The sequence below is a fragment of the Paenibacillus sp. MB22_1 genome, assembly GCF_047200555.1.
GTDB classification, from domain to species: domain Bacteria; phylum Bacillota; class Bacilli; order Paenibacillales; family Paenibacillaceae; genus Fontibacillus; species Fontibacillus phoenicis.
In genome coordinates this window covers 2,110,001-2,167,349 of the sequence record NZ_JBLADV010000002.1, presented here as the reverse complement: position 1 = coordinate 2,167,349, position 57,349 = coordinate 2,110,001, and the positions used below count along the sequence as shown (strand labels likewise).

Genomic DNA, 57,349 nt, shown 5'->3' with positions numbered 1-57,349 from the left:
CAAGGTCAGCACCAAATAGAACAACGCCACAAAAATATAAGTATCAAACGTCCGGTACGTATGGGCATTCACGATGTCGGCAAAATACATCAGGTCGAGCCCCGCCACGATTGTCAACACCGAGGAGTTTTTGATTAAATTGATAAACTGGTTCCCGAGCGGCGGAATAACCAGCTTGATCGCTTGCGGCAGGATAATATGCAGCATCGTCTGCACGTAGCTCAACCCGGACGAGCGGGCCGCCTCCGTTTGCCCTTGGGGGATGGCCAGAATCCCGGCGCGGATCGCTTCTGCAATGAACGAAGATGTGTATACCGCAAGCCCGATCGTTCCCGCCGTGAAACCGTCAAGCGGTAAACCTAAAGCTGCTGGCCCATAATAGAAAATGTATACGACAAGCAGCAGCGGAATATTGCGGATAAATTCCACGTAACCTGTTCCGAACCAGCGCAGGGGCCGGACGGGGGCGATGCGGAACACAGCGATTAAGGCGCCCAGCACGAAGCTTCCCACCAGCGCCAGCAAGCTGGATAGCACCGTTCCCCGGAACCCTTCCAGGTACACGTCAAAATAGTCAGTTAGAATCGTAAAATCCATAACGAATTATTCGCCCGGCTTCTTGCCGATCCATTTTTCGTAAATCTTGTCGTACTCTCCGCTGTCGTGAAGCTCCTTCAATGTATCGTTTATTGCCTGCACAATGTCCGAGTTGCCTTTCTGCACCGCAATGCCGTAAGGTTCATCGGTAAACGGCTTGCCGACCACCTCATAATTCGGATCTTGGGCAGCCATACCGTAAAGAATCGCATCATCCGTTGTCAGCGCATCGCCTTGCCCCGCCTTCAGGGCGTTAAACGCATCCTGATAGTTATCGAACTCCAGCACCTTGATACCTTCCACTTTCTCGCGGATATTTTTCACCGAGGTTGAGCCTTTGCTGCCCAGCACCGTCGAATCGGCCGTCAGGCTTTCGATGCCTGTGATCGGGCTGCCCTTTTTCACCAGCAGCGACTGCCCTGCCTGGAAGTAGACGTCGGAGAAATCGACTTCCTTCTTCCGCTCCTCGGTAATCGTCATCGTAGCTACGATCATATCGATCTCACCGTTATTCAGCATCGGAATCCGCGTCTTCGAAGTGACTTCCTTCAGCTCCAGCGCGTTTTCATCGCCGAGAATGTGCTTGGCGATCGCCTTGGAGATATCGATGTCGAAGCCCTCGACGTTGCCGGTGGACGGGTCTTTGAGACCAAACAGCTTCGTGTCGTACTTCACGCCAACCACCAGTTTGCCGCGATCCTTGATTTTCGCCAAAGCTCCGGTTCCGCTCTCCCCGGTTGCCGGAGCGGCATTCCCGCCGTTCCCGGCTGTGTTGCCGCCTGCCCCATTACTTGCACATCCGGCCAGCACCGTCAACGCACATACCACCGCAATACTGATTAGCCTCCAACGCTTCTTCATTTCTCTTCCTCCCCTTGATTATCGATTAATTTAGTGGCTCAACAGACGGCTCAGGAACGCACGCGTCCGCTCTTCCCGCGGGTTCGCGAAGAACTCCTCCGGCCCTGCTTCCTCCACGATTTGCCCTTGATCCATAAAAACAATCCGGTCCGCCACCTCCCGGGCAAACCCCATCTCATGCGTGACCACCACCATCGTCATGCCTTCGCGGGCGAGCGTCCGCATGACATCCAGCACCTCGCCTACCATTTCCGGATCCAGCGCCGAGGTGGGTTCGTCGAATAGCATAATCTTCGGCTTCATCGCCAGCCCCCGGGCGATCGCCACCCGTTGCCGCTGCCCGCCCGACAGTTGGGACGGATACGCGGACGCCTTATCGGCGATGCCCACCTTCTCCAGATAAAACATCGCCGTCTGCTCCGCCTCCGCTTTGGAGATGCCCAGCACCTTAATCGGCGCCAGCGTGATATTGTCGATCACCTTTTTGTGCGGGTACAAATTAAAGTGCTGAAAGACCATTCCGATATCCCGGCGCAGCTTATTGATATCTGTCTTGCGGTCATGGACCGGGAGGCCGCCTACCGTCAGCTCGCCGTTCGTAATCGTCTCCAGCCGGTTAATGCAGCGCAGCATCGTGCTTTTCCCTGAACCCGACGGGCCAACAACGACCACGACTTCCCCTTCCTCAACTTGTAAATTAATCCCCTTCAGTACATGAAAATGACCAAAATGCTTATCTACCTGTCGAAAGCGAATCAACGGCAGCCCTCCTTTCGACCGCACATCCCTGAAGTCGATGTGAGTAATCGTAACATTTGAACATAACCTTACTTTGGAGACTATAAAAAACTACAATTCCCTACACGCCGACTAGAAAATCGCCCAAAAAAATTTGGGCATCTTCCTCAATCCTGTCGGACAAGCGTTAGTTTTCCTTACAGGAATCTTCCTTGATGGAGTTGAAGGAGTTAAGTTCTACACACGCCAAAAGTTCTAACGCTTGGGTTAGACGCTATTTGCGCTAAAATCGGAGCGTGCAACTTGTAACGCTTATGGGAGAGCTTATTTCGGAGTTTTCTCCCGAAAAAGGCGGCTCCCAACTCAAATAAGCACGCTGGTCAGCGTTAGAAAAAAAATCTAGTGTTTTTCGCCTCAATAAGCTTTCTGGCAAGCGTTAAAACCGATACCCAGCACAACATGCTTCCAACAAGCAAAAAAGCCCAACCGAAATGATTCGGTCAGGCTTCTTGTAACAAGCTGGCTCTTATTATTTCACGACGAGCACCGGGATCCGGGCATGCTGGACGACGTTATGGCTGACGCTGCCAAGCACGAATTCGCGGATGCCGCCCAGTCCGCGGCTGCCAATGACGATCAGATCCGCCCCGCTCTTCTGAGCGTACTCCAGAATCGTCTCTGCCGGAGCCCCTTGAACCATTTCGACTTTAGGCTCCAGACCTGCGGCCACAACGCGTTTCTTCGCTTCCTCTACCGTTCTCTCTGCGAGCTCATAGAAATCCTTGTTCATGGAAGCAGGTACCGGCACAAAGCCCTCGGCCACGTAAAAACGCGGGAAGTCGTACACATGCAGGACCTCCAGCTTGGCTTCGGGCGTCGTTTTGCACAACTCAATGGCTTTGTCCAGCGCTTTGTTTGCTGCTTTCGAACCGTCGTACGCGGCTAAAATCTTATGGAATAGCATGGAAAGCACCTCACTTGTCCCAAGAGTTTATATCATAAAATACCCATAAAGTACGGCGTTGAAAAGAAGCAGCAGCGGAATGCCCACCCGGAAGCTGAAGTGCTTCGTTTTATGGCGTTTGGTATTCATGGCAACCAGTACACCCAGCGCTCCGCCCAGTGCAGCAAGCAGAAACAGCGTTCGCTCCGGGATCCGTTCACGTCTCTGCCTCGCCCGCCTCTTGTCATCGGACATCACCAGATAGGCGACCGCATTGATAAATAGAAACCATACGAGTAAGCCCGTCCTCATCTTCGCCGCCCCCTTCGAGCTCCTGGCTCGATTATTGCTTAGTATTTCCACCAAATAGATAAATCTATTATACCTCAATCCAACCGCCCTCCGCATCTTGCCGCCCATACGCCTCATACAAAAGAAAGCTCCCCTAACGGGGAGCTGCAGACGCATCCATATTAAGATTCGTTCTTTGAAATTCCATTCAGATTGGGCGCAACTTCCGCCTGTTTCTTGGGCTTAGCCGCGATGGATGGTTCCATAATGCTCGACTTATTCTGCTGGTTCTCGGTCTTCCGCGCTTTATGATGCGGCACCTTCATCACCTCCGCTATTTAGCGTCTCGAATAAGCTGCCGATTTATTCGGCGTTATCGGGTGATGGCATGCCGCCAAAGCCTGCGCCGCACCTCCATGCCGTGACCGTGCCCTAATCAGCCGGTTCTGCCATCATCGCCAGGCTGCTGTCATCTGGGGATCGAGCTTAATCGTCGCTCTGCTTCTCCAACGCTGCCTTCAGCAGTTCTCCAAGATTGATGCCGCCGGACTCCTGCTTCTGGGCATACTGCTTCACGAGCCGTTGCTGCTCGCGCTTGCTCATATGCTTATCCTTGTCTTTCCCGAGCACCTCGGTGATCCCGCAGGACAGGCACTGCACATACTTGCCGGCTTTGCCTTCCTTGAGCTCCATCTTCTTGTGGCATTGCGGACAACGACGGTTGGACAGACGTTTCTCGCCGGATCGGCGATAACCGCAATCCTCGCTAGGGCAGACCAGCATCAAGCCGCGCCCGGTCTTCTTCTCAAGCAGCCTTGTCCCGCATTCCGGGCAATGGCTGTTGGAGACGTTATGCGGCTTATACGTCGCATCACTGCGCTTCACGCCTTGCACCAGGTTGATCGCCATCTCACGGATTCCGCTGAGGAACGGCCCCGGCTGACCTTGCCCGCGGGCGATCCGTTCCAGCTCAGCTTCCCAGCGGGCCGTCAACTCCGGCGTACGCAAATCAGCCGGCGCCAGCTCGATGAGCTGCTTCCCTTTGCCGGTCGGATGCAGGTAATTCCCTTGCCGCTCGATCGTGTCGGAGCTGATCAGCTTCTCGATGATGTCCGCCCGCGTTGCCGGCGTGCCCAGCCCATGCTTCTCCATTTGGGTCAGCAGGGCAGCTTCTGTGTAGCGCTTCGGCGGCTGGGTCCGTCCCGGCGTCACGCGGCAGCGCTGCACCTTCACCGCCTCACCTTGAGTGAGCTCCGGCAGCACGGAGCCGCTCTCGGCATCGTCCTCGCCGCCTTCTTCCTCTTCCATGACCTGCCCGTCATAAACCGCCCGCCATCCGGCATCCTTAATCGTCGTCCCCTTGGCATGCAGCGTCTCCCCCGCAATTTGCACCGTCACGCTAACTTGATCAAACCTTGCCGGCGGATAAAATAAACTGATAAATCGCCGAACAATTAAATCGTAGAGCTTGCGTTCATCCGTGTTCAGCGCGTTCAACAGCACCGTTTGTTCCGTTGGAATAATCGCATGGTGGTCGGTGACCTTGCTGTCGTCAACCACCCGCTTGCTCAGATGCAAAGAACCCCGCAGCAACGGCCGCGCCAAACTCGCGTAAAGGCCGACAGCCACACTCGTCAGGCGCTCTTTCAGCGTACCCGTCATATCCGAAGTCAAATACCGCGAATCGGTCCGCGGATACGTCACTAACTTATGCTGCTCGTAGAGCCGTTGCAGCACGTTAGAGGTCTGCTTGGCCGAAAAGCCCAGAAGTCGGTTGGCATCCCGCTGCAGCTCGGTCAAATCGTATGCCAGCGGATGGGGCACGGTTTTTTCATGCTTAACCAGCTTAACGATTTGGCCGGAAGCGCCCTCCAGTTTCTGTTTCAACGCATTTAACTTCTCCGGGTCAAAAATACGCGCATCGCCGTTCCCGCCGCGCCATACCGCCTCAAACTTGCCGAAGTCCGCGCGCAGCACATGATACTCCTCCGAGCGGAAGCGGAGAATTTCATTCTCCCGCTGCATGATCATGCCAAGTGTCGGCGTCTGCACCCGTCCAGCCGAGAGTGGCGCGCCAAACTTGGTGGTCAGCGCCCGGGTCACGTTCAGCCCCACCATCCAGTCGGCTTCGGCCCGGCAGCGCGCCGATTGGTACAAGCGCTCATATTGATTGCCCGGCTTCAGCGACGCGAACCCTTCCTTGATCGCTTTGTCCGTTTGCGACGAAATCCACAACCGCTTAAATGGCTTATTCCATTTAGCCATTTCCATGATCCAGCGGGCGAGCAGCTCGCCTTCGCGGGCGGCGTCCGTCGCCACGATCAGCTCGCCGATATCCTGACGGCGCATCAGCTGCTGCACCGCCTTAAACTGGTGGCTGGTCTCGCGCAGCACCTTGAGCTTCATTTTTTCCGGTAAAATCGGCAAATCCTCCAGCGCCCACGTGGCATATTTCTTATCATAATCCTCCGGCTCGGCCAATCCCACCAGATGGCCTAATGCCCAGGTCACTACATATTTGGACCCTTCAAAATGGCTTTTATGCTTATCCCGGCTGCCGATGACTCGCGCGATCTCTCTGGCAACCGAGGGCTTCTCGGCTAATACCAACGTTTTCATAAGTTCGATCGGACACTCCTTTCCACTGAACCATTATAGCATTCAAGCAACAGTTGCTTGAAATTTAAAACATGATATACTCATGTTTAGTACCAGGTACTAATATCTGATCACAAAAAAATCCTTCTCGACCTAAAGGAGTGATACCGATGGCCATACAAACACCCCCATCCAAGGCCCGCATTACCGCACTTGGAACCTATGTTCCTGAAAAAATCCTGACCAACGCGGATTTGGAGCAGCTCGTGGATACGAGCAACGAGTGGATTGTGCAGCGCACGGGGATTAAGGAAAGACATATTACCGCCGAGAATGAGTTCACCTCCCACCTAAGTATTAAGGCGGTGGAGCGGCTTCGCGAGACGTACAAGACTTCGCTGGACGACGTCGACTTCATCATCACCTCGACGACAACGCCGGATTATTCGTTTCCGACCGTGTCTTGCCGGATTCAGGAGCATTTTGGCATGGAACAGGCGGGAGCGATTGATTTAAACGCAACCTGCGCCGGGTTCGCTTATGCTCTTCATTTGGCGAACGGCATGATCAGCGCCGGTCTGCATCGCAAAATCCTTGTCGTGGCCGGGGAAACGATGTCCAAAATCACCGACTATACCGACCGCAGCACCTGCATCCTGTTCGGGGACGGAGCCGGAGCTGTGCTGGTCGAGGCAACTTCTGAGGCTGAAGCCGAATGGCCGGGTTTCGAATCGTTTGTTCTCGGAACCAACGGCGCCGGCGGCATCCATGTGTACCGCACCGGTCTGTCGGATCAAATGAACGGGCAGCCCCTCGAAGGCAAAGGCAAAATCGTACAAAACGGCCGCGAGGTGTTCAAATGGGCCGTCCGAACCGTGACCACCGGAATTGAGCAACTGCTGGAGCAGGCGGGCCTGGCTCGCGAGGACATCGACTGGTTTGTGCCGCATAGCGCTAACCTGCGCATGATCGAGTCAATCTGCGAGAAAGCGGATCTCCCTCTCGCCAAAACCCTGCAAAGCGTGCAGGACATGGGAAATACGTCCTCTGCCTCCATCCCGCTGGCGTTGCAGGCCGGCGTTGACGCGGGCCGCTTGAAATATGGCGACCGCGTGCTGGTGTACGGCTTTGGCAGCGGCTTAACCCATGCCGGCTTGATCCTGCGCTGGGGTGCGTGATCTGTCTGTCCGCACGGCCCTTTGCGTCATTATCCCTTTTGGTAAGGGAGTATGCTGGGGCTTCAATTCACTTGACTCTAACTTCTATCTGACCAAACGGGATCATCCTGCAAAGCGCCGGGCGGAAGAGGTGAAGCCTCAGCTCTTCTGCTCCTCTGCTCTTGATCTCCGTTTCGGAGCGTTCCCTTTTCAACCTGCAGGCTTCCAGGTACAATAACAGGAGTCATTCATTACGATCCGCCCCATCTTGTGTCCGAAGGAGATGCCGTACGATGCCTACTCTCAGAGAACTGTTTACCGATCTGGACTTTCAGGAAGCGTTGGACCGGAAGCTGCGCGTCCGCGTATTCCGCGACGATCACATGATCGATAACGGCAGCATTATTGTCCGTTTCACAGATGACACCATTATCACGCAGGCTGGAGTAGACGAGTTGTCCTACCATCCACGCCGGGAATGCCAATTTTTTGAGTTAAAAAAATAACTCCAAGGGACGGCAACCGAGCGAGCTCTCTCCGGGTTCGTCCCTTTGTTCTTATGTCCCTTCGCCCGACCTTAACTTGCCTTCCCTTCCTGCCCTGTCGGTAAGACTGGATTTTCCATAGTTACGGCAGGCGTTTCTTTGCCATAGCGAATAAAGATCCATACCCCGCACAAGATGAGCACGCCGGCTGACAGCTGCAGCGGAGTTAAGCTTTCCTTCAGCAGCAACCACGCCAGCAGAGAGGCAAATACCGGCTCGCCGAGAACGGCCATCGACACCGCCGAAGCGCTGAGGTATTTCATCAGCCAGTTGAACAGGTAATGGCCAAATAACGTAGGGACGATCGCCAGCAGGAGGAAAATGCCCCATTCCCGCGGCTCATAGCCGGTAAACCGGATGCCGGCAGCTGCATTGTATACCGCCATCGACGTTCCTGCCACGGCAAACACGAGGAAGTTATAAACAAACGCGCTGATCGTCTGTAGCAGCTGCTTGCCGACCAGGATATGAATCGCGACCGCAATCGTCCCGAGCAGAGAGAGCAAATCTCCGGTCACGGCCTTGCCGGACAAGGCGAAATCTCCGGAGCCGATCGCGATCGAGCCGATGCATGCCAGCGTAATACCGAGGATCATCGCTTTATTGATTTTTGCCCCAAACAAGAAGAACGACCCGAACATCACGATGATGGGCTCCAGTGTTAGAAGGACCGTGGAGCTTGCGACCGTCGTCAAGCGCAGCGAACCCATCCATAGCAGGAAATGCAGCCCCAGCATCAGCCCCGAAAACAAAAGGCGCCCCCATTGCTTGCCAGTCAGTCGCGCAATTTCTCCCCGGTAGCGCCACAGCAGCGGCAGCATCAATACGTTCGTGATATACATCCGGTACATGGCAATCACCGACACTTCGGCATTGGACCAGCGGATGAAGATGGAAGAAAACGAGATGGCGATAATGCCGATCACGTAGAGGATTTCATATTTACCCATGGACTTCGTGGTGGTGTGCATATGCGTTAAGGTCCCATCTTTCTCATGAAATTTTGTCACCCGATCGGGCTGCAAACCACTTCATTATAGCGGAGTCACAGCCGTTCCTCAATCGAAAAAATAGACCCTAAGGATCTAGTAGAAGCAGCCCCTAATCTATCGTCAAAAAAAGATGAAGGAGGAGCTTTCTATGAAAAATTTAGATGTTCTGATCGGCGGCAACGACGTGGAATCGCTCATCCGACCAACCAACGGTTAACGGCAGAACAAGTTCGGGAAATTCGCCGCAGCGGGACATGGCCCAGCGGATATCGCCTGATCTAAGCTTTAGGCTTATAATGGTTCCATATTATGTGTGCAGAGGATGTGTACGCCTTATGGAACCGATCGTATCCAAACGTTGGCTGTTAGCTAGAATGTATGAACCGGATCTCGTCATCGTCGATTGCCGCTTTGAGCTTGGACAGCCGGAGGCCGGGCGTGCGGCCTACGACGCCGCACATATTCCCGGTGCCGTCTATCTTGATCTGGAACAGGATCTGTCGGCACCGGTCACCACGCATGGCGGGCGTCACCCGCTGCCCGCCCCGGACGAGTTGGCCGCGCGCTTCGCCCGCGCCGGCATCGGCAACGCCACCAGGGTGGTCGCCTACGACGACCAGGGAGGCATGAACGCCTCCCGCCTATGGTGGCTGCTGCGCTGGTTGGGCCATGACGAGGTCTACGTCATGGACGAGGGGTTCGCCGCCTGGCAAGCCGGCGGCTATCCCGTGACCGCAGAGCGGCGGACGATCGTCCCCGCCGCTTTCACCCCCTCGCCCCGGCCGCACCTGCTGGCCGGCGTCGAGGACGTCCGCCGGGCGCTGCGCGATCCCGGCATCCTGCTCGTGGACTCGCGCGCCGCGGATCGCTACGCCGGCTTGCAGGAGCCGCTCGACGTCAAGGCCGGCCACATTCCCGGGGCCATCAACCGGTTTTGGAAGCAGGTGCTGGATGACAGCGGCTCCTGGAAAAGCGAGGGCGAGCTGCGCGAGCAGCTGGCGCCGGTCATCGCCGCCCTCGACGAAGGCCGCGAGGCCATCGTCGAGGGCGGCTCCGGCGTGAGCGCTTGCCCGAACGTGCTCGCCCTCTATCGGCTTGGCTACCCGCAGGTCAAACTGTACGCCGGCAGCTGGAGCGATTGGATTTCTTATCCCGAGAACCCCATCGCGACGGGGGAGGAATAAACGCCAGAATATGGGCCTAGGGACTTTACAAGGCTCGATTTTGGAATATAATATAGTTAGAATTCTAACTAAAGAGGTATCTAATCATGCATCCAAGCGAGCCTATTGAGTGGCAATGGGATAAGGGGCCCATTGGCCGACTGGTCAAGACGGGGTATATCACGCTGCGCAGGGAAGTCGAGGAATTGTTACATCCGCTGGGGTTAACACATACGCAATGGAGTGCGCTCGGCGTCATTCGTCAATATCCAGGAATCTCTCCCTCTCAACTGGAGCCGATTCTAATGATTGAACGTCCGAGCGTCACCAGCTTATTAAAAGGGTTGACGAACAAAGGACTCATCCGTTATAAGGACCATCCGCAAGACGGACGCTCTAAGCTGATTTTTTTGACGGAAGCGGGCAGCCAATTGGCGGAAGAGACGCAGCACTTCACGTCAGTTGTAGAAGAGCGAGTTAAAGCGGAGATGACGGCTGAAGAGTTCGACACCTTAAAGTCGCTCCTCACCAAAATGATCCGTACATTTGAAAAGCAGTAGATTTTTATTTGCACCCCTTTTACGTCTATATAGTTAGAATTCTAATTAAATTGCACTTAGGAGGCAAAGATGATGAAGAGATGGATGCGTATTGTTGGATGGATCGTCGTGGGTTTGACTTCATTGTTTTATATTCAGAGCGGTATTCAGAAGCTGGCGGGGACTGAAGAGATGATCCGGCACTTTCAAGAGATAGGTTATCCGGATTGGAGTCGAATCCTCATTGGCTTGGTGGAAATAGCAGGCGCGGTACTGCTGGTTTGGCCGCGCTTAACCTTGTACGCCGCGACAGCCCTTGGCCTCCTTATGATTGGCGCCGTAGTTTCCGAACTGTCGGCCGGTCAAGGTTTTGGCACCTTGATGGCTGCCCAGTGGTTGGTCGTATTGGTGCTGATCGCAGGGGTGCGCCTCAGAATTGTTTTCCAATCCAAATCTAAATCTAAGCGTGTTGAAAGCCATGCTTGAACCATTGGGCATAAGAAAAACGTCTATCGACGTACATTCAAAGTAGACAGACCGCGTTTAGCGGAAGTTTTTCTTGCGATATCAGGATGCCAATGCCCCGAAGTTTATACTTTCTGGCGTGTAATATAATCAAAATATAAAGAGGAAATCCCCAGCGACTATCGAAGAAAGAAGCACCTGACAGGGAAGCTTCAATCTTACCTACCAACCACAGGAGGTTAAAGTCGCATGGGGAAATCCTCGCACATTCAAGGCCGTAAGGGAACTAAGTTCAGTCAACAGCTAAGGGGCGTTAACCTGGAGCAAGTCCTCATCGTTGCAATCGATGCGGCCAAGCTCCACCAAAAAGCCTTAATATGCAATTATTTCGGCGACATCATTGAAAAACCCTTCTTTTTCTCAGCGAATAATTCTGGTATGGAGCTGCTTTGCAAGAAGATTAATCAAGCGGTTACAGCCACAGAGGCTGTTCGCTTGTTCCTGGGTATTGAGGCAACAGGCCATTACTATGAAGACATCGTCCGCGAGATGGCGAAACGAGGGTACCACGTTCAGATCTTGAATCCGTATACCACCTTCGAGGAACGCGCCGGCGCACTGAATTGGTGCAAAACAGATGATCTTGATCTTGTGGCCATCGCCCATGCCATCAAAAGCAACAAAGCCACTGAAAACCAGCTTTTGAATGGCGTGCAGCGTCAGCTCCATGTCTTGACTCGAGCACGGCGCTCAGAGACACGGAAGCGTGCTTCCTTGCGTACAGAGATTCGAGCACTTATGGACCTCATCTGGCGCGAGTACCAAGGATATGCAGATTATTCAGCCGGTAGAGCTCGAAAAATCAAAGTATTCAGTGACTTCTGGGGGAAAGCCTCGCTCTTCTTCATGGAGCATTATCCACACCCCGCTGCTGTCCTGAAACTAGGGGAGACCGGGCTACGGAAGCTCTCGATTCAGCATAATCTCAAATTGCGAAACACCACCATCCAGAAGCTCTTGCACGTCGCTGAACAAGCGTTATCGAGAAACTTACAGGAACTTCGGCCTGAGCTTATGTTACTGAAAATGAAGCTACGTGACTTACGAACATTTGATGCCAAAATTAATGTTTTGGAACAAGAGATCGAGAACCTTCTCCTTCAGACAGACGGACGACTGCTTCTTACCGTCCCGGGCTTAGGAGTGACTACCGCGGCTGAGCTTTATGCTGAAATCGGCGATGTATCTCAGTACTCGAACGCAAACCAGTTAATTAAGAAAGCTGGCACAAACCCCATTGTTAAGCAAACAGGTGGCGGCAAAGGCTCCTACCGCAAGATTTCCAAACAGGGAAACGATCACCTTCGTTATGCGGTATATCTAGCAGGTAAGAGTCTCTGCATGCATAATAAGGACCTTAAGCCTTTCTATGATCGTCTGAAGGAAAAAGGAAAACATGAACGAGCCATCTTTGTTGCAATGGGTAATAAGATGCTCAAAGTCGCTTTCGCCATGCTGCGAGACCGTTTACCGTTTCAATCGCAGTGCTCTGATTATCACATCCTTGATGAGGTCAATAAGAAGTTGAACTTCAATTGCGTTATGCCGACACTAGCGACGGCCTAACTAAGCAAGATCTTGGAACCGGTCTTTCTGGGACTGAGGGAAGATCGGATCACTTTCTTGGAGACCTTGGATCTCGTATGTCAGCTTTATCCACCTCGCCCTGTGAATGCGAATTGTACGTTAGCGTATACTCTGCACTCAGCCAGATTGCATCGCAGGATTGAAAAAACGAGGCTATTTCCTTTCAAGTCCGAGAAAGGCCGGTTTCAAGCATCGCTTCTCTGTCAGTTGCTAACTTTTTTGAAAATCTGGGGGGTTAGGTGTGTTTGGGTTACCCAGAAACCTAAAAATTCTACTTGACATAGTACGCTGATATCTTAAAAAATGGCGCCAGAAACCGGCGCCTTCACCATTTACAGATCCACCTCTACCATCGACTGGGCGGTCTCCGGATAATCGGTGATGATGCCGTCGATCGGATATTTGAGCACTTCCTTCATGTCCCTCCGGGTATTCACGGTCCACACCCAAACCTCGCGGCCGTCGGCATGGGCCTGGTTCACCAGGAAATCGGTTAACATCACCTGCTCAATCGTATAGAAATCGACGTCGAGCACCGATAGATCTCCGAGGGCGAAGAACAGAATTCGCCCGATCTTGATCTCGGGAGCCAATTCACGGATGCGGCTAAGCACTTCGCCGTCGAAGGATTGCACTCTCACCTCTTCCTCGGCTCCAGCTTCCTTGATGAGGCGGACAACCTCCTCCGCCAGCGCTTCACTAGGGGAGCCGTTGGGCTTCAGGTCCAGCAGCAGCTTGATTCGCCCTTGCGCCTCGGCGAGCACGCTGGACAACGAGGGGATATGTATCGGATAATCGTTCGCATCGATGCCGATGCTCAGTTGCTGCACTTCGTTGAAGCTCATATCCGCGATCCGCTTCCGCAAGCCTGTCATCCGTCGCAGGTCGGAATCGTGGTTTAACACAGCGACGCCATCCTTGGTCAACTGCACGTCCAACTCCACGACTTGAAGGCCTTTGTCGATCGCGGAGATCAGGGCAGGCAGCGAATTTTCCGGAGCATTCGACGTATCCCCGCGATGCACTGCGATCTGCACGTTCCATTTTGCGTAGACGAGACTCTCGTTCGCCCGCAAACCGATCAGCAGCGCTAGCGAAATATAAAGGGTCGCGCTTAGGACATACACCATCCTTTTCCACTTTAGCCCCTTCCACCAATCTACGATCTGGTTCTCCAGACGACCGATTCGGCTGCGGCGCACCTGCAGCTGATCCCTTGGCCGAATCCATTTTAAGCGGCCCAACGCATAATAAAGTCTCGTCAGCACGAACAGGTTGATTGGCAGCAGCAGAAGCTCCAGCAGATAAGCCAGTACCGTCGTAACCGGCAGTGAATAGTGCTGGGACACCAACGCAAGCACATCCAGATCAAGCCAGGAAGGGATGTGCCCAAGGGCAGTCACCACCGCGGAGGTGACCCCGACCACCGTACAGTTAAACAGAAGCAGCGTTCCAAACAGCCGCCACCGCCGACCTTGCGTCAGCTCATGGCTTTGGCGAACCGCCTGCCGGAGATTCATATCCTCGAGCACGATACAATGCAGGACGAAAATCCAGCGGAGCAAAGTATAGAGCAGCCCTGCGATCAGCACGAGATAAGCTACGGTCATGGTGAATGAGGCATCCAGCACTTGATTGTTCAAGAAGATCGGCACGTTAAACAACGCGTAAAACGAAGCCGACAGCGGCGAGTCCACAAACGGAATCAAGAGCAGCAACAACAGCAGCAGCTGGAATACGCCAAACCCGAACAGCTTGGGCATTTTATGCAGCACCGTTAACACAGCATCAGAAATGGCAATCGACTTGCCAAAAAAGCGCTGCTGAATCAGCACGATGAGGACCAACAATTCAATCAGCAGGGTAAAAGAGGCAACAAGCCCGATGAGAGTCAGTCCCGCCACACCTTTATAGCTCAACCCGATCCGGTAAACCTCCCCGTTCAACAGGGAACCGGAGCCGACCACCCGGAGAACCCGGTTGAACAGAAACGTCGTAACCGGCAGGACAAAGACGCTTGTGGCCAGCATATACAGCAGCTGAAACAGCAGCAGCTTACCGGAATACTTGCGGAAGTCACGGATGCTTCTGCCGATCAGTTTAAGCATGGACCCCCTTCCCTGTTCCATCAGGTCCACCGCGCAGCCCAAACCTTCATCTCATGACATATGACATGCAAGTCCATCCCCTTCGGCGTAAGCGTGTATTCGACCGTCACGGGAACGGTAGGATACACTGTACGCTCCAGTACGCCCTTCTCCTCCAGATGGCGCAACGTACTGGTTAACGCCCGTGGACTCACTTGAGGGATTCGGCGTTGCAGCTCCCCAAAACGCAGCGTCCCTCCAAACAGCTCGCGGATCACGAGGAACGCCCATTTTCCTCCGAGGACGTCCAACGTTTTTTCGATATTGCATTCGATATGCTCCGGCGTTTTCGGAATGTAATTGCTAGCCTTGCGGATGCTGTTCATTCGTAAAAACCTCCCCTGGAAGTGTTGCTTTAGTGATGTATAAGAGTTGCTATTTCAGGCGATATAGGTTCGTTATAGGGCGCTATACTTTTTATAGTAAGTATCATAGATATAATTTAGTGAAGGAGTTTTCACTTCTTTCAATTGTATATGAACTTTTATAGAATGAAAATGGTTCCAACACAAATGCTCAAGGAGGATGATGAAACATGGAATATAGAAGACTAGGCGGAAGCGGCCTCAAAGTCAGTGAAATCAGCTTGGGAAGCTGGCTGACTTACGGCGGGTACGTCGAACATGAAAACGCGGAGAAATCGATCAAAACCGCTTACGATCTAGGGATCAACTTCTTTGACACCGCCAATGTATACGAAAAAGGGGCCGCCGAAGAGCTGGTGGGCAAAGCGCTTAAAGCTTACCCCCGGGAATCCTATGTATTGGCTACGAAAGCGTTCTGGCCGATGGGGGATGGACCTAACGATCGCGGTTTGTCGCGGAAGCACGTCATGGAGCAGGTCCATGCCAGCCTGAAGCGTCTTGGCCATGATTATATCGATATCTTTTATTGCCACCGTCACGATCCGGAGACACCGCTTTACGAAACGCTGCGCACGATCGATGACCTGATCCGTCAAGGCAAAATCCTGTACGCCGGCGTCAGCGAATGGCAAGCCTCACAAATTGCGGAAGCTGTTGGCTTGGCCGATCGTTACCTGCTGGATCGCATCGTCGTGAATCAGCCGGTATATAACATGTTTAATCGTTATATCGAGAAGGAAGTCATCCCGGTCAGCGAACGTCACGGCATCGGCCAGGTGGTCTTCTCTCCGCTGGCTCAAGGTCTGCTAACCGGTAAATATACATCTGCAACCGATATTCCGCAGGACAGCCGTGCAGCCAAGCTGGAATGGGTTCGCAAAGGCATTACGGAAGAGAACATCGCCAAGGTGAAGCAGCTTGAGGGAATTGCCGCTGAACTTGGCATCACGGTAGGTAACCTGGCCCTGGCTTGGATTTTGCGCCAAAACAACGTGGCCAGCGCACTGGTTGGCGCCAGCCGTCCGGAACAGGTGATCGAGAACGCCAAAGCTTCCGGCATCAAACTAAGCGAGGACGTGCTGACGCGGATCGAAGAGATTCTGAACTAAGAAGGAGTCGAAGCAGCCATGGCTAAAGTCGTAGTTACCGGGGGAAGCGGAATGTTAGGGCGCTACGTTGTACGAGAATTCGTCGAACGCGGGTATGACGTGCTGAACGTAGACGTCCGGCCTTCGGAAGACCCGGTCTGTCCGACGTTGATCGCCGATCTGGAGCAGCTTGGCGAATGCTACAGCGCGCTGACCGGCGCGGACGCGGTTGTTCATCTCGCCGCGATTCCCGCCGCGCATATCCGCACGCCGGAGGTCACCTTTCGCAATAATGTGATGTCGACGTACAACATTTTGCAGGCTGCGGAAGGGCTGGGCATCCGCAAGGCGGTGATCGCCTCCAGCGAATCCTCCTACGGCATCGTCTTTGCGGTGCATCCGCCCGCCCCGAAATACGTGCCGGTGGATGAAGCGCACCCACAGCTCCCCGAGGAAAGCTACGGCTTGTCCAAGGTGGTGAACGAGCTGACCGCGGACATGTTCCACCGCCGCACCGGAATGCAGATCGTATCGCTGCGGCTGGGCAACGTGATTCCGCCGGAACGCTATGAAACGTTCCCGTCCTTCATCCACGATCCGGCTCAGCGGGAACGCATCCTGTGGAGCTACATCGATACGCGCGATGCGGCAACCGCATGCCGGCTGGCCGTCGAAGCGGACGGCCTCGGCGCGGTGGCGCTGAACATCGCCGCGGACGACTCCAGCATGGCGATTCGCAGCCGGGAGCTGATGGCCGCCCGCTTCCCGGGCGTCACAGACTTCCGCGCGCCGCTGGAAGGGCACGAAACGCTGCTCAGCAACGAGAAAGCCAAACAACTGCTTGGATGGCAGCCTGTCCATTTCTGGCGGGATGAAGTTAAGCCATAAACCGCCTGCGGCTGTTCACGCAGAAGAACCCGGCTCCGCCGATACGGAGCCGGGTTCTTTTTTTACTAGCCTTACTGTATCCCAAAACCGCGTTTTTCTGATATCTTAGAGGAAGTCATACCAATCAACGAATACATCGAATCAGGAGATTTCCGTTATGCGCAAACACATTGTAGCCATCGATATGGACGATACCCTATGCCATCTCGTGCCCAAAGCGATTTACTATCATAATCTGCAGTTTCCCGACCGTCAGCTCACCATGGACCAAATGACCAGCTTTGATATGACACAAATCTGGCATCCCGAGTGTAATGAAGATCTCTTCTTCGGACGCCCCGGCTTGTATGAGGAGCTGGAGATCTTTGATGAGCATACCGTCGAGGAAGTACGCAAAATGACGCAGGAGCATGATGTGATCATCGTTACGGCCGCCCGCCCCTCATCTGTACAGGAAAAATGGAACTGGCTGCAACGCTGGATGCCGTTTATCCCGTTTGAGAACTTCTTCGTCGCCAAGCGAAAAACGCTGCTGGACTTCGACCTGATAATCGATGACGGGCCGCATAATTTGCAGCCTGCCAAGGAAGCTGGCCGGCTCACCATCGGGATCCCACGCCCGTGGAACGCCTCGATTCAGCAGCAATTCCTCATGAAGGATTCATGGGAAGGCATGAGCGACTTGGTGAACCAGCTGTTGGCTGAACGTTTCCCAAGGGAATAGCTCAGCGGCTACTGCAGATGCCCCCGGATGGGAGCCGAAGTTGTTTCCCCGAAGGACACGTTTACGGCATGGCGGATCTCTACGCCTTCCTCCAGCAGTTCGATTTCGATGCTGGACCGGAACGGCGTCTCCAAACTCAGCTTCCCGCTCCGAATCCGCCTGCATCCGAGGCGGCTCCAAAACCAGCCCCTCCAGGACATGCCGCAGCTCTTTGATGCAGCGATGTAACATTTTCCAGGCGCTGAATATCTCCAAATTTCGCGCCAGCCTATCCAACAACCGAATCGAAGTATGCTAGAATAAAGAGCATGGTTGCGATAGAACGAATAGAAAGGGACGTCATCGTTGGCACAATTATTTTACAAGTACGGAGCAATGAACAGCGGCAAATCTATCGAAATTTTGAAGGTTGCCCACAATTATGAAGAGCAGAACAAACCGGTGCTGCTCTTTACTTCGGCGATCGATAACCGTGACGAGGTTGGTTATGTCTCCTCGCGGATTGGATTGCGCCGGCAGGCTATTCCGATTTATCCGGACACGAACCTCTTCGAAATTGTCAAAAATCATACCCCGCGCTTATACTGCGTATTGGTCGATGAATGCCAATTCCTCGGTGAGAACAACATTAAGCAGCTGGTCCGCATCGTCGATGAGCTGGATATTCCCGTGATGGCTTTCGGGTTGAAAAACGATTTCCAGAACCAGTTGTTCGAGGGCAGCCGCCTGCTGCTGATTTATGCGGACAAAATCGAGGAAATGAAAACGATCTGCTGGTTCTGCGCCCGCAAAGCAACGATGAACCTGCGGGTGGAGAACGGCAAACCCGTTTACACCGGCGAGCAGATCCAAATCGGCGGCAACGAGTCGTATTACCCGGTATGCCGGAAATGCCACGCCAACCCGCCGCTGTAATACTTCCGAATCTAAAAAAACGGACCGGCTAACGCCGGTCCGTTCGTCGTTTTTAATCCATATCGTAAATCGTGCCCACCTTCAGCCCGTACAGCTCGTTGTAGATCTTTTCTGCATAGGCGTCCGTCATGCCGGCAATATAATCGATGATCATATGCTCCCATGTCCAGATCGGTTTGGGCTTGGCCTGATCCCGGTCAAACCGGCGCAGCCAGTCACCGGGAATGATCGACTTGCTTGTCTCCGGATCCACGAAGGCATCCCACAGCCGCTTGATAATCCATGCGCTGCGCTTCTGCAGCCGTTGGACCCGCAAATCGCGGATCATCGTCACCCAAGCGAAGCTCTTCAGCACGCTCACCGTCCGCAGCATATCCTTATCCTCCTGCCCGTCCTTCACGAACGTGACCTTCTGCCAATCGCCGTCATCGATAACTCCCAGGCAGCCGACGAACAGGCTGACCCAATAGGCCTTCACCTCCCGGCGCGTGCGGGAATAGTCATGATCACACACCGGCATTTTGACATTCCAGATGCGCAGGAAATCGTCCAGCACCTCGGCCACCTTGACCTGAATTTGCTGCGGCTGCCATCCCGCCCAGCAAGCATCCTCCAACGTCATGATTTTCTCGACGATCAGTCTCTGAATGTGCGAGTCCTTGAGGAAATGCTCGTGCACCTCGATTTTTCCCGCCTTGATGCCATCCTCGAGATCGTGGGCCGAATAAGCGATGTCGTCGCAAAGGTCCATCAGCTGCGCCTCAAACGTCTTCTTCCCTTCGGGAATGCCCCAGCGGTCGCGAATGAAGGAGATGTACTCCCATTCATGCAGATATAACCCTTTCTTGTTGATCGTACCGGGATAAGGGTATTTATTTGTTCCAAGCAGCACCGCATCGGATAAGTTCAACCCGTCGATGTTTTCCCGCTTCTCCAGGAACATCATCAGCCGGAAATTGTGGGCGTTGCCTTCAAAATGCTCATATTTCTGACGGAATGCTGCCCTCGTTTGCTGCTCTTCCTCCGGAGTGGGCTGTTTGCCTTTAAGGGCAGTCCGTACCTTCTCCTCAATGAGCTTCTCCAATATTTGATCCAGCACCTCTTCGCCCTTGTGGCCAAACGGCGGATGGCCAAAATCATGGCAAATAGCGGCGCATTCCACCACCTCCGGATCGATGACCAAGCCTGGATGCTCGGCGCGGTCGGCCGCCAGCTCCGGATACGTGCGCAGAAGGCTGCGCGCCGCTTCCCGGGCGATCTGGGCGACCTCGAGCGAATGCGTCAGCCGGGTTCGATAATAATCGCCTGTGCCGGCCCCAAATACTTGCGATTTCCCCTGCAGCCGGCGGAAGGTCGGGGAATGGATCAACCGCGAATAGTCGCGTTCAAAGGTGGCACGGTTATTTTCGTGTCCGATATTGTCCGGGTATTGGCGGTGCTCCCTGAGTTCGTGGATATTCATGGCTCTTGCACTCCTTGTCGCGTTCTCTCTTTTCTGTTATTGTAGCCGTCCGCAGCCGGAACATAAAGCGCCGCCCCCCAAATTTGTTACCCTACAAAAAAATCACCCCGCAAACGCGGGGCTTTGCTCTAGACGCTTTATTGTTCTTACGATACACCAAGCCTCCAGGGTTCACCGCCTCCGGTCCGATTGATGTCGGCGCCAGGTTCCTCGCTCTCCCGATGACAGCACCCGCATTCCCAGGCCTCCTGCAACAACCACACATAATCCAGTGATTCCTGCAGGTCCAGCGATTCTCCGGGAATCACCTGCCTCCTTCCCTCCATTAACGCATAGACTTCGATATCGCCGGGCGGACGGCCAAATGCGCTGTGCCAAAACACGTTGACCAGATGGATAAAAGCTTGCGTGATGCTCTCATTCTCCTCCACGAGGAACTTCTGCACGGTCACCCGATCCGGGTTCCCCCGCTCTTGCCATACCGCTTGAAAAATAATAGACAAATGCAGATCCAGCCCCGCGACGTGCGTTCCCCAATTCTCATATAAAGCTAAGGGATACTCGTATATCCTCGTCCCCGTAATGAAAGTTAATTCCGACACCATCCGGTGGTACACCTGCCAGTAGAACAAGGGATCCGGAAAATCACGCTGATTCCGCGGCCAACGCCGGTTCAGCAGCACCTGGATCGGCGTATGTAAACGGACCGCCGGGAGAAGCGTGAAATAATCGTTGATGGCGTGACCCACTGCGTATTGCACGCGTTGCTGCCAGGAGATGCAAGAACCGCCGCCTGTTGGGCCGTACGATTGGCTGTACGTTTGGTTGTACGTTTGGCCGCACGCCCCTGCCGGACCGCTCGAGTCCAACTTCAGCGAACGCAGCCATTTTTCGAGCTCATAATCCGCAAGCTGCTTGGTCATGGCTGATTCAGCGCTCCTATGCGTTGTGCGAAATTGGCCCCGAACTCCCGGCACAATACCTTCTCCTCCGGACTTGGGCCGTATTCCACCTTGAGCGGCGGTTGGACGATGACCGCCCCGTTTTCCCGAAGCCGCTGCTCTAATTCATCTACGGCGGCGCAATACAGACGGTAGGAAGTATCTCCGCTGCCAAATACGGCAGCCCGGAATCCCGCCAAATTCAGCTCCTTCATTTCATCCACGAAATCGGCAAATTCGTCGGGAAGCTCCCCGTCTCCCCATGTATAAGCACCTAACAGGCAGGCATCATATTCCAACAAGCGTATGGCGTTGCAATCCTCCACCATCTTCAGATCCACAGCCGCTCCGGTTCCGCGAATCCCTTCAGCGATTAGTTCAGCCATTTCCTCCGTATTCCCGGTCAAGCTGGCATAGACGATGATGATATTGCTCATTCCCTCTCCAACTCCTTCCAAGTACATGACTTGATAACCGAAGTATAATTGATAATGATTATCATTGTCAATAATAGGGCGGCTAGTATCTTCTTCACACCTCTTTGCACGATTATCCCTTTCGTTCAGAACTGGGGATTGAGTGGAAGTGGAAGTTCACTGGGGGAGCCTTGCAGTGGAAAGGGACCTGGTGGGGATCGTCGGTTTTGGATTACACTACCTATCTGATGCAACGGGATAATCCTCAAAAAGAAGGGAGCGGATAGACACCATCAATAATAGCCGGAACCCCTTAAATGGAGTATCCGGCTTCTTCTTTTACTATACGAGCGATCAGCTCATTCCTACCCACGCATCGTTGGAGTAGCCGCGCTGCTCCCAATATCCGACATGCTCGCCTTCGATGAGCTCGATGCGGTTCAGCCACTTCACCGACTTGTAGGCGTACATTTTCGGCACGATCAGTCTTACCGGACCACCCAAGTCGCTCGGTATCGGCTTGCCGTCGTGCATCACCGCGACCATACAATCGTCCATATTCGCCTGATCCAAGGTGAGGGTATCGGTGTAGACGCCGTCCCCCGAATAGAACTTCACCGTTTTGGCGTTTGGCTTTACGCCGGCTTTTTGGAGCAGCTCCCGCAGCGGGATGCCTTCCCAAGTATTATTGTACACCGACCAGCCCGTCACACAGTGAAAATTACTCACCTGCACCTTCCGCTTCAGCTTGAGGAAGTCCTCCCAGCTCCATTTGAACTTGTTGTTCACCAGACCGTCGATCGTAAACGACCAGTTCTCGTTGGAGAAAGACGGAATGTCCGTGACCGTATATACCCGAAAATGTCCCTGCGCCCCGCCGCCAACTGGGCGAGCCTCGGGTTTAATCGACCGTCGGGCCGGTTCCTTCAACCATTTGGTCCGGGTTAAGGAGTGGTAAATGATGTACGGCAAACCGATCCAGGTTAATAAATCGTGCACGGTCAGTGCCGTATTGGACACTCTCGGACCCACCGCCTTGAACTGCCACAGCAGCACGCCCGAGCCAAACCAGCCCAGCAGTAAAGTTTCTTGCCATACCCTTTGCGCAGGCGCTCCAGCATTCCCTTCATACCTCCCCTCCTCCTTATTTTTGTTGTATATTCTCAGAACGCCTGCCATCATTCGCCTCAAGCACCGTGAACCAAAACGTACTGCCCCTCGTCTCCGATTCAACAACGCCGAAAGATCGAGCACCAGTAAATCGGGATGACCATCATTTCGTTGTCCTTCATCTCATTGCCCATCATGTCCTGACCCATTTCGCCGTCTTTCATCTCTTCGCCCATCATCTCTTGCCCCATTTCGTTACTGCCGGAAGAATTGTTCATCTCGGTGGAGGCGTTGGCCCCGTCATTCATCATGTTCCCTTTGTTCATGTCATTGTTTTTGGCACCGCAAGCGGCTAACGTCAGCATGGCCCCCCAGCATAAGAATCAATCCGATTTTTTCATAATATTTCTTCCTTTCGTTATTTTTAGCTTTGTTCGTCCATCATCTTAGCGAAAAATGCTAACCATCTAAGAACAAACCGCTTGCGAATGTGTTAGAAAAGTCTTACGAAAGTCCTACAAAACCGCCACAAAATCAGAAAACCCGTCCCAGGTTAAGCCTGAAACGGGTTCAATTCGATTTAACGGGGACGACCCGCAATCCCATACATCAACAGGTCCACCGTGTGTTCAATTTCTTCGTCTTCATCGATCGGAAAATCCGGCACGAGGAGTACATGAACCAGAATCATCCCAATCATGACGCTGGCACCGGTTCTGACGATCCGCCATGGCGGCGCTTCAACAAGCTGCCCCTTTTCCTGAAAATGCAGAACAACTCGCTTGATCCGCTGAAAGACGATCTCGGAGGCCAAACTCTTCACCTGCTCCAGCAGCTCCGGCTGAAACGGGACCTCCTGGATCAGTATTTTGATAATCCGCATATTCTCCCGAACAAACTTGAAACGATCCTTCGCCAGCGCGCGAAAAAAGTCCTCCGCCCGCTCATAGGGCATCTCGATCATTTTGGCAAAATCCCGCAGCAGAAACGGCGCAACCAGCTTGATCACAATTGGTCCGGCGATAGACAGCAGCAGATCTTTCTTCGTCTTATAGTGGCGGAAAATCGTTCCCTCAGCTACCCCGGCCTTTTGCGCGATTTCACTGGTGGATGTGGCGGCATACCCTTTCTCGGCAAAAATCTCCGTCGCCGCCTCCAAAATTTTGATCTGCTTCTCCGTCTTCTTCTCCGTATCTTCTTCCGTCAACCGGATCAAGTCCTCCAGCCACTGCTCTTTCTTCTCCGACATAGAGGCCTCTCTCCTTTCCCTTCGTATCGTAGGCTTCTTTGTTCAGCGTACTATATTTTGCGGTGCTTGCGCAACGCGAGGACATTAGCGAGCATAAAGACGAAGGACAAGCCAGCCAGCACATACACATCCAACGCGATTCCGCTCCAGCCTTCGCCGCGGATCATGATGCCGCGCAGCGCATCCGCCCCGTATTTCAGCGGTGTGATATGGGTAATCCAGCGCAGCCAAGGCGAAATGCTCTCCAGGTCAAACAATCCGGAGAAAAACACCTGCGGCACGATGACAATCGGAATGAACTGAATCATCTGGAACTCTGTGTTAGCGAACGCCGACAGCAAGGTGCCGAAGCTCAGAGCCGTGAGAGACAGCAGCAGCATGATAAGCAGCACGTAACCAAAGGAGCCCACCATCAAGCTGCCAAGCGCATACACCGTAAACCCGGCGATCAACACCGCCTGCAGACTGGTGAAGATCCCGAACCCGGCCATATAACCGACAACGATTTCCCATCGGCGCAGCGGCGTGGCGAGCAACCGTTCCAGCGTGCCGCTTGTTCGTTCGCGCAGGAAAGACACGCCCGCGATCAGGAATACGAAGAAGAAAGCAAACAATCCGATTAACACTGGACTAAAGCTGTCGAAGCTCGACATGTCTGCAGATCCGTGCAAATATTCGAACTCCGGCGCAGCGGCGTTCCCATTCGGATTTTGCGTTATTCCGGCTGGAGTTGCTTGCCCCTGAAGCGTTTTTTGCATGAGCAGCATGACTGCCCGGTTTTTGGATGGATCGCTGCCTTCCAGCTTCACCTGCGCCGCCCCCTGATCTAAGCGAATAAACGCATCGATCTCTTGATCAGCCAAGGCCGCCTCGGCCGCTTCAACGGTATCGTAGGTGGTGACTTCCGCATCAGCAGCGGTTAATTTCTCCGTAATCGCAGCAGGCAGCTGCACGGTACCAATCTTCGGTTGGTAGGTGTCTCCATTAAACACAAGATACATTAAGGATAAGACCAGAAGCGGAGCGACGACCAACAACGCCAGCGTTCTTTTGTCATGGATAAACTGACGGACGATACGGACAATCACAGCCCGGATTCTCATGCACGAACACCTCCGTAATGCAAAAAGGCTTCCTCAATCGTCGCGCTGCCAGTCTCCTGTTTCAGCGCCTCCGGCGTACCTACGGCGATCAAATTACCGTCCCTTACCATCCCTAGCCGATGACATTTGTCGGCTTCGTCCATGACGTGGGTGGTGACGAGAATCGTCGTGCCTTTTTGGCTCAGGTGTTCGAATTCGTCCCAAATGGACTTGCGCAGCACCGGGTCGATCCCGACGGTAGGCTCGTCGAGAATGAGCACCTCAGGCTCATGCATAAGCGCGATCGCCAGCGACAATCGGCGTTTCATCCCGCCGGAGTAAGCGCTGACCGGACGTTTCAAATGATCCGTCAAATTGACAAGCGCCATAACTTCTTCGATTCGCCGCTTCATTTTCACACCTTTTAACCCAAATAACGCCCCAAAAAACTCTAGGTTCTCCTTTGCCGTAAGCTCGTTGTACATCGCGTCAGATTGAGCCATATAGCCGATGCGGTTCATCATGCTGATCTTTGGCATTCGGATGCCCAGCACCTCAACCTCGCCGCTGGTCGCTTCGTCGATGCCGGCGATCATTTTCACGAACGTTGTCTTGCCAGAGCCCGACGGCCCCAGCAGTCCAAAAATCTCATTGCGCCGCACCTCCAGGCTGATCCCGTGCAGCACCTCTTTATCGTTGAACTTGCGGGTCACTCCTTGAGTTCGAATACAAACTTCTTGATTAGACATCTGCACCACTCCTCTATGGGACAGGTTGTTGACGTGAGTACTTACTCACATTTTCTTGATGGTTCAAATATACTCCTCGCCGAGTAAATAGTCAAGTGAGTAATCACTCATTTTTTGTTGGATTCCTGTCATGGATTGTCGGCGATTTAGCGCTGGATGATATGGAAGTACTCCCCTTTTCTTGATAAACTGTTGTTACAAAACACGGTGAAAATTAGGAGGCAGTATGAAAAAGAAATTTCTAATTTCAGCGATTCTCACAACGGTTCTTATGCTTGTGTCTATTCCTGCATATGCTTCTGCACCCGCCGCTACACTGATTATTAACGGCAATGTAATCCATGCAGATCTTAAAGTGATCAATGGAACAACATACGTTCCGCTTAGGGTGATATCGGAACACCTTGAGGACGTCGATCTGTACTATAACTCTGCGACCAACACAATTACCATGAATCAACGAAAGACGAATGATCCCTCACAGACCCCAATGAGCCCCCCATCAACGACAGCTTTAACTGGCAAAGAATTAGAGGAATATTTATCAAATCATTTCTCAAAATTAACGACTTCTCTGGGTGAAACTATCCTTTATTTTTCAATTGAGGAGAACAACTCCGATCTGCACCCTTACGATTATTGTATCAAGGTTAAATATGATCCGAAATTCTACGGAAATTTAAAAGACGTAGCCGATAACCCATCTGCACAGCGAGAAAAGATAATTCTAGATGTTAGATCTGAACTCCGTGCTCATATGGAATCTATAGCAAAATCCGCAATTGCTGTCATGCCCGGGAAAAAGTTATGTGGATACTACTATTACGAGAACGCCAATGAGCCAGCTAAACAAGCTGAACTTGCCAAATTCAAGACCAATGCCTGGCAAAATTACGATGGTTCTTCTTCAACCAAATATACGGATTCCAAAATCACTCAATTTCAGTGGACCACATCCGAAGTGAACGGAGTGAAATAAAAGGCAGTCTCCGGTTCCGAGCGTGACGTCTCTCCATAACAAAAGAACGCCCCTCTATCGCAGCTTGTACGAGATTAGGGCGTTCTTTGTTTTATTTTAGTGAGCGATCACCATTCTACCGTCAACGACACTGGGCAATGATCACTGCCCAAGATGTGGCAGTCGATGCCTGCATCCTGCAACTTCGGCGCAAGCCGGGAGGAAGCGAGGAAGTAGTCGATCCGCCAGCCGATGTTCCGCTCGCGAATTTTCGGCATATATGACCACCAGCTGTACACGCCTTCGCGGTCCGGGTAGAAATGCCGGAACGTATCGATAAACCCGGAGGCCAGCAGCTCGGTCATTTTGCCGCGCTCTTCCAGCGTATAACCGGAGTTGCCTTCATTGGACTTGGCGTTCTTGATATCTATGGGATTGTGGGCGACGTTCAGGTCGCCGCAAACGATGACCGGTTTGACCGCATCCAGGCCCGTAAGGTAAGTGCGGAACCGGTCCTCCCACTCCATCCGGTAATCCAAACGGGAGAGGTCGCGTTTCGCATTCGGTGTATACACGGTAACAAGATAAAATTGCTCGAATTCCAGCGTGATAATCCGCCCCTCCGGCTCATAATCCTCCTCCATGCCATAACGCACGGACAAAGGTTTGATGCGCGTGAAGACAGCGGTGCCGGAGTAGCCTTTTTTCTCCGCATAGTTCCAATACTGCTCGTATTCGCTGCCAAGGTCCAGCTCGATCTGCCCTTCCTGCAGCTTCGTCTCTTGAAGGCAGAAGATGTCCGCATCCGCCTCTTTGAAATAGTCCAAAAATCCCTTGCCCACGCAGGCGCGCAGTCCGTTGACGTTCCATGAAACCAGCTTCATGATAATCTCCTTGCCTTGATGTAATCGAGAATTGCGAAAAACCCAATCTAGCAATCTCGTCTATGAATCATGGTTCCAGTTTAACACGTCATACGCCGTTCAAAAAGGCTTTGCCCTTCTTCACGACCTGGGCATCGTACAGGTTCACCGTCGTGCTGAGGATGTAAGAAGGCGGCTGCTTTCCGCGGTTATTTTTATGGCCTTGGATGTGTGCGTCGCTTTTTTCCCAGTTCTTCCATGCTTCCTGCGACTCCCATCGGATCACGACCACCACTTCCTCCTGCTCTTGGCTCTTTCGATTCACCATCACGCTGATGTCCACCAAGCCCTCCATCTGGTCGATGGCGCCCTCTTGGCTAAATCTAGCAATCACCTTGTCGCTGTTGCCCTTCTCAATGACCATGGTCCTTGTCATAACAAACATTCCGGTTCCTCCCTATGGAAAAAAATATCACTTCTCTTCTCGCTTACGCTTCCGCAAGCACAGGTACCTCATAGGTTCCTGGCAACCAGCGGCGCTTCCGGCTCACCGCTTCAGGCGGCATAACCTGCGGCGCCTGCGGATGCAGCAGCCACGACTTCACCGCATGGGTATCGGATACCCGATACAGCGGCGGCTCCTGCTCGAAGTCGATCTTCATCGCGTACGAGCTCCGCAGTGCAAACGCGTCCCCTTGCGGTGGACGGATCAAGTCCGGCGGCGTGCCGGGGATCGCCGCCAGCTTCCCGCCGCCATGTCCATCGAGACTTGGCATCGAGGCCAGCAGTCCCCACGTATACGGATGGCGCGGGTCATAGAAAATTTCCTCCGCCGTCCCCGTCTCCACGATTTGTCCGGCGTACATCACCGCAACGCGGTCGGCCATTTTGGCTACAACCCCAAGGTCGTGCGTAATAAAAATAATGGCCGTGCCGATCTTCTGCTGCAGCTCTTTCATCAGCTCCAGAATCTGCGCCTGAATCGTAACGTCCAGCGCCGTCGTTGGCTCATCGGCGATCAACAGCTTCGGATTGGCCGCCAGCGCAATGGCGATCATCACCCGCTGCCGCATCCCGCCGCTGAATTCATGCGGGTATTGGTGAAAGCGCCGCTCCGGCGACTTGATCCCAACCAGACCAAGCAGCTCCACGGCCCGTTGGTACGCAGCTTCTTTGGACAGATGCTCATGGGTATGCAGCACCTCGGTAATCTGCTTCCCGACCTTCATGGTTGGGTTCAGCGAGGTCATCGGGTCCTGGAAGATCATCCCGATCTCCTTGCCGCGAATCCGCTGCATCTGCTTCTCCGTTTTGCGGGTCAGCTCTTGCCCGTCAAACCAGATCTCCCCGCGTTTGTACACCCCCTGCGGCCGGGGAATTAGCTGCATGATGGCCTGGGAAGTGACGCTTTTGCCCGAGCCCGATTCACCTACGATGGCCAGCGTCTCCCCTTGGTCGACGTGGAAGTTCACGCCGCGAATGGCCTGCACTTCCCCCTCCCGGGTATGAAACGAGATGGCCAAATCCTTTACTTCCAATAAGTGTTTCATGTGATGTTTGATTCCTCACTCTCCACTCCATGATTGGAGTCGTCTCTATAGTCAGATGACGAAGGGCAGAACCTAGCGAAACGGATCAACTGGATGACTAAATCAACCTGTTGATATTCTCCCCGCCACTTAGTGATAATGATTATCATTATTAAATATAGCATGTTTGACTATTATATCTCAAATGGAAAAACCTCGCCTTATGCCTTCCTGTTTTCCCTAGTTCTCGCGTAAATTTCAATTTGAAGTCCGTCGCTTTCTCTATACACTCTGCCGCAGCTATGCTAAGATATCAAATATGCAAAGATTCAGAGATATGAAATTTATGATTTTAAGGAGTTTAGTCGATGGACGCGAACTTGCAACAATTTAAGGCGGAATTCTTCAAAGCTCTCGCCCATCCGATGCGAATTCGTATTCTGGAGGTGCTGAGCGAAGGCGAACGGAACGTCAACGAGCTGCAATCGATCCTGGGATCGGAAGGGTCTGCCGTATCTCAACAATTAGCCGTTCTTCGCGCCAAAAATCTGGTCAATACCGTCAAGGAAGGCACGACGGTTGTGTACTCGCTTCGAGATCCACTGCTGAAAGATTTGCTCGCAGTAGCCCGGCAAATTTTCGACAATCACTTGGTCGAATCCATTTCCTTACTGCGCGGGATCCGAAAACAAAAATAAGGATCCTCAAGTTTCCCCGTCGGGCTGCGGGGGTCTTTTTTGTTTGTGGGAAAGTACTTGCTCTATGAAATGCAGATTTTTAAGAAAAGAAGGGTTTAACGGATGAAGTGGAGTGGAAGGTTCACCAATGTTAATGCGACAACGCTGCGCAAAGATTTGATATCGGGGTGTATTGTTGGCATCGTGGCCCTCCCGCTTGGGATGGCTTTTGCAATCGCGTCCGGCGTCGAGCCGGAGTATGGGCTGTATACGACGATCGTCGCCGGGATCTTGATTTCGCTGTTAGGCGGATCCCGATTCCAAATCGGCGGCCCTACCGGGGCGTTTATTCCGATTCTGCTCGCAATTGTGCTGCAATACGGCTATGAGAATCTCCTGATCGCCGGCTTTCTGGCCGGGATCATGCTGGTGTTGATGGGCCTGCTGCGGCTCGGAACGCTGATCAAATTCATCCCGAGGCCGGTCACGATTGGGTTTACCGCCGGCATTGCGGTGACGATCTTCAGCGGGCAAATCGGGAATTTCCTTGGTTTGACCGGGATGAAGCGGCATGAATATTTTCATGAAAATATTAAGGAAATCTTCCTGCAGCTTCATACGTTTAACTTCTACAGCTTCCTGACTGCAGGTATCTGCCTGGCAGCCCTGCTGCTGACGCCCAAGTTTCTCCCGAAAATCCCCGGATCGCTGGTTGGCATCCTCGTGTCTACGTTAGCTGCGACGTGGCTGTTCCCCGACCGGGTGACGACCATCGGCTCCGCTTACGGGGCGATTCCCGGCGGCTTGCCGGATTTCCACCCGCTGGCCTTGTCCTGGGACAACATCGTACCGATGCTCCAGCCAGCGCTGATCATCGCCTTGCTTGGCGGCATCGAATCGCTGCTCTCTGCCGTTGTAGCGGACAGCATGACCGGCACCCGTCACGACAGCAACCGCGAGCTGATCGGGCAAGGTCTCGCCAACATGGCCGCTCCGCTGTTCGGCGGCATTCCAGCGACCGGGGCGATCGCCCGCACGGCGACGAATATCAAGAACGGAGCAGTGTCTCCTTTTTCCGGCATCATTCATGGCGTCGTTGTGCTGCTGATCGTCGCTTTGTTTGCGCCATATGCATCCAACATCCCGCTGGCCAGCATGGCCCCGATCCTGATGGTCGTCGCCTGGAACATGAGCGAGCGCAAAGCGTTTGTCCACATGCTGAAGACACGGACCAGCGATACGCTCGTACTGATCGTTACGTTCCTGCTGACCGTATTTACGACGTTGACCATAGCTGTCGAGGTGGGATTGGTGCTGGCTGTTCTGCTGTTCGTCAAACGGATGAGTGACCTGCTCACCGTTGACAAGGTGCTGCCCGATTGGGCCTCCGGCAAGGAGAAGGTACGGGCGCATATCGTGTCCAAGGATCATGATTGCCCGCAAGTTTCCATTTTCACCATCGACGGCCCGTTGTTCTTTGGCGCTTCGCAAGCGTTTGATCGGTTTGTCTCGCAAATTGAAGGCGGACTGCTGCGAGTGGTGTTGATCCGAATGGGCAAGGTACCGTTTATGGATACGACCGGCGAAGCGAATTTTGCCGCCCTGATCAAGCGGCTCAAGCAATCCGGCATCACCGTCCTCGTCTCCGGCCTTCGTGCGCAGCCGCGCAAGCTGATGGACAAAGCCGGTTGCTATGCCATGATTGGCGAGGAGCATTTTTTTGAAAGCACCGGGGAAGCCCTCACCTACGCTTTAAGCCAAATCAACAACGACAAGTGCCGCGGCTGCAAGCATTTCGCTTTCCGCGAATGCGCCGCCCTGTGCGGGGCGGCGGAGCACGAGCGGCACAAGCGTACCGAACTCGCCGGGTCGCTGGCTCGGGAAAGCAAGGTTACGGTGTAGCTCTGCTGGGGCTGTAAATCCGGCTAAAACCTCCCAAATAGGATGTAGTACATTCTATTTGGGAGGTTTTTTATGCTGTTTTGAAGGGATCCTCCATAACTATTTCCCCTATGACATTCGGTTTAATTACTATTCTATATCTAGTTCTCAAAATCAATATTATTGCCCAATGAAATAGTCCAATCATTTCTTTCACAGTTTCATAATTTAAGAGATGTGAGGGATATTTTTAAGAAGCTATGAAAGTCCCTTATAGTTGAGAAGCAATAGGTACCTAGCTCTCGACAAATCAGAAGAGGAGATGTTTAGTCTATGGCATTTACAAAGGAGTAGGCAGCTAAAGTTATTTTAAGTTTGGACGGTGTAAGAAAAACTGAAAGAGCGCAAAGGGAAATTTATGACAAGGGTATTGTTAGTCCTACCGATTCTAGCACTTTAGCAGATGCGTTGAGTGCATCAGCTACTATCTTAGGACTTGTATTTCTCAAAAGTACAGCAGTAGGCTTAGCAACTGCCGTTCTCGGCATTGTAACCGATCTTATTCCAAATGAAAAAGAGATTCTTAAAGTCCAGCGGTATGATGTCAAGTCCTAGATTCGAGTAAATTGGAAATTTTCTATGTGAAAAGTGCTTTGAGTCTAGAAAAATGACAATATCAAACTAATCCCAGCCCAAATCAAGGATAATTCCAGATTTTTACTGGGAATGAGTAAGGACTTTGGCAAAGGGGGCGTCAATCCTTCGCAGTCGTTACCTTCTTCCGTGGCGTATAGAGTTGGCCGTTGCGTAGCAGCACATCGACCAGACGCACAAGTTTTCTTGCCGTTAAGACGAGGGCGCGTTTGTGTTGGTGCTTAGGAACTTCTTTGTACTTCTTCCGGTAATACTCACCGAATTCCTCATCGCGGTTTTTCACCGAGTTGGCAGCTTCAACCAGGTAATAGCGAAGGAATCGGTTGCCGGATTTAATGCGTTTGGTATCTTCGGCTTCAAAAGGGCCAGACTGATGTTTACGCCAGGAAAGGCCGGCATACTTGGCCACAGCCGCTTGATCACTGAAGCGATCGATGTCTCCAATCTCCGCGAGGATACCGGCGGCATACACCCGGTCAATCCCAGGGATGGAGCGCAAGCATTTGGATTCAGGCAGGCCTTCGAGAATGCGCTCTATGGCTTTGTCCAAATCTTTGAGCTGTGCCTGGATGCTTCGAATCACTTGAATGGATGTGCCAAGCACCAGGTCGATGGAGTCCTCAACCACTTTGGAAAGTCGATAAGAGGCTCTGGCAGCCTTCTGAATGCAGCGTGCGACGTTCTCCGGATCAGGGAAGCGATTGCGTCCCTTGTCCCTTAAATAGTCGGCCAATTCGGCGACATCCATCGTGGCAATGTCGTCAAGGCTGTACTTCTCGGAGAGCATCTCCATGAGCGCGTGACCGAATACCGAGCTGTCTACTTCGGTCGTAAAGGCGTTGCACTTGTAGAACAGGTTCTGCAAAAAATATTGCTTCTCACGCGCCAGGTTGTGGATCAGGTGGAATCGCATGCGCGTGAGGCGCTGGAGCGCAACATATTGCTCTTGCATGACGATGGTGGTGGTCAATCGTCCAAAGCGCAAGCGATCCGCAATCACCCAGGCATCAAGACGGTCGGTCTTGTCCATATCCGGGTAGGCTTCTCTGAATTTGCTGACCAGCTTCGGGTTGATGGTGAACACTTTGGCTTTACGGGCTTTGAGCGCCGGATCCTCATGCATGAACATGGCAGGATGCCAGCTGTAGACCGAAGTCGCTTCAAGGCCAATGTGAATCTCGGAAGACGAATGCTTGTCCGCTACAGCGACGATGCGATCTCTCAGATGAGAAGCGCCGTCGAGATTATTCTTGACGGTGAGCGTTTCCAGCTTGTCTCCGTCGGGATTCATAAAGCACGCTTCCAGTTCTTGTGAGCTGACGTCAATACCGACAAATAACTTCAAATGGAGTTCCTCCTTTCTGTTGAGGGATTCAGGGAATGGACGCTCCGGGATGCCTCCGGCGCACACGCAGATCAATCACCCTCGCCTATGAGAACACACTTCAGTCCATGAGCTGCCCCGGCACTGCTATAGCCGGGCATGGGTTGCCGAAGGGAACAGCCAGCGGGTAAGAAGTTCAGACGTGTACCGGAGAAACAGACTTTTAATGTAGACGTGGCTACAGGAGGGATACGAATTTCCCCGAATGGACCCTAAGTTCCATTGTCCAGAGACATTCCAGAAAGTCCAGTCCCCATTCAATTTTCAAAGAACGATTTGCTGGAAAATTTCAAGGAATCTCTCCAGCCCCTACGGGGCTGGAAGCTGAAAGAAAAGAGCTTTCAAAAGATACTATACGAGAGATGGTATACGATGGATATTGGCATTTAGGATACCTCGAAGACTTTTTGGTTGATAATCCAAACTTTGATTTACTGGAAGTTAACTTTCCTTTTATTGAGTACGAAACGGCTGGCGTTCGTTTCATCACAGGTAACGGCGTAGTAACTCGAGTTCATTCAAAAAGTGGGGGATGTCAAATTCTGTAATATTTATCAAAAAAAGCAACCTTTTTTTAGTAGAAGGGTTGCTTTTTTTATACTCCGGAAAACTTACTTTTTAAATAATTCCTGAATAACGACCGGTGGATCAACCTTGCTTGTTATTTTGTAATATGAAGATCTGCCCCTGTTATACTCAAAAATATTGATGTAATGGTTATCATAAAGGATTAAACCAAACGCTAGCTCCCTGTTGACTTTTATAGTTATCCAGTAGGACTCTGTGTAACTAATATTTGATAAATTCGTTCTCTTTAGCTCAAGCTGTGAAAAATAATCTACAATTTTATTGATTTCATTTTTGTCAGTTATAGATCGTTCATCTTCATCTGCAGAGTTATATAATCGACTAATGACTTGTAATGAGCTTATTTCATCAGTATTTATATCTTTCATCACAATCTCGTTAAATGTAGTATTTTTTGAATGGTTTAAAAAAATCAATGTACCGGCAACTAATAAAATTAAAATTATTCCAATTGCAATGTATTTATAACGTTTCATAGAACATCACCTCATCTTCTCCATATAAACTTTTCATTTTAGTACATTAAAACTCCAATCATTCTTCAAACTTTAGGATACTCTATGAACTGGCTCCTTCTGTTTTACAGCAGGAGCCAGTTTCAGATTTTTTACTACTACTTTGAAAATTAAAATTTATCCTAATTAAACTTGAGCGTTTTGCAGTAATCTGAGGCCTTGAGCCGTAAGGATTTTCGGACATAAAAAAGGGACTTCACCCCAACTTGGAGAAGTTTTCAAGTGACTAAACCCAAAAACCTCAAGGATGGAGGAAGTCACTTTGTATATTCTCCAAGAATGTCTGTTTTCCTTCGAAGAACTTTTAAAAATTCAACCCAAGGAGAGATTGCCGATCTTCTTCAGCTCTCTCGATCTGAGACCGTATGCCAAGGAACTGAGAAGCCGTTCACCCCGAGGCGCTGAGGGATACTGCAGACAAGGTATTCTACGAGCACTCTTGGCTGCGCCGCTTGAAGGAATAAGTACCTTTTCAGGGTTGCATAAGCGTTTGGATACGGATCTCCGGTTTCGTTATCAGTGTGGTCTTCGGCTGGATCGAGAAGCTCCTTCCATATCCACATTAAGCCGAGTTTTCTCAGAACTGACGAGAAAGGACTTGGCAAAACGGCTTTTTGAGGATTTGGTCACACGCTGTCAGCAGGAAGGTATCATAGAAGGCAGTAACGTCGCCATAGACAGCGCCGCTCTCCGCGCTTACGAGAAAAAGCAGCCCAAACGCAAAAGCGAGCAAACGGGTAATGCGAACTGGGGCGCAAAAATTGATTCCTTCGGCAATAAAATCACATGGTTTGGTTACAAAATTCATCTGGCGGTCGATACGAAAAGTGAATTGCCGATCGCCTTGGAAGTAACGCCGGCGCATGTCAATGATGGAGAAATGGCGCCGGGCCTGATCGAGAAAACAGCGTCCAGGACGAGCACACGATTTTTCATACTCGATGCGGGCTACGACCAAATGAAAGTTTATGAGGCCGCCCGCAACGTCAAGGCACAAGCCATCATTCCCCTTAATCTTCGGGGGGAGAAGGAACCGCCTGCTGGCATGACCTCGAACGGAACACCGTGCTGTTCCATGGGTTATGCGATGACATACTGGGGAGTTGACGGCGATATGCATAAATTTCGCTGCCCGCATGCCACGGGTAAAGTCGACTGTCCGCTTGGCATGGCTGCCTGCTCGTCTTCAAACTATGGAATGGTCGTCAAAGTAAATGCGAAGGATGATCTCCGGCGATACAGCATCCCTCATCGGGATACAAAGCGTTGGAAGGAACTTTACAATGAACGAACCAGCGTAGAACGCTGCAACTCCCGATTGAAAACCTATTTGACGGCAGACGCCGCACATGTCCGGGGCATTCAGAAAGTCACAACTCACCAGTATTTGAATGCCATTGTTCTGCTTGCATCTGCGCTCGCCGTTTCTCATCATTCAAAACGGGCTGCCGCTTAAAAAACGAGCTGTTCTAAAATTCTGCAAGTCTGCCCTTTTCTTCATCCATATAATACCATTTTCGAAAATTACCCCTTAACGACAGTGAATATGCTATCGCTTCTTCTCTGAAACGGAATTATGCAAAACACTCAAACTTACTAACAAATTCTTAATTTCCACTAATATTTTCGTTTCGATCCTCATCTGTGTAATCTCTTACAGCTAAATGCCGATGATCTTAAAAACAAATTTTTTTATTTAATCAAACTTGAAGGGAGTGATTAGCTTCTCTAAAGTCAACGATAATCAAGTGAACAGTCACCTTAAATAAAAGAATTATTGGTACCTACTCCTAAAGTTTCCAAGAAAAGGATTGTTTAAATCCATAATATGCTCCCTCCTCCTGATCGTCAAGCTCTTCCGGTACTAAAACTGATCCTTTACCAATAGCCACTCAGTTATTGTGCACGTAAGTCGAGGGCTCACCCTTTACCGCTCCAAGGTAAACTCATCCAACCTGCGGCCGTTCACGGTATACGCGATGTACACCAAGGTGTGCTCGCTTACGGTGATCCCGGCAAACGTCTGCTTGTTGGGTTGGGTGTGTACGGCATGGTAGAACTTATCTTTTTTTAAATCGTTAAATTTGGGACCGGAGGTGTTGGAGACGACATAGACGGTCCCTTTGCCGTCTTGGGCGATTTGTCCATCCCTGATCGGATAGGAGCGGGAATATTCATGGTTGTGCCCCTGCAGCACCAGATCCACGCCAAACTCATCGAACACCGGAATCCAATCCTCGATTTTGTCGTACTGATTGCCACCGTAAGCAGGCCGATGAATCGCCACGATTGTCCAAGGCTTGGTGTTCTTGCGCAAATCCTCTCTGAGCCATTCCGTCTGCCTTTTGATTTTGGACTCCGTATTGAGCACAACGATATGAGCAAATCCATAATCAAAAGAATACGTAGTCCCCGGCGTAGCTCCCTCCGCCCCATTCTCCGGCACAAGAAAATGCGACGTAAACGCCGAAGCGTCCCCGGAAATTTCATCATGATTGCCCGCCACCGGCATCAGCGGCACGCGGGTAAGCCATTGGGCGGCTTGTCCAAACAGCCATTTCCAGCCCTGCGCATCGTCCGGATTCTCTGTCATATCCCCGTTGTGCACGATGAAGCGGGCTTCCGGGAATGCTTGAAACGCTTTGTCCAACGTGCGCGCCCAAAGCCGGAAATCCGCAGCCTTCTCGCCTTGCGAATCCGTGACGTTAATGAAGGTAAACGCCTGAGGTTCCTCAGGTTCTGTCACAAAGCTGACCGGCTCGCTCCAGCCGTCTTCCTGTCCATTTCCCACGCGGTAGACATACGTCGTTCCCGGACGAAGGCCGGCGGCTAACACCTTGTACACTGTCTGCCCTTTGCCCCCGTCCTCCATCACGGACGCCTTCGCTTTGAAGCTGAGCACCTCTGCCTCGTTCCAGGAAGGATCGGGCTCCGCCCCCTCCGCGATCTGCAAAATCCCAGGCTCCCCGGACGCCCCTTCAGTCTGCCAGGTGAACGCCATCGTCGTCCGCGCATCCCCGCCGATCGTCATCACGATCGATTGGGGTTTCGGGACGGCGGATACGCCAGCCTGTTGTTTTTTTTGCCAGCCAAAGACGACGATGCCAAGCAGCAACACAACTACCACTATCCCCAGCCAAACCATCTGACTCCGACCTTTCATATAAAAAAACTCCTTCGTGAATTTCCCTCAAGATAATGCGCGGGGGAGCCCCCTGTCAACTTTCCGACTTACAGGATTTCACATTTGTCAACGCAGTGTTAAAACTTTCAGTTGATTTTCAGTTTGCGTTAAGTGGACAATCAGGGAGCCTTGATAGGATAAATGACATCACACATAAGGTTCCCGAGAAAAGAGGTGCAACTTGAACTTGAACCAGAAACTGAAGTATCGCCACGAGCTGAAATTTATGATCAACCGCCACCAGTATTATATCCTTCGGCAACGGTTACGGGGATTAGCCCGCCATGACGAACATGCGGGACAGGACGGTGAATACCATATTCGCAGCCTGTATTTCGACGACATCGACAACTCCGCCTTGCACGACAAATTGGGGGGCATCCGTGACCGCCGTAAATACCGGATTCGCATTTATAACGGGCGGGACGACCTGATTCAGTTTGAGAAAAAAATCAAAAAAGGCGACTATATCGCCAAGCTCAAAGAACGGTTGACCCGGGAGACGGTGGATGCCATCCTGGCCGGAAATATTGAAGTGCTGAACGTGCCGGAAAAGCCGCTGTTGTATGAGCTTTACCTTGAGATGAAGCAGCGACTCTTGGCGCCGCAGGTGATCGTCGATTATGTCCGCGAACCGTTTGTTTGCCCGAACGGCAATGTGCGGATCACGTTTGATAAGGAGCTGCGGACCGGACTCCATGCCGTCAATTTGTTTGACCCGGATTTACGGCCCGTTTCGGCCAACGATGACAAGCTCATCATTCTCGAGGTCAAATACGACGAGTACATTCCGGAATATCTGCAGGCCGCTCTGCAGTTAGAGGGGCTCAGACAGCAATCGGCATCCAAATACGTCATTTGCCGCAAATATTTGAAGACCAACGCATGGGAGGATTATTGATTGATGAATGCAACAAATACTGCAACGACAACAACGAATTTTAGCGATATCGTGAAAAATTCCATTCTCGACAATTTCACTTCAGACATCAGCATCAGCAAAATCATCATTACGTTAGGCGTTTCGTTCCTGATCGGACTGTTCATTTACATTTTGTACAAACGGGTATTCAGCGGGGTGCTGTACTCGAAGAGCTTTAACGTCTCGCTCATCGGCATGACAATGGTCACTGCGATGGTGATTATCGCCGTTAACTCCAACCTGGTGCTGTCCCTCGGTATGGTTGGTGCCCTGTCGATCGTCCGCTTCCGTACGCCGATCAAGGATCCAACCGATCTGATCTTCCTGTTCTGGGCAGCCGCAGCCGGGATCGTCGCAGGCGCCGGGTTTTATGCGCTGGCCGCCATCGGTTCGGCGGTGATTGGCCTCATCCTGTTCCTGTTCATCAAGAGCAGTTCCTTGGAAACCCCTTATCTGCTGGTTGTGAACTGTGAGAGCGATGAGAGCGAGAAGCTCGTTCATTCGCAAATCGGGCAGCTGGTCAAACGCTACAACGTGAAGCAAAAAACCGTAACCGCAGGCAACATTGAAATGACGCTAGAGGTTCGCTTGCGCGATCAGGAAGGCAATTTTGTGAACCAAATTACCGCGCTGGGCGGCGTCAAAAATGCCGTGTTGATCAGCTATAACGGCGACTACGTGTCTTAACGGAACCCGGAGGTGGAAGAGAATGATGCGCAAAGGGACCCGGCTTTTGCTGTGGACGTGCGTCGGGCTGCTGTTGGTTGGCCTGATTGCCTGCGAGGCCACCATGAATTCCGGGGGATCCTCCGTGACGAACAGTCAGACGGGGGCTGCCGGGAAGCGAACGGTCTCTGCGGAGGAGAAAAAGCTGGATGAAGAGGTGTTCCCCAAGGACCGGGTGGTTGACGTGAAAATCACCATCGACGAGGCGGATTTCCAAGACATGCTGGACAATGCCAGCGCCGAGGAATTCAAAACCGCGTCGGTGGATTACAACGGTCACCATTTTGACAATGTCGGCATCCGTACCAAAGGCAATTTGAGCTTGCGCAGCGTGGTGCAAATGAGCGATTCCGATCGGTACAGCTTTAAGTTGTCTTTTGACGAATATGTGAATCAAACCTTGGAAGGTATTCAAAAAATCAACCTGAACAACAACTACAGTGACGCTACGTACATGCGGGAGTTTCTGACCTATGAGCTATCCGAGCAGATGGGCTTGCCAACGCCAAAGCACTCTTACGTGAACGTCTATATTAACGGCGAGCTCTGGGGGTTCTACCTGGCGGTGGAGCAAATCGGCGACGCCTATCTGGAGCGTAACTTTGGCAATGCCTACGGGGCGTTGTACAAAGGGGAAATGACCGGCAGCGGCAGCGATTTGACTTGGCTGGGCGATGATCTGTCGGCGTATACCGGATTGGTGCAGAAGTCGAAGTCGTCGAACGGCGATATCCTGATCAAGATGCTGGATGAACTGAATAACGGCAGCAACTATGAAAAATACATCAATGTGCCGGACGCGCTGGGCTACATTGCGCTAAACACGCTCACGAACAATATGGACAGCTACATCGGCGCCAATAAGCAGAACTATTATTTGTACGAGGACGACGGCGTCTTCTCCATCCTGCCTTGGGATTACAACATGGCCTTTGGCGGTATGGGCCGGGGCGGCGGCGGATTCGGCCGCGGCGCGAACGGCGGCGCAGGCGGCGGAGCGGATGGCGCTGGCGGTGCAGCCGGTGCGACCGGGGCGGCCGATGGCGGTGCGCAAGACGGTGCAACCGGTGGCGATGACGCTGGTGCTGCCCGCGGGCAGCCGCAAGCTGGCGCTGGCGCGGACGCTCAAGGCGGTGCGGCGGCTCCAGGCGGCGGTAGTTCGGGTCGGAGCAATCTGCTGATCGACGAACCAACGCAAGGCGCCGTAGCAGATCGGCCGCTGGTGGCCAAGCTGCTGGCAGTAGATGAATACAAGGTCCAGTACCATGATATCCTTCAGTCAGCGATCGACAACTTCCTGGAGAATGACAAATTCTCCGCCCGCGTCACGGAGTTGTCGGAAATGATCTCGTCTTATGTAAAAGCCGATCCAACGGCCTTTTACACCTATGAAGAATACGAGCAAGCTGTGCCCCAACTGATCAGTACCAATGCTAGTCAGATCGAGAATATCCAGCAGCAGCTCGACGGTACCATCGCCTCGTCCGGCGATGGATCGGGCAGCGGCGGCGGCTTTGGCGGCATGGGCGGCGGCTTCGGCGGCGGGCGTACGGGCCGCACTGCAGCGCAAGGCCAGAGCGAGACCCAAGCCGGCGCAGTCGCGGAGCCAAGCACGCCGACCAACGGCGCAGCGGGCAGCGCGCAGGGCGGCGATGGCGCTCCCGCCGGCCAAGGCGGGCAACCGCCGCAAGCCGGCGGTAACGGCGCCATGGGCGACCCGGCGCAAGCGACGCAAGCGGGCGCGCCAGCCGCCGCGGCGGACGGCGCCGCCAGCGGCGACGCCCAGGCGCAGTTGCCGCAGGGCGCACCGGGTGCGCCTGGCGCCGAAGGCGAGGCCGGCAGCCTGCCGGCCCTTCCGGATGGCATGCAGCCTCCGGAAGGGTTCCCGGGCGACGCCGGTGAGCTTGGCGATGCCGCCGGCGGCGCGGGCGAAGCTCGCCCTGCGGGCGGCTTCCGCGGCGGCGATTTCCCGGGCGGCGGCCGCGGCTTCGGGCCAAATGGCCAACAAGCTGGCAGCAGCAGCGAAGCGCTGATCACCGGCATCTCCTTGCTGGTGCTCCTAGCCGCTGCAGGCTTCGTCGCTTTCTTCCGCCGGAAACGGCTATAGAAAACTGCAAAAGTACATCTTTTTTCGAGCCAAAATGGCTATTTTGAGCAAATGCCTGCAAAAGTGCAGTTATTTTTCTCGAAAATCCGCAATTTCGCTTTAAACGAACAAAAAGCCTGCACTTTTGCAGGTTTTTTGCTATTTTACGATAAAAGTTACTCAAAAACTGTATTTTTGCAGGAATCGGGACAACCGAGCGAGGCAGGACATCATGCTACTGCCCCCCCATACACCCTACACCCCTGCCTCCCTATACTCCGTTGGCGTCATGCCGGTTACTTTTTTAAAGACCTGGGTGAAGTAACGCGGGGCTTGATAACCTACCATCGGGGCGACTTGGTACACTTTGACTTGGCTGTTCTTCAGAATATACTTGGCCTTTTCGATACGGCATTCCGTCAAATACTCGAGGAACGTGTAGCCGGTCACCTGCTTAAACAGCAAGCAAAAATGGCTGATGCTCAAATCGGCGCGCTCTGCGACTTCCTCCATGCTGAGGTCCTTATGATAGTTGCTTAAAATGTACTCCTGCGTCTTGGCGATCACATTCTGCACGTTGTCCTTGATCTGGCTCTCGCGGCTTTCGCTGATCCACCGGCCAAAGTTCGCTTTCAGCAGCCCGATCATTTCACTCAATGTTCCGAGGGACTGCAGCTCCTGCAGCAAGCCTTCCAGCGACCACTCTGACAGCAGGTGCATCTGCTCGTATTGCCGGAACATGACCACTGTCAGTTCCACGATCATCCGCTCGGCGGCTTCCTTCGAGAAGGCCTGCTCTTCGAGATATTGCTTCGTTTCATCCAATGCGGACAATAGCCGCTCCCGGTTCAGCGTCCGAATGCTGTCCAGGAGCACCGCTTCCAGGTGCTTCGGATATTTGGCCTCCCGATCGGCCCCGGGCTCCCGGCTCGGTTGATCGATGAACACGCCCGCCCGGTCGCTGTAAAACCGCTGATACAACGCCCTTATGGCGCTTTGGTACGCCTCGCTCAACCGCTCCAGCCCCGCCGCCGTTTGGCTGAACCCGATGGAGCAGGACAGCTTGGTATAGAGCTGAATCTGGCGGACGGCATCGCTGCCCAGCTCCTCCTTCTGGCTGGAGAGCGTACTCGGGAACAGCAACACCCATTCCCCTGCGTGAAAAGGGAACATCGTCAGCGCCCCATGCGCCACCGACCATTCCCCCAAAATGTTGCGCACCGCAAATAACCACAGCCGCCGCTCCTCCGGCGACCACTGCTCGTTCAGCTTGACGAAATGATCCAGTTGGATCACCGCCATAAAATAGTCCTGCATCAGCTCGCTGTTCTCCAGCCAGCGCATATGCTGCAGATGACTTTGGCTCTGGTTGCCTTCGATAAATTCGGCAAACATCCGCTCCCTCGCCAGCATCGACAACACCTGCACCGAGTGCAGCAGCTTATCGTTCTCCGCCCGCTTCTCCAACGTTCTCTTCGCCCGCCGGATCATCTCGATCAGCTCGTCATGGTCGATCGGTTTCAGCAGATAATCAAACGCTCCTTCCCGCAACGCCTCGCGGGCATATTCAAACTCCCCGTAGCCGCTGACGAAAATAAACAGCCGATTGGCATTCTCCGCCAACACTTCCTTCATCAACGTGATTCCGTCCATCCCCGGCATGCGAATGTCGCTGATGACCATATGCGGGGACAGCTCGCGGATGAGCTCCAGCGCTGCTTCGCCTCCCCGCGCTTCTCCGACGATTTCCAGGCCCAGTTCCTCCCAGGGCACGGCGACTCGCAAACTTCGCAAAATCACCGGTTCATCGTCCACCAAAATGACCCGATATTTCTCACCTTGTGCTACCATCCTGCACCTCCAGCCGTCTCCGCCGGCAACGAGCTTCTGCGAAGCTGCCAATATTGCGCCGACGTTTGTTGAATCTGTTCCAACGCCTCCTCGGGCTTCGTCCGCTTGCTGATCATTTCCTCCAGTACCTTGAGGAACGTTTTATTTACCTCGGGAGGAAGCACGTTATCGTAAGGGACAAAGCTTTGGCTGCTTTGTTCCATCATTTCAACTACTTGAGCAAACACCGGTCCCGTTTTTTCCGAGTCATACGTAATCTTCATCGAAGGAATACGCAAAGCCTCATAAACGATACGCCGTTGCACCTCTTCGGAATAAAGAGCCTTCAGCAGCTCCTGCGCCGCTTCCCACTTGGCCTCCTCCAGATTGGAGGATAATCCGATTCCGATGGTATACCCTCCGGCGATCGAGCGGCTGCCCCCCTCCGTCAGCGACGGGAACGGGATCACGCCGACCTGATTCTGAAAGCCTGCCGGCGCCTTCTCGTTGTGGAACAGGTTGATGTCCCAGCTCCCGTTCAGGTACATCGCCGCCTCACCGCTGGTGAACCGTTCGATGGCTTCCTCCGTTGACAGGTCGTTGGCCGGCTCGTAGAAGGCGTTCTCATCGATCCAACTTTTCAATTGCTTATAAGCTTTCCAGTAATAGGGGTTCTGAAAGCTTAACGACTCGTCGCCTTGCACCAGCTCATTGATCAGCCCCGGACCGGCATACCGGTCCATCAAATAATGGGCGAAGATAGCCGCCGGCCAGCGTTCCTCGTTACCCAGCGCAAACGGCGTGATCCCGTGAACGGTCAACACGTCTATAACCTTGTTCAAATCCTCCAGCGTCTCCGGAGGCTCCAAGCCCAAGTCATTAAAGATTTCCTTATTATAAAACAGCGGCTCCGCATTCCCTTCAATCGGCAACCCGTAAATATGATTGTCGAAGGTCCATAAATGCAAATCCTGAAACTGTTGCTTAAGCCCATTTTCCTCTACGAAATCCGTTAAGTCCATCAGCCGGTTGGAGCGGACGTAAGGCTCGATTTCAGCTCCCCCAAACAACACAAACATGTCGGGCGGCGTCCCGGTAACCATTTCGCTCTTCAGCTTCTGCTCGCGGTGGACGGTCTGGTCCATTCCCTCGAAGTTCACCTTGACGTTGGGATGCGTCTCTTGGAACTTGGCCACAACGTCCTCGACGATGTTCAGCATCTGCCGGTCATGCTCCTTAATCCAAAAGTGGCGGAAGGTTAAAGTGACCTTCTCGGTCTGCTTCTCCTCGATTGGCTCGTGACCGGCGCCCGCGATGATCAACACGGAGATTGCCAGCACTACGGCGTAGACGGCGATCCAGCCCCAGTTCAAAAACCATTTTTTCATGTCAACCGCCTCCTTCCTCCGTCGTTATCGTTTCGCCGCTGCCGAATCGTGGAGAAGCTTCGGAATGCGGATGCGGATGGTCGAGCCATGTCCGGGAGATGAACAGATCAGGATGCCGTAGCGGCTGCCAAACCGGATGCGCAACCGCTCATGCACATTTCGAAGTCCAACCCCGGTTCCCCGGTAGTTTTTATTGCCTTCGTCCTTGCTCCACAAATTCATCAGCCGATCCAAGCTGAAGCCCGGCCCATTATCCGTCACATCGATCATAATATCCCGGTCATCTTCCTTCGCTGTAATCGAGATCAGCCCTTTTTCCTTCATCGGCTCGATCGCATGGTACAGCGCGTTTTCCACGATTGGCTGGACGATCAGCTTCTGGGTCAAATAGTGTTTCAGCGACTCGGGGATTTCGATCTGATAGTCGAACTGCTCCTCAAAGCGGAACTTCTGAATATCCAGATAATGCCGCACATGCTCCATTTCCATGGCCAGCGTAATAAGTTGTTGGTTTTCGCTAATGCTGATGCGCAGCAGCTTGCCGAGCGAGACCACCATTTTGCTGATCTCCTTGTTCCCCTGCAAAACCGCCAGCGAATTGATCGATTCCAGCGAGTTATAAATAAAATGAGGATTGATCTGAGCAACCAGCGCCTGAAGCTCGAACTCCTTCTTCCTTGCCTGCTCGGTCTCTACCTGTTCAATCAGCTCAGAGATTTGCGTGCTCATCCGATTAAAGCCATCGACGAGCAAATCCGTTTCGTCTTCGCTGCGCACGGAAGAGGTAATCGGCACAAATATCCCCTGCTGCACCCGCTTCATCCCGTTAACCGCACCGATGATGCTGCGCACCAATCGACGGACGAAAAACCGGTCGAACAGAAAGGCCGAAATCAGCGACACCAGCACCAACACAATCGCGATGTTGCGGATCGAGTTCGATTCCGAAGCGATCAGCTTACTGGGCGTAATGGCCACAAGATACCAGTCCTTGTTATGTGAAGGCAAGTAGGTGATCAGCGAGGGTTCGCCTTGATATTTGGTGGTATAATACCCTTTCCCTTCCGGCTCCTCCTGGGTCAGGAAAGGAAATTCCGTGCGCTCTCCGATATACGAGCCGGACTTGTCGAACACGATATTCCCCTGCTTGTTCACGAGCAAGATATCGCCCTGCTTTAGCGTCACAGCATCCCAAAACACTTGATCCAAAATATCTGGCTTCACGTAAATCACTAACGCGCCGATATCCTCCAGAGAGTAGTAATCCTTAATTAATCGGGCTTGAATCAGCACCGGCTTCCCGGAGGCGGCCGAACCGTTCTCCCCCGGCCCTACCCAAACCGGGCGGCCTTCGGCGGTTTCCATCGCCCCATACCAGCTTTGCTGCTTCAATTCCTGAAGGGACATCGCCTCATTAAACTGGTACTGCAGTTTGTCCTTGGAATACAGGCCAAACGATGTAATCATCGGGTGGTTGATCAGGTTGTTGATGTCCTGCTTTTGCTCATAGGTCACCGCAAAGTTCGGCTGCTTCACCAACTGCTGGATTAATGGCTGCGCGATCGCCGAGTTCGAGACGGTCGTCACCTCGTTTAACGCAAACTTCAGCTTGCGGTCGGTTTCAAGCAAGGAGACCCAATAGAAGGTATTCGATTTATTCTCCATGGCCCGCGAGAAGCTGTAATACGAGATGGAGCCCATCAGAATGACGGGAATAAAGACGAGAAGAATAATAGCCAGCAAGATTTTTCGACGAAGCTTCATTTCGTTCCTCCTATGTTTCTCCTACTCTATTATTCTTCATACCCCAGCAGATTCCCTTGCACCTTTCGACAAAGCGAAATTCGCAAGAGGCAAGCCCCTTGCGAATCTGTTTTAACGTATCCTTTCATGACCTATGTTCAACCATCGTTTCTAGCAGCTGCGATGGCTTTCTCCCATTCCTTATGCGGATTCGCTTTGTTCTCAAGCACGTTCTGGAGCGCATTCTTGAGCTTCAAATCAACTTGCTCAAACCGCGGACCACGGTAGAACGGTTTGACGCGTTGCGCCGATCGGGCGTAAGCCTCCGAGATCACCTGTCCTCCAAAAAACTCATCTTCTTCGGCCAGGAAAGCCGGCTCGTTATAGACAGACGGAATTGATGGCATCTGCCCGTTGGCTTGAAACGACTTCAACTGTTGCTCCTTGTTGGTTAACCAGGTAATAAACTCGTAAGCTTCCTTCGGATGCTTCCCTTCCTTCGGCAACGTCAGGAACGAGCCTCCCCAGCTGCCGGAGCCTTCAGGAATTTGCGCAATCCGCCACTTGCCGGCTGTCGCCTTGGCGCTGCGGATCTTGTCCTCCATCCAGGTTGGGCCGAGAATGACGCCTACATTCCCCTCGCGAATCGCTTGTTCCCATTCGGGAGAACCAAGTGCCCAGCTGCCAATCCATCCTTCTTGAATGCCTGTTACCGTAAAATCGTACGCCTTCTTCACCTGCGGATTCGTGTCCGCGATAAAGGAGCCGTCAACCTTATTAAAGTAAATCACGTCCGTCGATTGGTCGCGCAGGCCGTTATACACTAATTCTGCCGAATCGGCAAACGGGATTCCGGTTTCCTTCGTAAACTGCTTTGCCACGGCGGCAAATTTATCCCATTTGTTGATCGCGGCGCTAAATTCCTCGGGATCGGTTGGAAGTCCGGCTTGTTCCATTAAATCCGCGCGATAGTAAACCACCGTCGGACGGACCTCGGCCGGCAAGCCCATTTGAAAGGAACCGTCAGCCGTAGTCGCTTGCTTCCACGCCCAATAGAGGTAGTTCTGTTCGATGCTCTTCGCGCCAAAATCATATAGGTTATAAAACCGATCTGGTTGATCCATCAACCGCTGCATGGACTCCTGATTTAACATCAAAATATCCGGGGTTTCTGTCCCAGCGGACAAGGCTGCCTCTAAGCGGTCATCTTGTTCGATTGAATCTGTTGCCTTGCTGAATCGGATGTGAATATTAGAATGCTCCGCCATATATTCCTGGGCCAGCGCTTCGTAATGGGCATCTTCCAGCGCCCAGAACGTCAGCTCAATCGGGGAACCTAGACTGCCATTGGTCAGGCCCGAAGCGATGCTCTCCTCATCATTCGCCGCATTGATCACGCTGTATGCGCCTAGCAAAGAAATCATCATGGCGGCAACCGGCAGAACAGCCAACCATTTTCCTCTCTTCATTGCGGTTGATTCCTTTCCTGCATCCGAATTTATACCTTTAGTCTAGCGAAATCAACGCGGATTTTTGAGGAGGCAATTTTGCGATTTCAGGTTGGAATTTTTCCGATCCCAGGCAACAAAAAGCCGATTCTCCACTTCAATCCGTGAAGAATCGGACGCTCTTTTCCATATTTATAGTAAACCTGCAACTTGCCCGCGTTCGTCAAGATGAATCCGCTCCGCAGCCGGATGCTTTGGCAGCCCGGGCATGGTGACGATTTTACCGGTATGGACGACAACAAAGCCGGCACCTGCGGATAAGGTAACGTCCTTGACTTGTACGGTAAATCCTTCAGGGGCGCCTAACAGATTCGCCTGATCGGAGAACGAATACGGCGTCTTCGCCATGCAGACCGGCAGCCGGCCGAAGCCCTGCCGCTCCAGCTCCTCGATTTGGGCGGCCGCTTTGGCGCTTAGCTTGATGCCCTCGCCGCGGTAAATTTCCCTAACCACCGTCTCGATTTTGGCCTTGAGGTCCAGATCATCGGGATAAAGCGGAGTATATTGCGCGGTCTCCTGCTCCAACATGCCCAGCAGAGCCAACGCCATCTCCCTGCCGCCTTCACTGCCTTTCGCCCAAACGTCCGACAGCTCTGCCTTAACGCCCAACTGGGCGCATTCCTCTTTCACAAGCGCAATCTCATCTTCCGTATCACTGGTAAAATGATTAATCGCGACCATCACCGGCACCCCAAATTTGCGAAGGTTCTCCAGATGCCGCTTCATGTTGGGCAATCCGGCTCGCAGCGCTTCCATATTGGGCTGGTCCAGCTCGGTCTTAGACGCTCCGCCGTTGTATTTCAACGCCTTCACCGTGACGACCAATACAGCTGCATCCGGCTTCAAACCTGCCTGCCGGCATTTGATGTCGAAGAACTTCTCCGCGCCCAAGTCAGCTCCAAAGCCCGCTTCTGTCACAACGATATCCGCCAGCTTCAAAGCGGTCTTCGTACCGATTACGCTGCTGCAACCGTGGGCGATATTGGCAAACGGTCCGCCGTGCACGATTGCCGGCGTTCCCTCCGCCGTCTGCACCAGATTGGGCTTGATCGCATCCTTCAGCAGGACGGTCATCGCATCCACAGCGCCAATCTGCGCTGCGGTGATCGGCTCGCCTGCCATGTTCCGGGCCACGACCATCCGGCTCAAGCGGTCCTTGAGATCCTGCGCATCCTCACTGAGGCATAACACCGCCATGACCTCGGAGGCCGTTGTGATCATAAATCCGGATTCGTGCACGCTCCCGTTTCCTTCGCCTAGTCCTACGACGATTTGCCGCAGGCTGCGGTCATTCATGTCCATGGCCCGTTTCCACAAGATCCGGTCCGTGTCGATCTGCAGGGCATTCCCTTGAAAAATATGATTATCCAACATCGCCGCCAGCAAATTATGCGCGGATGTAATGGCATGCAGGTCTCCGGTAAAATGCAGGTTGATATCCTCTGAAGGGAGCAGCTGCGCTTTATTGCTGCCGGTTGCACCGCCTTTCATGCCAAAGCAAGGTCCAAGCGACGGCTCCCGCAGCGCCGCAATGGTTGTCCGCCCGATGGCATTCAGCGATTGGGCTAGTCCAATCGTCGTTAACGTTTTTCCTTCTCCAGCCGGCGTCGGATTCATCGCGGTCACCAGCACTAATTTTCCATCCGGCCGGTTGCGAGACTCTTCTCGGATGCTAGCATCTATTTTCCCCTTATACCGTCCATACAATTCGATATGTTGTTCGGCAATTCCACACGATGCGGCTACTTCCAATATCGGCTTCATTCCACTCCGCTACCTCCATCTATCTCGTTCTTTTTTTATCCCGAAAATCTTATAGAAAGAATTTATCCTTATTGTACATGAAATAGATGGAAATATGCGTGATGGATTTCGTCCTGAATCCCGATTGCAGCACTACTTCGGAAAAACATCAAGGGCCTTCGGCGTAAGCTGCAGGCCCCTGTTCGATTTATAAGATCCATTGTACCCACAAAGGCAAGAGGACCAGTGTGAAGATCAGCGTAGGCGGGATGACGATCATCGTCACTTTCAAGTAATCATCCCATGTAATTTTGACGTGATGTTTTCTAAGAAGATGGAACCAGATCAACGAAGCTAACGTCCCGATCGGCAATAACAATGCACCGATATCACTGCCAATGACACTAGCCAGATAAGAGATCTTTAGCGTCAGAGGGTCCAGCTGCATTTCGGTGAGCGTCATCGTTCCGATCATTAAAGCAGGGTGATTATTGAAAAATATGGAGAGTAACGTCATAACTCCTCCCATGAGCAAGCTGGCGTTCAGCATGCCGTCGTGGATCAGAGGATTTACAAGCGAAATGAGAAAATTCGTTAATCCGATGTTGTGTAACCCAAAAATGATAACATACATGCTGAAAGCGAAAACCAAAATATGCCACGGAACCTTGCGAAGCATATCTGATGGCGGAATCTTCAAACGGTACCATCTCCACCCTAGCAATACACAAGAGCCAAGTACAGCAGCCAGCTCTACGGGAATCCCGTAGTAAGAGGCAACAAATAAACTGATGCGTACGATGAGCACGAATAGCAATATTTTTTGCATAAATTTCGTATCTTGTTTCAAGGGCTCGCGATACGGCGCAGCCTGCTCCAACCCATCATCGGATTCAAGGCTTAATCGCGGTGCTTTTAACGGATGTGCCCTCAATCTGGGCGGCAGCTCTTTCGGCAATTGACGATAGAATACGAGAAATAGTAAACCTACCAGCACAATCAACCCTAAAATTGCAGGGACAAACATCATCATCGTGTGCGTATATAAGTTCATCCCAACCATATTAAGTGCAATCAAGTTCACGATGTTGCTGAATCCGATCGGGGCGCTGGAGGCTGTTGCCACTAAAGCTCCGGATAAGAGATAAGGGATCTTCTGATGGTTTTTCAACTTAAATTCTCTTAGCAATAGCAGTAATATCGGTGTCGTAATGAGAATGCTGCCATCATTATTAAAGAACAGCGTCATTAAAAAACACATCAGGTTCACGTACCAAAACAAGCGGATCCCGGAGCCCCTGGATCGGTAAGCAAGTCCCTCGGCTGCCCAATGAAAAAAACCGAAGCTTTCCAAGACAAGCGCCATAATAATCGTCGCCATAATCGTGATCGCCGCTCCGCTCACGGTCTCTCCGATATGAAGCAGATCGGAAAAGTTCACTGTCCCGCTGAGTAAGACGATGACAGCCCCGATCGTGGAGGGGAAAGCTTCATTGAGTCCCCTTGGGCGCCACAAGATTAGGATGGTGGTTAGAACAAATGCGAGAATCGTTAAGCTTGCAGCTGTAAGCTCTATCAAGTGACCACCTCCATTCTCCAATTGTTTCTGCTCTAGCCGGCCGATTATTTACCGCTGACACGACCAAGGTATTCGTACTCAGCCTGCTGAACTTCAACAACAGGAGCATGGGCAATCGTTTCTTCCTTGACCGAAGGTTTTAACAACGTATAGAGTCCCAACCCCGAAAGTACAATCAATACAAGGACAACCATTTTCTACTCCCCCCTTAAGGCAAATGGACAGACTTAATATGCTGAATATTCCATATCACCGATTCCCCGTCAGCTAAAACAAGGTAAAGCAAACCTCGATCAACGGATTGAACGATCCCGAATTTATCCGGCGCTTCCCCATGATCGAGAACCGCCAAACTCCCTTCCATCTTTTTAAGTTGTTGCTCAAACGTTCGGGCCAAGGTCAGACCGGTAGGCTTCACGTTTAATCTTTCATTTTCTAAAGAAAAGGGAGGTTTGTTGGCCGGATAAGGCATAATTAACTTCACATGATCCAATGGGACATACACGGTATGAAAAACCGTAGAATAGAATACAAGGTAATCGTTCATGACGCTGGTTAGATAACCGCTAAGCGTATGAACACCCGTCAGAAAAACTTCCATAAAGACGCCTCTGGCGTTAAATAACGTTTTCCGAAAAGAAATCGACTCTCCCGCTGCCCATTCCAGCGGGTTTTCGTACAAGGTTCCCTCATTATCTTTCTCAGGAGATGGAATAACCCGGAAGTGATGAATGTGCTTCGTTGGAATGTAGTAATAGCGCTCTTGTCTGAAGATGACGACGATATCATCTCCTGCATCAATTAAGAGCCCTGTGTCTAGTTGTGGTCTGCCGCTAATGGTGAGTTCGATATGTTGTCCGATGCGAGAAGTTAGCATAGGCATCGTATACCTCCTTTATCATGAGCATCGTGGTGAGGGAGAGAGGCAAGCCATTTGTGAGCTTGGCGCTTACGACTGGAATAAGCGGGTCCTTTCCCAAATTTTAAAGAAGGCGGCGCCCCAGGCACCGCCTCAATGACTGAAGGCTTTCGTTCCATTCTTAGAGAAAAGGATCCCATTTCTTCTTGGAGGATACCTTGGAGGATCCTCCTTGCCGTTTTTTGCTCGACTTTTTCACATTGCTGCTCGTCTTTCTGGTCCCCCACCGGTAGCCGCCAGTAGCTCCACCCATACGTCCCCAAGTGGATGAGCCGCCAGTTCTACCGCGGGTTCTGCCGCCAGTAGCTGCTCCACCCGTTCTACCTTGCGTGCGGGTTCTGCCACCGGTTGCAGAATCTCCTCCTCTGCCATGCGTATGGTTTCCACCATGAGAATGGTCTCCATGTGTGTGGTTTCCGCCATGATTATGGTCTCCATGCGTGTGATCTCTGCCTTGGGTGCGGTCTCTTCCCTGGGTTCTTCCCTGGGTGCGGTTTCTGCCGCCCGTCCCCGCACCGCCGGTTCTGCCGCGACCTCCACCGCCACTTGTTCTGCCGCCTGTAGCTCCAGAGACGGTGGCGCTTTTACTGCCTGAGGTTTTACCGTCGGTTCTGCCGCCGGTTCTCCCTCCCGTTCTGTTGTTGTTGGATCTGCCATTGTTGTTTCGGTTATTTCCGTTTCTATTGTTGTTATTATTGTTGCTGCTGGAGCGGCTGCGCACGGTCACACTTTTGATATGATAGCTTTGAATCTGCACGAGTTCATTATTGACAATGAGAGTCAAACTATCGTTGCCATAATCCGAGATGATCCCTTCGATCTTCTCAGGGCCTCCGCGGTTAATTTGCACTTTTTGGTGTTTCAGGGCACGAAGAACGCCATCGAAATTGTACGAACGAATAATGGATTGGCCTGTTCTCCCCATCGTTCCTTTGGTTTTCCCTTTTGTGCCCAAGTTTTGACTAAAGCTCTTCACATGAGCGTTTTTGATATAGACCGTGCCGTCCTTGGCCAGAATGACAAGGTAATCCGATCCGTAACCTACCAAAGTTCCTTCAACCGAATCCGGGCCACCCCGATTGATTCGGACGGTGCTCCCTTGTAAATTGCTATAGCCGTTTCCTGTTTGACTGAAGGCCATAACCCATTTCCCCTTCCATAAATTGCTTAACATTCACAAACCGTATAACGAATTTGCTCGAGAGGGATCCTTACACTCCTCTCATTCACTTCCATCACAACTTCATCGGCAGTTATACGGGTAAGCCACCCTTTCTCGACTTGCGGCCCGCCAATATCTAGTTGGATCTGATGGTGCAGGAGGCTGGAGAGAAGTTCATTAAATCGAGGCGCCATGATCACTTCAACTTCTTGACTGTAGTTCGTCGGGACTCTCTTCCATCTCGTTTCGGACAAGCTGTCAATATAAGCCGAATGGTAGTAGAGTATGCGACGATTTTTCGTTTGTACTGCCACATAATCATTCTGGATGCTTACTAATCTGCCAATGATGAAACCTGGTTGACCACGATTAATACAAACTTCCTTACCTATGAGATACATTAATTGACTCAGCGATTGGTAGCAGGCCACGTTCCTCCCCTCCTTTCATTTGCCCCCTAGCGGGAATTGTAGTACATCATATGTCGATGACTAACCTTTGTCCTAGTCTGATATCTATCATCTATAAATTTCCACTTCTGTAACTAAAGTAGAATTGCCTACAAGAATCAAAGAAAGAAACTTCCCTGTTGCCCTAGGTTAAAGCGGACCATCCGACTACTGCCTGCATATTCTGAATATTAAAGTGAAATGCGGCAGGCTTCCGCAAGAAAGGTGATCAGGTTGAGGTTCCCCGTTCGTTCGCTTCAAATCGGCCGGTCAGACCAAGCAAAGCTAGAAAAAAGCGTATGGGATGACCAATACGCCAACGCATTACTGATGACGGATAACATTAAGGAGAACGTCAAAATCCGTTACCGGGGTGGACACACCCGTTATTACGACAAGAAATCCTACGAGCTTCGCATAGGTCACAGAAGCATCCATTACAACGTGGAGTGGGATGACCCTACCATGATGAGAAACGCACTCTCTTTTCGTTTTTTTGAGAAAATAGGGGTACCGAGTCCAAGAACGAGACATGTTTATCTGGTAATTAATGGAGTAAATCAGGGGCTGTATCTGGAGATTGAAGGGGTAGATCGGTCGTTTTTTACCAAAAGGAAAGTGAAAACGAGTTCGTTGTTATATGCCATCAATAACAATGCCAACTTTCGTCTGATTGGGGAGGGGGGAAAACGCAAGCGCAACCTTGCTTCCGGCTACGAGCTGGTGATTGGCACCTCTCAGGAGATGGCACGAATCTCGCGGTTTGTGGAACGGCTCAATACGCTCAAGGGGAAACGCCTTCTGGCCTATTTGAAGAAGCATTTAGATGTTCCGGAGTATTTACGTTGGTTAGGCGGGGCGGTGTGCACCGGGAACTTTGACGGCTTTACTCAAAACTATGCGATCTTCCGCAAAAAGGGCAGCTTGAAATATCAAATGAGCCCTTGGGATTACGAGGGAACCTGGGGGAGAAACAGTTACGGGAAGCTCAGCAACATCGACAACGTCCGGATCAAAGGGTATAACGGGCTGACCCAAAAGCTGCTCTCCTTCCCCTCAGTCCGGAGGCAGTATCGCAATACGCTGAAGGAGATTCTGGAGCGTCATTTTACGGTGAACCAGCTGGCTCCAACCATTAACTCACTTCACTCCTCGTTGATGCCAGCGCTTATGGCGGATTCCACGCGTAAATACTCCACCGATATCCTCCTGTCGGACCGTCAGGTCATTCTGGATTATATCGCGAAACGCCGTGAATATTTGCTCCGCGAGCTTGAGAAGTAGTGATGGGATGAGGTAGGTACGGTAGGTAGGCTGAGATGGCGCGCTTTTCGGTATTTGCACGCGTGCCCCTACACGCCGCTCTACGCGATTGCACGATTCCTGCAAAAATACAGTTATTTTGCGGGGGAGTGGCCGTTTTGCCTGGAATGCCTGCAAAAGTGCAGGCTTTTTGCGCCGATTTGCTCGAATTGACCTAAATCGAGAAAAATAACTGCACTTTTGCAGGCTTTGACCGAGAAATCGAGATTTCTCCGAAAAAAACTGTACTTTTGCAGGTTTCCAGCTCGGGGCAAGCACAAGTCAAACACAAAAAAAGCACCACCGATCAACGGCAGTGCTCTTTCGTCTTTGCTTGGCAGCGTCCTACTCTCCCAGGACCCTTCGGTCCAAGTACCATCGGCGCTGGAGGGCTTAACGGTCGTGTTCGGGATGGGAACGAGTGGAACCCCTCCGCCATTGCCACCAAACATGATTTTTGCGCTGCTTTTACTTCCACGCTTTCCGCTTCAGCAAAAGATCATACCTTAGAAAAGGCATGCAGCTAAAAATCGCTGCGAGAAAAGATCAATCCTTTCTCACTCAGGCGCTTGATCACCTGAAAACTGGATACGAAACTCCATCTGCGTTTGCCTTTCCGGGCCCCGCCAAAGTATTCGGACTAAGCATCGAAGCTTCACGTCACTTTGGTGGGTAGAGTTTTTTGGATAAGCCCTCGACCGATTAGTACCTGTCAGCTCCATGCATTGCTGCACTTCCACCTCAGGCCTATCAACCTTGTCGTCTTCAAGGGGTCTTACATACGGGGAAATCTCATCTTGAGGGGGGCTTCACGCTTAGATGCTTTCAGCGCTTATCCCGTCCGCACTTAGCTACCCAGCTGTGCTCCTGGCGGAACAACTGGTGCACCAGCGGTGCGTCCATCCCGGTCCTCTCGTACTAAGGACAGCTCCTCTCAAATTTCCTACGCCCACGACAGATAGGGACCGAACTGTCTCACGACGTTCTGAACCCAGCTCGCGTACCGCTTTAATGGGCGAACAGCCCAACCCTTGGGACCTACTTCAGCCCCAGGATGCGATGAGCCGACATCGAGGTGCCAAACCTCCCCGTCGATGTGGACTCTTGGGGGAGATAAGCCTGTTATCCCCAGGGTAGCTTTTATCCGTTGAGCGATGGCCCTTCCATGCGGTACCACCGGATCACTAAGCCCGACTTTCGTCCCTGCTCGACTTGTCAGTCTCGCAGTCAAGCTCCCTTCTGCCTTTGCACTCTTCGAATGATTTCCAACCATTCTGAGGGAACCTTGGGGCGCCTCCGTTACTCTTTAGGAGGCGACCGCCCCAGTCAAACTGCCCGCCTGACACGGTCCCCGTACCGGATCACGGCACCAGGTTAGAACCTAGATACGATCAGGGTGGTATCCCAACGGCGCCTCCACCGAAGCTGGCGCTCCGGCTTCCTAGGCTCCCACCTATCCTGTACAAATCGTATCCAAGTCCAATATCAAGCTGCAGTAAAGCTCCATGGGGTCTTTCCGTCTTGTCGCGGGTAACCTGCATCTTCACAGGTATTAAAATTTCACCGGATCTCTCGTTGAGACAGCGCCCAAGTCGTTACGCCATTCGTGCGGGTCAGAATTTACCTGACAAGGAATTTCGCTACCTTAGGACCGTTATAGTTACGGCCGCCGTTTACTGGGGCTTCGGTTCACAGCTTCGGGCTAAACCCTAACCGCTCCCCTTAACCTTCCAGCACCGGGCAGGCGTCAGCCCGTATACTTCGCCTTGCGGCTTCGCACAGACCTGTGTTTTTGCTAAACAGTCGCTTGGGCCTTTTCACTGCGGCCCCCTCGGGCTATTCACCCTACCGAGGCACCCCTTCTCCCGAAGTTACGGGGTCATTTTGCCGAGTTCCTTAACGAGAGTTCTTCCGCGCGCCTTAGAATTCTCTTCTCGCCTACCTGTGTCGGTTTGCGGTACGGGCACCTTCTCCTGGCTAGAGGCTTTTCTTGGCAGTGTGAGATCATGACCTTCGGTACTGTAAATTTTCCCTCCCCATCACAGCCTAGCCTTATCGGTGTGCGGATTTGCCTACACACCAGCCTC

53 protein-coding genes and 2 rRNA genes (2 of these 55 cut by a window edge) are annotated in these 57,349 nt (G+C 52.3%); 18 read left to right on the top strand and 37 right to left on the bottom strand.

From position 1 onward, the window contains the following. From ACL02P_RS21710 to ACL02P_RS21680, 7 genes are all read right to left on the bottom strand, one after another. Window positions 1-597, bottom strand: partial view of an amino acid ABC transporter permease gene (locus ACL02P_RS21710; protein ID WP_412838061.1) — the 5' portion only. It extends 54 nt beyond the left edge of the window; the window shows 597 of its 651 coding nt (coding positions 1-597); its start codon is at window positions 595-597; its stop codon lies beyond the left edge, outside the window. A gap of 6 nt (window positions 598-603) precedes the next feature. Next, complete coding sequence (locus ACL02P_RS21705) at window positions 604-1,458, bottom strand: glutamate ABC transporter substrate-binding protein (protein ID WP_260070685.1); 855 nt, start codon at window positions 1,456-1,458, stop codon at window positions 604-606. Window positions 1,459-1,488: 30 nt separating this feature from the next. Beyond that, window positions 1,489-2,217 (bottom strand): amino acid ABC transporter ATP-binding protein, encoded by a 729-nt coding sequence (locus ACL02P_RS21700; RefSeq protein ID WP_036644873.1) that lies wholly within the window; start codon window positions 2,215-2,217, stop codon window positions 1,489-1,491. A 508-nt stretch (window positions 2,218-2,725) separates the two neighbouring features. Continuing rightward, on the bottom strand, window positions 2,726-3,160 hold the full coding sequence (locus ACL02P_RS21695; RefSeq protein WP_009224511.1) for a universal stress protein: 435 nt from the start codon (window positions 3,158-3,160) through the stop codon (window positions 2,726-2,728). A gap of 27 nt (window positions 3,161-3,187) precedes the next feature. After that, window positions 3,188-3,451 (bottom strand): DUF1294 domain-containing protein, encoded by a 264-nt coding sequence (locus ACL02P_RS21690; protein WP_036644872.1) that lies wholly within the window; start codon window positions 3,449-3,451, stop codon window positions 3,188-3,190. A 161-nt stretch (window positions 3,452-3,612) separates the two neighbouring features. After that, window positions 3,613-3,750: a hypothetical protein gene (locus ACL02P_RS21685; RefSeq protein ID WP_164744170.1), complete on the bottom strand. Its 138-nt coding sequence runs from the start codon at window positions 3,748-3,750 to the stop codon at window positions 3,613-3,615. A 166-nt stretch (window positions 3,751-3,916) separates the two neighbouring features. Then, window positions 3,917-6,049, bottom strand: a complete 2,133-nt coding sequence (locus ACL02P_RS21680) for a DNA topoisomerase III (protein WP_412838060.1) — start codon at window positions 6,047-6,049, stop codon at window positions 3,917-3,919. Window positions 6,050-6,198: 149 nt separating this feature from the next. Here ACL02P_RS21680 and ACL02P_RS21675 point away from each other — a divergent pair, with 149 nt between their 5' ends. Beyond that, window positions 6,199-7,206, top strand: a complete 1,008-nt coding sequence (locus tag ACL02P_RS21675; RefSeq protein ID WP_009224507.1) for a ketoacyl-ACP synthase III — start codon at window positions 6,199-6,201, stop codon at window positions 7,204-7,206. A gap of 272 nt (window positions 7,207-7,478) precedes the next feature. Beyond that, window positions 7,479-7,691 (top strand): hypothetical protein, encoded by a 213-nt coding sequence (locus ACL02P_RS21670; RefSeq protein WP_009224505.1) that lies wholly within the window; start codon window positions 7,479-7,481, stop codon window positions 7,689-7,691. 71 nt (window positions 7,692-7,762) lie between these two features. Here the strand turns inward: ACL02P_RS21670 and ACL02P_RS21665 are convergent, their stop codons facing one another. Next, complete coding sequence (locus ACL02P_RS21665) at window positions 7,763-8,701, bottom strand: DMT family transporter (protein WP_412838273.1); 939 nt, start codon at window positions 8,699-8,701, stop codon at window positions 7,763-7,765. Window positions 8,702-9,057: 356 nt separating this feature from the next. On the opposite strand from ACL02P_RS21665, the gene ACL02P_RS21660 reads away from it, so the two are divergent. From ACL02P_RS21660 to ACL02P_RS21645, 4 genes are all read left to right on the top strand, one after another. Then, complete coding sequence (locus tag ACL02P_RS21660) at window positions 9,058-9,906, top strand: sulfurtransferase (protein ID WP_412838059.1); 849 nt, start codon at window positions 9,058-9,060, stop codon at window positions 9,904-9,906. A gap of 86 nt (window positions 9,907-9,992) precedes the next feature. Beyond that, window positions 9,993-10,445: a MarR family winged helix-turn-helix transcriptional regulator gene (locus ACL02P_RS21655; RefSeq protein ID WP_009224501.1), complete on the top strand. Its 453-nt coding sequence runs from the start codon at window positions 9,993-9,995 to the stop codon at window positions 10,443-10,445. Window positions 10,446-10,514: 69 nt separating this feature from the next. Further along, complete coding sequence (locus tag ACL02P_RS21650; protein WP_412838058.1) at window positions 10,515-10,910, top strand: DoxX family protein; 396 nt, start codon at window positions 10,515-10,517, stop codon at window positions 10,908-10,910. Window positions 10,911-11,138: 228 nt separating this feature from the next. Beyond that, the gene (locus ACL02P_RS21645) at window positions 11,139-12,515 is read left to right on the top strand and encodes an IS110 family transposase (RefSeq protein ID WP_009227146.1); all 1,377 of its coding nucleotides are present in this window, start codon (window positions 11,139-11,141) and stop codon (window positions 12,513-12,515) included. 353 nt (window positions 12,516-12,868) lie between these two features. Here ACL02P_RS21645 and ACL02P_RS21640 read toward each other — a convergent pair whose 3' ends face one another. Together ACL02P_RS21640 and ACL02P_RS21635 are read right to left on the bottom strand one after the other, a co-directional pair. Next, on the bottom strand, window positions 12,869-14,644 hold the full coding sequence (locus ACL02P_RS21640) for a glycerophosphoryl diester phosphodiesterase membrane domain-containing protein (RefSeq protein ID WP_412838057.1): 1,776 nt from the start codon (window positions 14,642-14,644) through the stop codon (window positions 12,869-12,871). A 20-nt stretch (window positions 14,645-14,664) separates the two neighbouring features. After that, the gene (locus tag ACL02P_RS21635; RefSeq protein WP_009224498.1) at window positions 14,665-15,009 is read right to left on the bottom strand and encodes a winged helix-turn-helix transcriptional regulator; all 345 of its coding nucleotides are present in this window, start codon (window positions 15,007-15,009) and stop codon (window positions 14,665-14,667) included. 209 nt (window positions 15,010-15,218) lie between these two features. Between ACL02P_RS21635 and ACL02P_RS21630 the strand changes: the two genes are divergently transcribed. The 3 genes from ACL02P_RS21630 to ACL02P_RS21620 all read left to right on the top strand — a co-directional run bounded on the left by ACL02P_RS21630 (window position 15,219) and on the right by ACL02P_RS21620 (window position 17,748). Further along, complete coding sequence (locus ACL02P_RS21630) at window positions 15,219-16,157, top strand: aldo/keto reductase family protein (protein ID WP_412838056.1); 939 nt, start codon at window positions 15,219-15,221, stop codon at window positions 16,155-16,157. A gap of 18 nt (window positions 16,158-16,175) precedes the next feature. After that, window positions 16,176-17,024, top strand: coding sequence for an NAD-dependent epimerase/dehydratase family protein (locus ACL02P_RS21625; protein WP_412838055.1), 849 nt, complete (start codon window positions 16,176-16,178; stop codon window positions 17,022-17,024). A 157-nt stretch (window positions 17,025-17,181) separates the two neighbouring features. Continuing rightward, window positions 17,182-17,748 (top strand): 5' nucleotidase, NT5C type, encoded by a 567-nt coding sequence (locus ACL02P_RS21620; RefSeq protein WP_009224496.1) that lies wholly within the window; start codon window positions 17,182-17,184, stop codon window positions 17,746-17,748. 8 nt (window positions 17,749-17,756) lie between these two features. On the opposite strand, the gene ACL02P_RS21615 is transcribed toward ACL02P_RS21620, so the two are convergent. Continuing rightward, window positions 17,757-17,948, bottom strand: a complete 192-nt coding sequence (locus tag ACL02P_RS21615; RefSeq protein ID WP_198136181.1) for a hypothetical protein — start codon at window positions 17,946-17,948, stop codon at window positions 17,757-17,759. A 145-nt stretch (window positions 17,949-18,093) separates the two neighbouring features. Between ACL02P_RS21615 and ACL02P_RS21610 the strand changes: the two genes are divergently transcribed. Next, window positions 18,094-18,663 (top strand): thymidine kinase, encoded by a 570-nt coding sequence (locus ACL02P_RS21610; protein WP_009224495.1) that lies wholly within the window; start codon window positions 18,094-18,096, stop codon window positions 18,661-18,663. A 52-nt stretch (window positions 18,664-18,715) separates the two neighbouring features. On the opposite strand, the gene ACL02P_RS21605 is transcribed toward ACL02P_RS21610, so the two are convergent. The 8 genes from ACL02P_RS21605 to ACL02P_RS21570 all read right to left on the bottom strand — a co-directional run bounded on the left by ACL02P_RS21605 (window position 18,716) and on the right by ACL02P_RS21570 (window position 25,672). Next, window positions 18,716-20,125 carry a dGTP triphosphohydrolase gene (locus ACL02P_RS21605; protein WP_323079236.1) on the bottom strand — a complete coding sequence of 470 codons (1,410 nt, stop codon included), beginning with the start codon at window positions 20,123-20,125 and terminating at the stop codon, window positions 18,716-18,718. Between the two features lie 146 nt (window positions 20,126-20,271). Continuing rightward, entirely contained in the window at window positions 20,272-21,048 is a 777-nt protein-coding gene (locus tag ACL02P_RS21600; protein ID WP_412838054.1) for a hypothetical protein, read from the bottom strand. After that, window positions 21,045-21,503, bottom strand: coding sequence for a flavodoxin (locus ACL02P_RS21595; protein ID WP_009224443.1), 459 nt, complete (start codon window positions 21,501-21,503; stop codon window positions 21,045-21,047). Before ACL02P_RS21595 ends, ACL02P_RS21600 begins: the two co-directional genes overlap by 4 nt. 333 nt (window positions 21,504-21,836) lie before the next feature. Next, a complete protein-coding gene (locus tag ACL02P_RS21590; protein WP_412838053.1) occupies window positions 21,837-22,664 on the bottom strand; it encodes a molybdopterin-dependent oxidoreductase in 828 nt (275 codons plus the stop codon). A gap of 47 nt (window positions 22,665-22,711) precedes the next feature. Continuing rightward, on the bottom strand, window positions 22,712-22,957 hold the full coding sequence (locus ACL02P_RS21585) for a hypothetical protein (protein WP_009224441.1): 246 nt from the start codon (window positions 22,955-22,957) through the stop codon (window positions 22,712-22,714). 215 nt (window positions 22,958-23,172) lie between these two features. After that, a complete protein-coding gene (locus ACL02P_RS21580) occupies window positions 23,173-23,841 on the bottom strand; it encodes a TetR/AcrR family transcriptional regulator (RefSeq protein WP_009224440.1) in 669 nt (222 codons plus the stop codon). 50 nt (window positions 23,842-23,891) lie between these two features. Next, complete coding sequence (locus ACL02P_RS21575; protein ID WP_028539957.1) at window positions 23,892-24,944, bottom strand: ABC transporter permease; 1,053 nt, start codon at window positions 24,942-24,944, stop codon at window positions 23,892-23,894. After that, window positions 24,941-25,672 carry an ABC transporter ATP-binding protein gene (locus ACL02P_RS21570; protein WP_028539956.1) on the bottom strand — a complete coding sequence of 244 codons (732 nt, stop codon included), beginning with the start codon at window positions 25,670-25,672 and terminating at the stop codon, window positions 24,941-24,943. Before ACL02P_RS21570 ends, ACL02P_RS21575 begins: the two co-directional genes overlap by 4 nt. A 226-nt stretch (window positions 25,673-25,898) precedes the next feature. Between ACL02P_RS21570 and ACL02P_RS21565 the strand changes: the two genes are divergently transcribed. Then, on the top strand, window positions 25,899-26,651 hold the full coding sequence (locus ACL02P_RS21565) for a stalk domain-containing protein (protein ID WP_028539955.1): 753 nt from the start codon (window positions 25,899-25,901) through the stop codon (window positions 26,649-26,651). Window positions 26,652-26,758: 107 nt separating this feature from the next. Here the strand turns inward: ACL02P_RS21565 and ACL02P_RS21560 are convergent, their stop codons facing one another. From ACL02P_RS21560 to ACL02P_RS21550, 3 genes are all read right to left on the bottom strand, one after another. After that, complete coding sequence (locus tag ACL02P_RS21560; RefSeq protein WP_009224436.1) at window positions 26,759-27,514, bottom strand: exodeoxyribonuclease III; 756 nt, start codon at window positions 27,512-27,514, stop codon at window positions 26,759-26,761. Between the two features lie 88 nt (window positions 27,515-27,602). Next, complete coding sequence (locus ACL02P_RS21555) at window positions 27,603-27,938, bottom strand: antibiotic biosynthesis monooxygenase (protein ID WP_009224435.1); 336 nt, start codon at window positions 27,936-27,938, stop codon at window positions 27,603-27,605. Between the two features lie 43 nt (window positions 27,939-27,981). Next, window positions 27,982-29,043 (bottom strand): ABC transporter ATP-binding protein, encoded by a 1,062-nt coding sequence (locus ACL02P_RS21550; RefSeq protein ID WP_412838052.1) that lies wholly within the window; start codon window positions 29,041-29,043, stop codon window positions 27,982-27,984. Between the two features lie 347 nt (window positions 29,044-29,390). Between ACL02P_RS21550 and ACL02P_RS21545 the strand changes: the two genes are divergently transcribed. Continuing rightward, window positions 29,391-29,720 carry an ArsR/SmtB family transcription factor gene (locus ACL02P_RS21545; protein ID WP_009224433.1) on the top strand — a complete coding sequence of 110 codons (330 nt, stop codon included), beginning with the start codon at window positions 29,391-29,393 and terminating at the stop codon, window positions 29,718-29,720. Between the two features lie 102 nt (window positions 29,721-29,822). After that, entirely contained in the window at window positions 29,823-31,601 is a 1,779-nt protein-coding gene (locus tag ACL02P_RS21540) for a SulP family inorganic anion transporter (RefSeq protein ID WP_412838051.1), read from the top strand. Between the two features lie 733 nt (window positions 31,602-32,334). On the opposite strand, the gene ACL02P_RS21535 is transcribed toward ACL02P_RS21540, so the two are convergent. Both ACL02P_RS21535 and ACL02P_RS21530 read right to left on the bottom strand, forming a co-directional pair. Continuing rightward, window positions 32,335-33,579 carry an IS110 family transposase gene (locus ACL02P_RS21535; RefSeq protein ID WP_090728280.1) on the bottom strand — a complete coding sequence of 415 codons (1,245 nt, stop codon included), beginning with the start codon at window positions 33,577-33,579 and terminating at the stop codon, window positions 32,335-32,337. Between the two features lie 650 nt (window positions 33,580-34,229). Beyond that, a complete protein-coding gene (locus ACL02P_RS21530; protein ID WP_009224430.1) occupies window positions 34,230-34,682 on the bottom strand; it encodes a hypothetical protein in 453 nt (150 codons plus the stop codon). Between the two features lie 301 nt (window positions 34,683-34,983). On the opposite strand from ACL02P_RS21530, the gene ACL02P_RS21525 reads away from it, so the two are divergent. Then, a complete protein-coding gene (locus ACL02P_RS21525; protein ID WP_412837532.1) occupies window positions 34,984-36,177 on the top strand; it encodes a transposase in 1,194 nt (397 codons plus the stop codon). A 471-nt stretch (window positions 36,178-36,648) separates the two neighbouring features. Here the strand turns inward: ACL02P_RS21525 and ACL02P_RS21520 are convergent, their stop codons facing one another. Further along, window positions 36,649-37,884, bottom strand: a complete 1,236-nt coding sequence (locus ACL02P_RS21520; RefSeq protein ID WP_412838050.1) for a purple acid phosphatase family protein — start codon at window positions 37,882-37,884, stop codon at window positions 36,649-36,651. Window positions 37,885-38,092: 208 nt separating this feature from the next. Here ACL02P_RS21520 and ACL02P_RS21515 point away from each other — a divergent pair, with 208 nt between their 5' ends. Genes ACL02P_RS21515 through ACL02P_RS21505 form a run of 3 tightly spaced genes read left to right on the top strand, consistent with a single transcriptional unit; the run spans window position 38,093 to window position 41,660 of the window. Beyond that, the gene (locus tag ACL02P_RS21515; RefSeq protein ID WP_028539950.1) at window positions 38,093-38,806 is read left to right on the top strand and encodes a polyphosphate polymerase domain-containing protein; all 714 of its coding nucleotides are present in this window, start codon (window positions 38,093-38,095) and stop codon (window positions 38,804-38,806) included. A 3-nt stretch (window positions 38,807-38,809) separates the two neighbouring features. Next, entirely contained in the window at window positions 38,810-39,514 is a 705-nt protein-coding gene (locus ACL02P_RS21510) for a DUF4956 domain-containing protein (protein ID WP_028539949.1), read from the top strand. Between the two features lie 22 nt (window positions 39,515-39,536). Beyond that, window positions 39,537-41,660, top strand: coding sequence for a CotH kinase family protein (locus tag ACL02P_RS21505; protein ID WP_198032051.1), 2,124 nt, complete (start codon window positions 39,537-39,539; stop codon window positions 41,658-41,660). A 234-nt stretch (window positions 41,661-41,894) separates the two neighbouring features. On the opposite strand, the gene ACL02P_RS21500 is transcribed toward ACL02P_RS21505, so the two are convergent. The 10 genes from ACL02P_RS21500 to ACL02P_RS21455 form a co-directional block, all read right to left on the bottom strand. Further along, window positions 41,895-43,490 carry a response regulator gene (locus ACL02P_RS21500; protein WP_412838049.1) on the bottom strand — a complete coding sequence of 532 codons (1,596 nt, stop codon included), beginning with the start codon at window positions 43,488-43,490 and terminating at the stop codon, window positions 41,895-41,897. After that, on the bottom strand, window positions 43,484-44,857 hold the full coding sequence (locus tag ACL02P_RS21495) for an ABC transporter substrate-binding protein (protein WP_009227119.1): 1,374 nt from the start codon (window positions 44,855-44,857) through the stop codon (window positions 43,484-43,486). The genes ACL02P_RS21500 and ACL02P_RS21495 overlap by 7 nt, the downstream gene beginning before the upstream one ends. A 24-nt stretch (window positions 44,858-44,881) precedes the next feature. Then, on the bottom strand, window positions 44,882-46,621 hold the full coding sequence (locus ACL02P_RS21490; RefSeq protein ID WP_260070701.1) for a sensor histidine kinase: 1,740 nt from the start codon (window positions 46,619-46,621) through the stop codon (window positions 44,882-44,884). A gap of 137 nt (window positions 46,622-46,758) precedes the next feature. After that, window positions 46,759-48,069 carry an ABC transporter substrate-binding protein gene (locus ACL02P_RS21485; protein ID WP_412838048.1) on the bottom strand — a complete coding sequence of 437 codons (1,311 nt, stop codon included), beginning with the start codon at window positions 48,067-48,069 and terminating at the stop codon, window positions 46,759-46,761. Between the two features lie 171 nt (window positions 48,070-48,240). After that, the gene (locus ACL02P_RS21480; protein ID WP_412838047.1) at window positions 48,241-49,872 is read right to left on the bottom strand and encodes a formate--tetrahydrofolate ligase; all 1,632 of its coding nucleotides are present in this window, start codon (window positions 49,870-49,872) and stop codon (window positions 48,241-48,243) included. 187 nt (window positions 49,873-50,059) lie between these two features. Beyond that, a complete protein-coding gene (locus ACL02P_RS21475; RefSeq protein ID WP_412838046.1) occupies window positions 50,060-51,430 on the bottom strand; it encodes an arsenic transporter in 1,371 nt (456 codons plus the stop codon). 44 nt (window positions 51,431-51,474) lie between these two features. Then, a complete protein-coding gene (locus ACL02P_RS21470) occupies window positions 51,475-51,624 on the bottom strand; it encodes a hypothetical protein (RefSeq protein WP_009227114.1) in 150 nt (49 codons plus the stop codon). 14 nt (window positions 51,625-51,638) lie between these two features. Further along, entirely contained in the window at window positions 51,639-52,313 is a 675-nt protein-coding gene (locus ACL02P_RS21465; protein WP_009227113.1) for a hypothetical protein, read from the bottom strand. A 157-nt stretch (window positions 52,314-52,470) separates the two neighbouring features. After that, complete coding sequence (locus ACL02P_RS21460) at window positions 52,471-53,490, bottom strand: hypothetical protein (RefSeq protein WP_412838045.1); 1,020 nt, start codon at window positions 53,488-53,490, stop codon at window positions 52,471-52,473. Window positions 53,491-53,516: 26 nt separating this feature from the next. Further along, a complete protein-coding gene (locus tag ACL02P_RS21455; RefSeq protein WP_412838044.1) occupies window positions 53,517-53,942 on the bottom strand; it encodes a hypothetical protein in 426 nt (141 codons plus the stop codon). Between the two features lie 252 nt (window positions 53,943-54,194). On the opposite strand from ACL02P_RS21455, the gene ACL02P_RS21450 reads away from it, so the two are divergent. Then, entirely contained in the window at window positions 54,195-55,244 is a 1,050-nt protein-coding gene (locus ACL02P_RS21450) for a CotH kinase family protein (RefSeq protein WP_412838043.1), read from the top strand. Window positions 55,245-55,594: 350 nt separating this feature from the next. Here the strand turns inward: ACL02P_RS21450 and rrf are convergent. Both rrf and ACL02P_RS21440 read right to left on the bottom strand, forming a co-directional pair. After that, window positions 55,595-55,711, bottom strand: a 5S ribosomal RNA gene (rrf, locus tag ACL02P_RS21445). A gap of 233 nt (window positions 55,712-55,944) precedes the next feature. Then, window positions 55,945-57,349, bottom strand: a 23S ribosomal RNA gene (locus tag ACL02P_RS21440); it runs 1,526 nt beyond the window's last position.

What these genes read in the sequence shown, in the direction of transcription:
- ACL02P_RS21705 (WP_260070685.1), bottom strand. Translation starts at nt 1,458, where the DNA reads ATGAAGAAGCGTTGGAGGCTAATCAGTATTGCGGTGGTATGTGCGTTG.
- ACL02P_RS21695 (WP_009224511.1), bottom strand. Translation starts at nt 3,160, where the DNA reads ATGCTATTCCATAAGATTTTAGCCGCGTACGACGGTTCGAAAGCAGCA.
- ACL02P_RS21690 (WP_036644872.1), bottom strand. Translation starts at nt 3,451, where the DNA reads ATGAGGACGGGCTTACTCGTATGGTTTCTATTTATCAATGCGGTCGCC.
- ACL02P_RS21680 (WP_412838060.1), bottom strand. Translation starts at nt 6,049, where the DNA reads ATGAAAACGTTGGTATTAGCCGAGAAGCCCTCGGTTGCCAGAGAGATC.
- ACL02P_RS21675 (WP_009224507.1), top strand. Translation starts at nt 6,199, where the DNA reads ATGGCCATACAAACACCCCCATCCAAGGCCCGCATTACCGCACTTGGA.
- ACL02P_RS21670 (WP_009224505.1), top strand. Translation starts at nt 7,479, where the DNA reads ATGCCTACTCTCAGAGAACTGTTTACCGATCTGGACTTTCAGGAAGCG.
- ACL02P_RS21665 (WP_412838273.1), bottom strand. Translation starts at nt 8,701, where the DNA reads ATGCACACCACCACGAAGTCCATGGGTAAATATGAAATCCTCTACGTG.
- ACL02P_RS21660 (WP_412838059.1), top strand. Translation starts at nt 9,058, where the DNA reads ATGGAACCGATCGTATCCAAACGTTGGCTGTTAGCTAGAATGTATGAA.
- ACL02P_RS21655 (WP_009224501.1), top strand. Translation starts at nt 9,993, where the DNA reads ATGCATCCAAGCGAGCCTATTGAGTGGCAATGGGATAAGGGGCCCATT.
- ACL02P_RS21650 (WP_412838058.1), top strand. Translation starts at nt 10,515, where the DNA reads ATGATGAAGAGATGGATGCGTATTGTTGGATGGATCGTCGTGGGTTTG.
- ACL02P_RS21645 (WP_009227146.1), top strand. Translation starts at nt 11,139, where the DNA reads ATGGGGAAATCCTCGCACATTCAAGGCCGTAAGGGAACTAAGTTCAGT.
- ACL02P_RS21640 (WP_412838057.1), bottom strand. Translation starts at nt 14,644, where the DNA reads ATGCTTAAACTGATCGGCAGAAGCATCCGTGACTTCCGCAAGTATTCC.
- ACL02P_RS21635 (WP_009224498.1), bottom strand. Translation starts at nt 15,009, where the DNA reads ATGAACAGCATCCGCAAGGCTAGCAATTACATTCCGAAAACGCCGGAG.
- ACL02P_RS21630 (WP_412838056.1), top strand. Translation starts at nt 15,219, where the DNA reads ATGGAATATAGAAGACTAGGCGGAAGCGGCCTCAAAGTCAGTGAAATC.
- ACL02P_RS21625 (WP_412838055.1), top strand. Translation starts at nt 16,176, where the DNA reads ATGGCTAAAGTCGTAGTTACCGGGGGAAGCGGAATGTTAGGGCGCTAC.
- ACL02P_RS21620 (WP_009224496.1), top strand. Translation starts at nt 17,182, where the DNA reads ATGCGCAAACACATTGTAGCCATCGATATGGACGATACCCTATGCCAT.
- ACL02P_RS21615 (WP_198136181.1), bottom strand. Translation starts at nt 17,948, where the DNA reads ATGTCCTGGAGGGGCTGGTTTTGGAGCCGCCTCGGATGCAGGCGGATT.
- ACL02P_RS21605 (WP_323079236.1), bottom strand. Translation starts at nt 20,125, where the DNA reads ATGAATATCCACGAACTCAGGGAGCACCGCCAATACCCGGACAATATC.
- ACL02P_RS21600 (WP_412838054.1), bottom strand. Translation starts at nt 21,048, where the DNA reads ATGACCAAGCAGCTTGCGGATTATGAGCTCGAAAAATGGCTGCGTTCG.
- ACL02P_RS21595 (WP_009224443.1), bottom strand. Translation starts at nt 21,503, where the DNA reads ATGAGCAATATCATCATCGTCTATGCCAGCTTGACCGGGAATACGGAG.
- ACL02P_RS21590 (WP_412838053.1), bottom strand. Translation starts at nt 22,664, where the DNA reads ATGATGGCAGGCGTTCTGAGAATATACAACAAAAATAAGGAGGAGGGG.
- ACL02P_RS21585 (WP_009224441.1), bottom strand. Translation starts at nt 22,957, where the DNA reads ATGCTGACGTTAGCCGCTTGCGGTGCCAAAAACAATGACATGAACAAA.
- ACL02P_RS21580 (WP_009224440.1), bottom strand. Translation starts at nt 23,841, where the DNA reads ATGTCGGAGAAGAAAGAGCAGTGGCTGGAGGACTTGATCCGGTTGACG.
- ACL02P_RS21575 (WP_028539957.1), bottom strand. Translation starts at nt 24,944, where the DNA reads ATGAGAATCCGGGCTGTGATTGTCCGTATCGTCCGTCAGTTTATCCAT.
- ACL02P_RS21570 (WP_028539956.1), bottom strand. Translation starts at nt 25,672, where the DNA reads ATGTCTAATCAAGAAGTTTGTATTCGAACTCAAGGAGTGACCCGCAAG.
- ACL02P_RS21565 (WP_028539955.1), top strand. Translation starts at nt 25,899, where the DNA reads ATGAAAAAGAAATTTCTAATTTCAGCGATTCTCACAACGGTTCTTATG.
- ACL02P_RS21560 (WP_009224436.1), bottom strand. Translation starts at nt 27,514, where the DNA reads ATGAAGCTGGTTTCATGGAACGTCAACGGACTGCGCGCCTGCGTGGGC.
- ACL02P_RS21555 (WP_009224435.1), bottom strand. Translation starts at nt 27,938, where the DNA reads ATGTTTGTTATGACAAGGACCATGGTCATTGAGAAGGGCAACAGCGAC.
- ACL02P_RS21550 (WP_412838052.1), bottom strand. Translation starts at nt 29,043, where the DNA reads ATGAAACACTTATTGGAAGTAAAGGATTTGGCCATCTCGTTTCATACC.
- ACL02P_RS21545 (WP_009224433.1), top strand. Translation starts at nt 29,391, where the DNA reads ATGGACGCGAACTTGCAACAATTTAAGGCGGAATTCTTCAAAGCTCTC.
- ACL02P_RS21540 (WP_412838051.1), top strand. Translation starts at nt 29,823, where the DNA reads ATGAAGTGGAGTGGAAGGTTCACCAATGTTAATGCGACAACGCTGCGC.
- ACL02P_RS21530 (WP_009224430.1), bottom strand. Translation starts at nt 34,682, where the DNA reads ATGAAACGTTATAAATACATTGCAATTGGAATAATTTTAATTTTATTA.
- ACL02P_RS21520 (WP_412838050.1), bottom strand. Translation starts at nt 37,884, where the DNA reads ATGAAAGGTCGGAGTCAGATGGTTTGGCTGGGGATAGTGGTAGTTGTG.
- ACL02P_RS21510 (WP_028539949.1), top strand. Translation starts at nt 38,810, where the DNA reads ATGAATGCAACAAATACTGCAACGACAACAACGAATTTTAGCGATATC.
- ACL02P_RS21505 (WP_198032051.1), top strand. Translation starts at nt 39,537, where the DNA reads ATGATGCGCAAAGGGACCCGGCTTTTGCTGTGGACGTGCGTCGGGCTG.
- ACL02P_RS21500 (WP_412838049.1), bottom strand. Translation starts at nt 43,490, where the DNA reads ATGGTAGCACAAGGTGAGAAATATCGGGTCATTTTGGTGGACGATGAA.
- ACL02P_RS21495 (WP_009227119.1), bottom strand. Translation starts at nt 44,857, where the DNA reads ATGAAAAAATGGTTTTTGAACTGGGGCTGGATCGCCGTCTACGCCGTA.
- ACL02P_RS21490 (WP_260070701.1), bottom strand. Translation starts at nt 46,621, where the DNA reads ATGAAGCTTCGTCGAAAAATCTTGCTGGCTATTATTCTTCTCGTCTTT.
- ACL02P_RS21485 (WP_412838048.1), bottom strand. Translation starts at nt 48,069, where the DNA reads ATGAAGAGAGGAAAATGGTTGGCTGTTCTGCCGGTTGCCGCCATGATG.
- ACL02P_RS21480 (WP_412838047.1), bottom strand. Translation starts at nt 49,872, where the DNA reads ATGAAGCCGATATTGGAAGTAGCCGCATCGTGTGGAATTGCCGAACAA.
- ACL02P_RS21470 (WP_009227114.1), bottom strand. Translation starts at nt 51,624, where the DNA reads ATGGTTGTCCTTGTATTGATTGTACTTTCGGGGTTGGGACTCTATACG.
- ACL02P_RS21465 (WP_009227113.1), bottom strand. Translation starts at nt 52,313, where the DNA reads ATGCCTATGCTAACTTCTCGCATCGGACAACATATCGAACTCACCATT.
- ACL02P_RS21460 (WP_412838045.1), bottom strand. Translation starts at nt 53,490, where the DNA reads ATGGCCTTCAGTCAAACAGGAAACGGCTATAGCAATTTACAAGGGAGC.